Origin of the sequence: Staphylococcus sp. EG-SA-18, from assembly GCF_017151825.1 — a bacterium.
Taxonomy (GTDB): domain Bacteria; phylum Bacillota; class Bacilli; order Staphylococcales; family Staphylococcaceae; genus Staphylococcus; species Staphylococcus aureus.
The window spans coordinates 1-57,671 of the sequence record NZ_JACYVY010000008.1 but is presented as its reverse complement, the minus strand read 5'-3'; the positions used below and the strand labels follow the sequence as shown (position 1 = coordinate 57,671).

The window sequence follows — 57,671 nt, the reverse complement described above, 5'->3', positions numbered from 1 at the left end:
GACGTTATATTTCTGAAGCTATGGAAAAAGTAGGTAACGATGGTGTCATTACAATTGAAGAATCAAATGGACTAAACACTGAACTAGAAGTGGTTGAAGGTATGCAATTTGATCGTGGTTATCAATCACCGTATATGGTTACTGATTCAGATAAAATGGTTGCTGAATTAGAACGCCCATACATTTTAGTAACAGATAAGAAAATCTCGTCTTTCCAAGATATCTTACCTTTATTAGAACAAGTGGTTCAATCTAATCGTCCAATCTTAATTGTAGCTGATGAAGTTGAAGGCGATGCATTAACAAATATCGTGCTAAACCGTATGCGTGGCACATTTACAGCTGTTGCAGTAAAAGCACCTGGTTTTGGTGATCGTAGAAAAGCGATGCTTGAAGATTTAGCTATTTTAACTGGTGCGCAAGTGATTACTGATGATTTAGGCTTAGATTTAAAAGATGCATCAATTGATATGTTAGGTACTGCAAGTAAAGTAGAAGTAACTAAAGATAATACCACTGTTGTTGATGGTGACGGTGACGAAAACAGCATTGATGCACGTGTTAGCCAATTGAAATCTCAAATTGAAGAAACTGAATCTGACTTTGATCGTGAAAAATTACAAGAGCGCTTAGCTAAATTAGCAGGCGGTGTTGCAGTTATCAAGGTAGGTGCAGCAAGTGAAACAGAACTTAAAGAACGTAAATTACGTATTGAAGATGCTTTAAACTCTACACGTGCAGCAGTTGAAGAAGGTATTGTTGCAGGTGGTGGTACTGCACTAGTAAATGTTTACCAAAAAGTAAGTGAAATTGAAGCTGAAGGCGACATTGAAACAGGTGTGAATATTGTACTTAAAGCATTAACTGCACCAGTTCGCCAAATTGCTGAAAATGCAGGATTAGAAGGCTCTGTCATCGTTGAACGCTTGAAAAATGCAGAACCAGGTGTTGGTTTTAACGCTGCTACAAACGAGTGGGTTAATATGTTAGAAGCAGGTATCGTTGATCCAACTAAAGTAACACGCTCAGCATTACAACATGCAGCAAGTGTTGCAGCAATGTTCTTAACGACTGAAGCGGTTGTAGCATCAATTCCAGAAAAAAATAATGACCAACCTAACATGGGTGGCATGCCAGGAATGATGTAAAACTGTTTATAGTTTTGACTAACTAGAAAATTACATTATGCACGAGTATGATTCATTCTAAGTATAAATTAGAATGCACGCAAATATATTTTAATTACGAGACGTCTTCCATTTGGTGACTAAACTTATGGGAGGCGTCTTTTTTGTATGAATTTGTGATTTTAGCATAGATATTCATAGTGGTATTGATATCTTTATGCCGTAATCGTTCTTGTATTTCTTTAATGTGTACACCTGATTCTATGAGCAATGCGCAATGTGTGTATCTGAATGAGTGCGTAGAGATATTTTTGAGTATGCTGGTACGTGACATAATGGTTTGTATCCACATTGATAGTTTTTTCATTACAATGGTTATCATTATATAATTCGTTTTTCCAATTATTTTGAACGTTTATCTTATAATCACGCAACACCTTTATTACATTTGGGTCAACGGAAATCTTACCGATAGAACTTTCAGTTTTAGGGGGAAGTATCTGAAATTTCTTCTTGTTATTATTTGGATTGTAATATGTTTTAGTAATACTAATCGTGTTGTTTTCAAAATCAATATCAGACCACTTCAATGCTAGTATCTCGCCAGCACGACAGCCGGTATATGCAAGTGTGCTAAAGACTTCAAAGCTAGTTAACGGGGCGATGATGAAATAAATACTGATGATTTCTTTTTAATAGGTGATGAAGATTCTGACGAATTGATGATAGACGATAATGTCAATGATCATATTATAAAGAATCACATAGAAATGATTGTTGACAGATTAGCGACCGATAAAGAGTTTTATATTTTTGACTCCCTTATACAAGGACTTAGTTATCAAGATATTAGTAGTGCCTTAGATTGTTCAGAACAATCTGTAATATTATGGTATGAAACCATATTAGATAAAATTGTGGGGGTGATAAAATGAGTGAGTTAACTGCAAAGCAAGCACGTTTTGTGAATGAGTATATTAGAACACTGAATGTAACACAAAGTGCCATAAAAGCAGGATATAACGCAAATAGCGCACATGTGACAGCGTGTAGGTTATTGAAAAAGCCGCACATCAAGCAATATATACAAGAACAAAAAGATAAGATTATAGATGAGAATGTATTAACCGCAAAAGAGTTATTACATGTGCTAACGAATGCGACAGTCGGTGATGAAACAGAAACGAAAGAAGTTGTAGTCAAGCGTGGAGAATATAAAGAAAATCCACAAAGTGGCAAAGTACAATTAGTCTATAATGAACATGTTGAACTGATAGAGGTACCAATAAAACCTAGTGATCGTTTAAAAGCTCGTGAAATGTTGGGTAAATATCATAAATTATTTACAGATAAGCATGATATAAACGGTAATGTACCTATATTCATTAATATTGGTGAATGGGACGGAGGTGATGAGGGGTTAGATAAGGCAGTGAAAGATGTATCTAACGATAATCCTAATCATACTGTGATTGTGGATGATATACCGTTAGAAGATTATGAGTCAATTAGGTTTTTATAAATTGGGTATATATTTTATGGTGTTGCCAGTATTTATTGATAGTATCGGTTAAGACGATGAGAAGAATGAGTGAGATTTAAAAGAGTTGTAAACGCAATATCCTAATGCTGATTTTCATATTGATGATTTAGGGAGGTTTTCAGGAGTAAAAGTATGATATTTTTTTCAAATTACATCAACATTTCAGATTAATTATTGTAATATATAATAAAATGATTTAAGAAAAAGGGAGAAAATGGATAATATAAATAAAAATGAAAAATTTCGTGTTTTGTCAACAATTGCTATTACTATATCATTTATTTTAAATTTTGGGTTGTTTATTTCTCTAGCTATTTGGTCAATAAATTCGATGGGTAATAAACAATGCATTAGTTTGAATTTATTGCTTTCGGATGATACTTTCGCAGTAATTTCAGTAATGACAACTTTGGGAACTGCTATTTTAGGAGGTATAGCACCTTCAATATATGGTATTTTTACATCGCCTATAGATAAAAAAAGTAGTTTTAGGGCTATTAGCGATTGGGAGCAAGAACAAAGAAATAATGTTAAAGATCTGATGATGCTATTACCATTTACATTACTTAGTATTTTAATTGTGATTTTTATTTTTCAGTTTGCATATTCTAAACTATTTAATACGATAGCTATTATAATATTTATTATAATACTTGTTGTTATGTTTTTTTTAATTTTATTAATCTGTTATAAAATTACTGTGATGATATGCAGATATTTTTCAAAAGAATAGCAATGATTTGTTTACGCTGAGAAACGTCCTGATTTGCAGTGAGAAATGATTTTGCGTATCTATTGTATGTAACAATAGGTACATAATATTTTTAGGGTGGGTTATATGAGCATAATTACAAGATTGTTTAATAACAGTGATTTTGAAAAATTAAATCAACTATGTAAATTATATGATGATCTAGGTTATCCAACAAATGAGAATGATTTAAAAAAGAGACTAAAGAAAATAACGAATCATGATGATTACTTCCTACTGCTTTTGATAAAAGAAAATAAAATAATTGGTTTAAGTGGTATGTGTAAAATGATGTTTTACGAAAAAAATGCAGAGTATATGAGAATCCTTGCGTTTGTTATACATTCTGAATTTAGGAAAAAAGGTTATGGAAAGAGATTATTAGCTGATTCTGAAGAATTTTCTAAACGGTTGAATTGTAAAGCAATAACACTAAATAGTGGTAATAGAAATGAAAGACTATCTGCACATAAACTATATAGTGATAATGGGTATGTTAGCAATACATCTGGGTTTACTAAACAACTATAAGTGTGAGCATTCGTATAATACGATGTAGGAACATATTTTATTGTAAATGTTGCATGTATGCCTCGTATTATGACTTATTTAAAGGGAGAAAAAAGGGCATAATTCTTCGATTGTTGGAGAAATGGACTAGATTTTCGAGATTTTCCAACAATAAATCAATGTTGGAAAACAGTTTTTGAGTGACATAATTATGACATAATAGAATTGAAAAACTAAAAATAATAGCGTTGTCTAAAAATTAAAACGCTGATTTAATAATCTTTAAAGCGTGTATTAAAGTAAGTTTTTATTAGTGCATAATGCCGGGAATGATGTAAAACTGTATATAGTTTTGACTAATTAGAAAATTACATTATGAACGAGTATGATGTATTCTAAGTACAAATTAGAATGCACGCAAATATATTTTAATTACGAGACGTTTTCCATTTGGTGACTAGACTTATGGGAGGCGTCTTTTTTATGTGCTAATTTGTAATTGAGATTCATAATGGTATTTAAATCATTATGGTGCGGGAGTTATGGTATTGCCATAATATGAGAGTGCATCCACTTCTATAAGTAATGCATATTGCGAGTGCAGGAATGAATGAGTGCTTGATTAAAATCCTTATGGGTGGTTGACATAATTAAAAGAAACCACATTTAAAATTTCTTAATCACAAGCGGTTAACTAGGTATAGTTTAGTTTTGAGTAAATCTTTTTAAAGGTGTACTTGTGCATTTTACTTAATTAAAGACATAAGACATTTAATGGGCCTAAAATAAATAAAAAACTACCTGTTTAGGTAGTTTTTTTAATGTAATAGATTAAAACACTAGTTCATTTCTTGTTAAAGATGGATAAGCTATTTTATAGATAAATTTGTCCTTTAGTGTAGCGGTAATTTTTAGGACTTTTTGGTGGTATAAATGTTCTTAATAAAGTTAATAGTCCTACTTTACCGCAAAGCATAACGAATATAATAATTATTTTAGTAATACCATGATATTCTGTGGTAAGGTTCATACTTAACCCGACTGTTCCAAATGCAGAAACCACTTCGAATAATAACTTGATTAATGATATGTTCGGATTAATTATCGATAATATAAAAGTAATGATACTGATAAATAGAAATGAGATATTAATGGTAACAATAGATAGTTTTATATGTTTGTCAGATATTTCTTTATTGAATACTGAAACATTATTTTCTTTACGTATATAATTTAGAACAAATATAAACGCCACTGCAAAAGTAGTTATTTTAATTCCTCCAGCTGCACTGAGAGGGGCACCACCAATAAACATAAGTAGCATTAACATTAAGGCGGTAGATTTGTTAATGCTTGCTATATCTATACTGTTAAAACCCGCTGTTCGTGTTGTTACTGATTGGAAAAAAGAATTTCCGATTTTTTCAACTAGTCCCATATGTTGCATAGTATTAAACTGTTCTAATAAAAAGAATGTAATAGCTCCTATAATTATTAGGATACTAGTTGTAGTTAAGACTAATTTAGAATGTAAAGATAATTTACTCAATTTTTTACAATTAATAAAGTCTATTACGACAAAATGTCCAATACCTCCAAATATTATGAGTATTGAGATTGTAATAATGACAATTGGATCACTAGAATAATCTATTAAGTTATTCTTAAAAAGGGCAAATCCGGCATTATTAAAAGCTGATACTGATGTGAATAAACTTAAAAATAATCCTTTGCCTATACCAAATTTTGGTATAAAAGATAAACACAAACAAATCATACCAATTAATTCAGTGACTAAACTATAAATAGCCAAGTGTTTAATTAGCTTAATAACACCACCAGGTTCGTCAATATTCCATGTAACCATAATCAAGAATCTATTTTTCATTGATATCTTTCTATTTAAAAATACTAGTGTCAATAGGGTTACGGTTACGATACCCAGACCACCTATTTGAATTAATAATAGTATTACTATTTCACCAAGTATATTAAACTGTGACCCTATATCAACTGGAGATAGGCCAGTAACTGTAAATGCACTTGAAGCTATAAATAGGGCATCTAAAAAAGATATTGGCTTTTTACCAGTGAAAGGTAAATACAATAAAAGTGCACCTATGATAGTTGTAGAGAAGAATAGCATTAAATAAAAATATAAAGGTTTGTGGACTTTGTTCATTTTAATTGCATACTCCTTTATATTATAAATTAATAATTAGATAATATCATAAATGAAAATAGAAATGTTACTGATGTGTATTACTAACAGGCGTTGACTAATTCTTTTAATATTTTATAATTGAAAATGAATATCAATTAAAAAACAAAAGGATGATATTATGAAAAGATTAATTGGAATTTTATTATGTAATTTATTTATTTTGACTGCGTGTTCAGCATCTGTCGATAAAACAAGTAACTCGACAAAGACTACAGACTATAAAATTGAAAATGGTGAAACACTGAAAGTACCAGAGAAACCTAAAAGAGTTGCTGTATTAACTGGATTTTATGTTGGTGATTTTATAAAGTTAGGAATCAAACCAATTGCTGTTTCAGATATAACTAAAGATTCTTCAATTTTAAAACCTTATTTAAAAGGGGTTGATTATATTGGAGAAAATGATGTTGAAAGAGTTGCTAAAGCAAAACCAGATTTAATTGTTGTAGATGCTATGGATAAAAATATAAAAAAATACCAAAAAATAGCGCCAACAATCCCATATACATACAATAAATACAATCATAAAGAAATATTAAAAGAAATAGGCAAGTTGACTAATAATGAAGATAAAGCTAAAAAATGGATTGAAGAGTGGGACGATAAAACTAGAAAAGATAAAAAAGAAATTCAAAGTAAAATTGGTCAAGCAACAGCATCTGTGTTTGAACCAGATGAAAAGCAAATATACATATATAACTCTACATGGGGTCGTGGTTTGGATATTGTTCATGATGCATTCGGTATGCCAATGACAAAGCAATATAAAGATAAATTACAAGAAGATAAAAAAGGCTATGCTTCCATTTCAAAAGAAAATATTAGTAAATATGCTGGTGATTATATATTTTTAAGTAAACCTTCGTACGGAAAATTTGATTTTGAAAAAACACATACATGGCAGAATATTGAAGCTGTAAAAAAAGGACATGTAATTTCATATAAAGCAGAAGATTATTGGTTCACAGATCCTATTACATTAGAACATTTGAGAAGTAAATTAAAAAAAGAAATTTTAAATAAAAAATAATAGAAATAAGTTGTAAAAATTTTCTTATGCATTGGTACTAATGTTTTTAAGGAGTGATTAAATGAAGCAACTGGTTGGAATTCCCGAATCAATGTTAATTCCTTTGATAGCTCGAGCAAAAGAGTACGAAAACGAAAAACCAATAATAAAAGACGCACTATCTAAAAAAATATTTGATGGTTTAGATGATATGTACAAAAATGTTACATGTGATGACATGTCTCAAATTGGAATTAGTATACGTACTGTGATAATAGATTGTGTTACTAAGAGGCTTATCAAGGATAATAAAGATTTAATCGTGGTCAATATAGGTTGTGGCTTAGATACAAGGTTTCAAAGATTTAATAAAGAAAAAATATCATGGATAGATTTAGATGTACCAGAATCAATAGAAATACGAAAAACATTTTTTAAAGAAAGTAATAGTTATAAGATGATATCTAAATCTATGCTAGATTACAGTTGGATTGATGATGTCAAAAATTATAAATTTTTTAATAGTAAGTCAGATATATTGTTTATTATTGAAGGTGTATTGATGTATTTTGATGAGAGTGTAATGACTCAATTATTGGACACTATTATCAAAAAGATGGGAGATCATAATTTGACATTTGCGATTGAATTTTGCTCAAAAACAATTGCGAATAATACAAAGAGACATCAATCGGTATCAAAGTTATCCTCACAACCTGTTTTTAAATATGGTTACAATGATTTAAAAAAATTGAATGAAATTTTACCAAATACAATAAGAGTAATACATGAATATAATTATTTTGACTATTATAAGAATCGATGGGGCTTATTTGGATATTGTAGATTTATACCTTATTTAAAAAAAGGTTAAACAATAAAATAGTACTTATGAAATATAAAGTTCCAAAGAGACAGAGACATTAAGTTCTTAGACAATGTAAAAAAGCTGATTTCTATAAATTATTTGATAGAAATCAGCTTTTTTCAAATGTATTTGATAATTTACAGCTCGTTGAGCTGCTGTTTTCTAGGGATTTATGTCCCATTCCTTTTACGAGAAGGTTTTTACGAGTTTTATGTAACTATTAGAAGCTATCTTTTTATATGACCATTAGTCAATATATGTATGACAAATCAGCACAATAATTTCAGTTTTACATCACTTAATCAATGAAAATGTGCTTGTTGATATTTGAATATTTACATTCAAACAATATTCATCGTTATTTCTATCAACTTAAAATTCGCAATAAAAAACTGCCAGCATGCGAATAGGGCAGCTGACAGCATCGTTCTTATTTCTCTTTTAAATATTTAATGGAAGCCTCTTTAAAAATATCAATATATTTCAGATACATATCTTTTTCAATATATTCATCGATTTGATGTGCCATTAATGGATTACCTGGTCCAAAAATGGCTAAATCAACATTGTCCTTATTATCTCCTAAGAAACTAGAGGCATCTGTTGCACCTACAAGCGCTGAAACAAATATTTCGTCTTGTTCTACATAACTAGAAGCTACATCTTTAATCGTAGTAATTAATTTGCTATTTTTATCGCTTGTTACAGGTCGGTGATTGCTTGGAATATCGAGTGAAAGCTTATTGCTATCCACATCATTAATGATATTTTGGAAAAACGATTCTATAAAGTCGTTATCATACTCAGGAACTGGTCTTACGTTAAATTCAAGTGAAGCTTCATCTGGTACAGAGTTAAATTGTTTGCCGCCATTTATAATCGAACATACAGCTGTAAGACCAGATGCATAATTTGCATCCTCTTCAGAAATTTCTTTTCCAATCAATGATTTGAACATAGGCGCAACATCTAATTCATGTTTAGTATCTTGTTGTTTAAGCTCTGAATATTTTTCTTTAAATAGATTATAAAATTCAAGCAGTGTATCAATTGCATTGTCACCAATAAATGGAACTGAGCTATGGACAGCTTTACCAGTTGCAGTTACTTTACATGACATAGACCCCTTATGTGCATAATAAATTCCAGATCCAGTTGGTTCAGCAATAATTAAGCCATCGACATCGTCTAAATAGCCTTTATCAGCTAATAATTTGGCACCTTCTTGTTCTTTCTCTTCGCCAGCAGTAGCTAGTAATCTTATCGTTCCTTGAGGCAATTGATTTTGTTCTTTTAATTCAATGAGTGTGATGACCAAAGCCATCAGACCGCCTTTCATATCCGTTGTGCCTCGACCGTATAATTTGCCAGCTTTTTCTGTGAGTTGAAAAGGGGGATAAGTCCAATTATCTTGATTTCCTGCATCAACAACATCCATATGACCACTCAATGCGAGTATAGGTGAGCCGTTACCGATTTCTGCAACGATATTGGCGCGGTGTTCATTAACTTTCAAAATTTCAGATTTAATATCGTACTTGTCGAATAAATCTTTTAAATAATTACAAACGTCTATTTCATTATTATTTTCAGTTTGTAGTTCAACAATATCTGCTAGTAATTGAATTTTTTCTTTTTCACTAAAAGTTGTCATTAAGCTCACACCTTTTCAAAGTAGTATATATATTTATATAAACATAATTTTTATTCTTAAACATAATTTAAAATGCAGAAAGTAGCGTGTTATTTGATTTCGTTCTATGAAATTAACTGTCTAGTATCAACGATCTTATTAACACTGATATCGGGTATGCTTAATTTTATAGTAAATTGTATGAGAAAGATACAGGATATTATTTAGCTAATAATTATATATAAATTTCAAATCGATGGTTATTAACTACTAAATAAAAATATTTACTAAATTAATGACTTTGTACACACATTATTTTTAAAGAGGATAAAGTATTTAATAATATTAACAAAATCATTTAATAAATAGTTAAATATATATTCTCTATTTTTGTGATATTATTCACATGTCGATACATATCAACAAATATCAATCATACGAAAGAAGGTTATAACAATGAAAAATAAAAAACGTGTTTTAATAGCGTCATCATTATCATGTGCAATTTTATTGTTATCAGCAGCAACGACTCAAGCAAATTCAGCTCATAAAGACTCGCAAGACCAAAATAAGAAAGAACATGTTGATAAGTCTCAACAAAAAGAGAAACGTAATGTTACTAATAAAGATAAAAATTCAACAGTACCTGATGATATTGGGAAAAACGGTAAAATCACAAAACGAACTGAAACTGTATATGATGAGAAAACAAATATACTCCAAAATTTACAATTCGACTTTATCGATGATCCAACTTATGACAAGAATGTATTACTTGTTAAAAAACAAGGCTCAATTCATTCAAATTTAAAGTTTGAATCTCATAAAGAAGAAAAAAATTCAAATTGGTTAAAGTATCCAAGTGAGTACCATGTAGATTTTCAAGTAAAAAGAAATCCTAAAACTGAAATATTAGACCAATTGCCGAAAAATAAAATTTCAACTGCGAAAGTAGACAGTACATTTTCATATAGCTCAGGTGGTAAATTCGATTCAACGAAAGGTATTGGACGAACTTCATCAAATAGCTACTCCAAAACGATTAGTTATAATCAGCAAAATTATGACACAATTGCCAGCGGTAAAAATAATAACTGGCATGTACACTGGTCAGTTATTGCGAATGACTTGAAGTATGGTGGAGAAGTGAAAAATAGAAATGATGAATTATTATTCTATAGAAATACGAGAATTGCTACTGTTGAAAACCCTGAACTAAGCTTTGCTTCAAAATATAGATACCCAGCATTAGTAAGAAGTGGCTTTAATCCAGAATTTTTAACTTATTTATCTAATGAAAAGTCAAATGAGAAAACGCAATTTGAAGTAACATACACACGAAATCAAGATATTTTGAAAAACAGACCTGGAATACATTATGCACCTCCAATTTTAGAAAAAAATAAAGAAGGTCAAAGATTAATTGTCACTTATGAAGTTGATTGGAAAAATAAAACAGTTAAAGTCGTTGATAAATACTCTGATAATAAATCATTTAGAGAAGGATAAAATCGAAGGGAAGGATTACAAATGATTAAACAACTATATAAAAATATCACAATTTGTACGTTAGCACTATCGACTACTTTCACTGTATTACCAGCTACTTCTTATGCAAAAATTAATTCTGAAATTAAAGCTGTTTCTGAGAAGAATCTTGATGGTGATACTAAAATGTATACACGTACAGCTACAACAAGTGATAGTCAAAAAAATATTACTCAAAGCTTACAATTTAACTTCTTAACTGAACCTAATTATGATAAAGAAACAGTATTTATTAAAGCGAAAGGAACAATAGGTAGTGGTTTAAGAATTCTAGACCCAAATGGTTATTGGAATAGTACATTAAGATGGCCTGGATCTTATTCAGTTTCAATTCAAAATGTTGATGACAACAACAATACAAATGTGACTGACTTTGCACCAAAAAATCAGGATGAATCAAGAGAAGTTAAATATACGTATGGTTATAAAACAGGTGGAGATTTTTCGATTAATCGTGGAGGGTTAACTGGAAATATTACAAAAGAGAGTAATTATTCAGAGACGATTAGTTATCAACAACCATCGTATCGTACATTACTTGATCAATCTACGTCACATAAAGGTGTAGGTTGGAAAGTAGAAGCACATTTGATAAATAATATGGGACATGACCATACGAGACAATTAACTAATGATAGTGATAATAGAACTAAAAGTGAAATCTTTTCTTTAACACGAAATGGAAATTTATGGGCGAAAGATAATTTTACTCCTAAGAATAAGATGCCTGTAACTGTTTCTGAAGGGTTTAATCCAGAATTTTTAGCTGTTATGTCACATGATAAAAAAGATGAAGGTAAATCAAAATTTGTTGTTCATTATAAAAGATCAATGGATGAGTTTAAAATAGATTGGAATCGTCATGGTTTCTGGGGCTATTGGTCTGGTGAAAACCATGTAGATAAAAAAGAAGAAAAATTATCAGCATTATATGAAGTTGATTGGAAGACACATAATGTGAAGTTTGTAAAAGTACTTAATGATAATGAAAAGAAATAAGTAATAAAAGTTGCCTGCTACATAGAATGTAGTAGGTAACTTTTATTTATATTTGAATAGATAGATTTATTATGATGTGCAGTGTATGAATCTTGTTTGAGTGTAGAGTAAAGACTTGTATTAATGAAAAATTAAAATTGTTAAGATGATTTTATTAAAATGTAAGTCAATTCAAATTTTAACAATATAACTCGCTTCGACCTTTTAGAACGAAGCGAGTTATTAGTTAGTTGAGCACTATTTACTATAGGCTTTGATTGGATAATGATCTGAAAAATCATTGTAAACGTAGTAATATGGGAACGCATATACATCCCATGGCTTAGGTTTTTCAGTCACAACTTCATTGACTAATTGTTTTGGTTGTTTATGATCTTTATCTGTAAATATATAGTCTAAATGTTCTGGTTTACCATTAGGGTAATTATATTTCGCAATTGAATTTGATTGAGGGTCCCATGTGCTATTATGACCTGCATATAGAACATCATTTACATTCAAGTTTTTAAGCATATCTTTGAACTCTGGAGTGCCTTTATTAACATTAAGGTCACCACCTATATATACCGTTTCATCTTTAGGGATATTTTTCTTTTTAACAAAGTCACTGATTTCTTTCATTTGTTCAGCTCTAATTTTTCGATCATGTCCAGCACCACAACGTGAATCTTCAGATTGTGTATGTGTACCGATAACGTGAACGTTCTTACCATTTTTCTCTATTTTTGTATAAACAAAGCCTTTGTTGCTATCATTATCGAATCCACAACCGCTTTTGAAAACATGCTGGATTTTTTCTTTAATAGGATATTTACTTACAATCGCTACGCCACCATCTTCTGCAACAGTTGATGAGTAGCTACCTTCAGTTTTGTCCCACCCTGATTGAGAACGGCCGAGTACAGGTGTTTGATAAGGATATTCTTTTTTCACATTACTTAATAATTTGTCTGATGCACCATTATCAAATGCTTCATTGAATATTACGACATCATTATTTTTAATATAAGAAGATTGTCCGATTAAATCAGCGCGTTTATATTGCCCCCAGTTTGGATACATAGAAACCTTGTAACAACAGTATTTATTGGGTTTGGAGTCCCTAATGGGTCCCTAAATTACATACTTTCTAAAATTTTAGTTGTTTTTTTGTCCTCTTCATTAAATTTTTCTTCTAACAAATGAGAATACACGGATGTAGTTATTGCTATATTTTTATGACCTAATCTTTTAGAAATGTAATGTATAGATACACCTTTTGCTAGTAAATAAGAACAATGAGTGTGTCTTAATGCGTGCGATGTAATAATTGGTATATTATTGACTCTACAGGCTGATTTCAAAGCATTATTGATAGCCTGAAGGTTAATTATAGATCCGGCTTCTTTGAAAATGTAACCATCATAGCTAATTGCAAATGTACTTATGACGTCCATAATGTGTTTCATATCAGATTTAGCGATACTGATATATCTAGGGGAAGTATCGGTTTTTCGCTCGTCAATAAATATAGTGTTTTTCACTTGGTTGATATGCTCAGTCTTTATATTTCTTGCACCACTGACACGACAACCCGTACAAATCATTATGAATAACGCTAATGATGAACGAGTTCTCTTCTTTCTGACGTGATCTTTTAGTATTTCATATTCAGTTACCGAGATGAATTTTTCTTGTTCTGACTTCGTAGGTTTTCCGGCTTTATAATTAACTTTATAAGCGGGGTTTTTAAAAATAAATCCATCATATAATGCGTCATCTAAAGCTGACCGAATAGCACCGTTTGTTTTTCTTATAGTTTCTTTTGCGTGTTCTTTTGAATAGTCGTTTATGAATTTCTGATAAACTTGTCTATTTATCTTTGATAACTCCATTTTACCTATTTTATGTTTTTGTATATGTTGTAATGCATTTCTATAATGACGGTAGGTATTTTCTTTAACAACAGGTTGTTTATACGTTTTAATCCAATTTTCGAAGTATTCTTCAAGAGTTATATAGTTATCTATATTAAAACCACTTCTTAACTCATTTAACTTGTCTAGTCCAGCAGAATTAGCTTCACGCTTTGTTCTAAAACCTTTCTTACGGTATCTTTTTCCTTCATGCTTAAATTCATATTGCCATTTTTTACCATCGTAACAACGTGTTTTCATGCGTTCCCTCCTCAAAATTGGCAAAAAATAATAAGGGTAGGCGAGCTACCCGAAAAATAATGATTATAATATAATTAATAGGTTTATTTTGTTTCTTTATAAGAGATATCGACATCCAAATGGAATTTCTCAGACTCTACAGTTTTATTGTCTTCATAAATTTTTAAAAAACTTTTTGGTAGCCCATCATCTCCTGTGTAGAATAAATCATATGAAAAGGTGTCATTATTATTTAAATGAAACGTTACTTTACCAATATTAAACCCAGAATAAAATTTTGATTTATGACCGTATTCTTCTCCTTTTTTAGTGCCGTTATGTCCATAAATGTTGTATTCTTCTTGAAGGTACCTTCTTAATTTGATATCAATCTCTTGAGCGGTAACAAATTTTTTATTTGTCGAAACTTTATTGGTAGAAATAGTTTTGTGATTTCCATTGATCCATATATTTATAGGTATATTTCTAGGTTTATCTAGATATTCGTTAGTAGCTGTGATTCCACCATATATGTATTTAGTGTTACACTGGCCATTATAACTAATACCAAAAACATCAAGTTTTTTTCCTTTGAAATTACTAAATTTATTAAAATCTTTTGATTCTGAAATTAAATCATAGGATTCATTTGAAAATTGTAGTTGATTAGCTATAGGAGTATCATTGTCTTTTACATCTTTTAAATTTATAAAGTCTTTTTTTGTATAAAAATTCCTGAGATTATCAATTCCTATATCACCTTGAGCGCTGGCATTATTAGAGACACCTAAAATTATTATATTTATTAATAAGATGCTTATTAATTTTTTCATTGCCTTTTCTCCTTAAATTATATTTATTCAGTTTTCTCATATGAAATCTCTACATCCAAATGAAAATTCTCTGCATCTATAGTTTTATTATCATTGTAAATTTTTAAAAAACTCTCTGCTTGACCAGTTCCGGTGTAAAACAAATCGTATGTAAAAGAAGGTTCATTATTTAAATGGAAAGTAATTTTTCCTTTGTTAAACCCAGAATTAAATTTTGACTTATATCCATATTCCTGACCTTTCTTTGTTTTATTAAAACCATATATATTGTATTCGTTTTGTAGGTATTTTCGTAACTTAATATCAATCTCTTGAGCAGTTACTTCTTTTTTTTGAGTAGAAACTTTGTCTGTAGATATAGTATTTTGCTTACCATTGACCCAGAGATTAATAGGTATATTTCTAGGTTTATCTAAATTTTGATTTGCCAACGTAATTCCACCATACATATATTTTGTATTACAAAGACCTGAGTAACTTATTCCAAAGATATCTACTTTATGATCTTTTAATCTCTTCGCTTCATATTCATTATGAAACTGTGAATATAAAGTGTATTTTCCATCAATATACTCTAATTGATGAGAAGTAGAAAAATTTCCAGAACTAACTCCTTGAAGCTTTTCAGGTTGATAATTAGCATAAAAGTTTCTAAGATTGATTACCCCTACATCAGCATATGCTAGATTGTTTTTTATTAAAAATGTGAAGAAAAACAAGCTAACAGTGAGAACTCTAAATATTTTATTCATTTTCATTTCTCCTTTGCTTACTTTTTATATTTAAGCGCCACATAGGCGCTGTTAAAACTTCAATTCTTTAATCCACATATATTTAAAAGTGAGGTAGTAGGTAATAAATATAAGACTTAAAGTTAAGATTGCTTTTTTCATGTCAATTTCTCCTTTGTTTATATTTATATTAAAGCGCTAAATATACGTTATTAATCACAATACAACTTTGCCCATTACTTTAATATCACTAAACGAAGCGACTTTGATATCATCATACTTCGGATTTAGAGATACCAAATTAATATAGTCTTCGCATATATCTACACGCTTGATAAGACTTACTCCATCTAATACAACGAGTGCAATTGTACCATCTTTAATAGAATCTTCTTTCTTAATAAAAGCGTATGTTCCTTGTTTTAACATAGGTTCCATTGAATCACCATTAACTAAAATACAAAAATCAGCATTTGATGGCGTTTCGTCTTCTTTAAAAAATACTTCTTCATGCAATATGTCATCATATAATTCTTCTCCTATGCCAGCACCAGTTGCACCACATGCAATATACGATACTAGTTTAGACTCTTTATATCCATCTATAGAAGTGACTTTATTCTGTTCTTCCAATTGTTCATTTGCATAGTTAAGTACGTTTTCTTGGCGGGGAGGTGTGAGTTGAGAAAATATGTTATTGATTTTTGACATTATCGTTTCATCTTGACGTTCTTCATCAGGAACTCGATAAGAATCTACATCATACCCCATAAGCCACGCTTCACCAACGTTCAGAGTTTTAGAAAGTAGGTAAATTCTATCTTGGTCGGGTGATTGTACGTCGTTAATATATTGAGATAAAGTGCTTTTACTTAAAGATATACCTAGTTTCTTTTGATAAGGTTTCGATTTATTAATGATATCTACTTGTTTTAAGTTTCTTATTTTCATAATGTGTTTAAGTCTATTTGAAACTTTTTCTCTCATTTAGTGCACCTCCGTTTGATAACTTCATAATAAAGCTTGTTGAACAAAAATTCAACAAAAAAGTTCATAAATCATGAATTTTTGTATTGACTTGATTCAAAACAAGGTGTAAAGTATAGTTAAGTTCATGATACGTGAACTTGAGAGGAGGTGCTTTTATGTGTTACGACTACCCACGTTTGAGCGGGAAAATAGTAGAAAAGTATGGCACTCAGTACAATTTTGCAATTGCTATGAAATTGTCAGAGAGAAGTTTATCCTTAAAACTCAACGGTAAAGTTGGTTGGAAAGACAGTGAAATATGGAAAGCTATACAACTACTAGATATACCGGTAGAGAAAATACACTTATATTTTTTTAAAGAAAAAGTTCATGTTATATGAACTTAAGGAGGGACACAATGGAACAAATCACGTTAACCAAAGAAGAGTGTGTCGAACAATGCATCAATAAAGACTTAAAACTTTTAGATTATCGAGTTCAACAAATTTTAGAAGGTGTTCTATCAGAAAGTACCACATACGGTGATGCAAGAAATAAATTAGAAACATTGAAAATTATTGCTGAATCTCATTTTAAAACCGAACATGCTTCAGTTATTTACAAATTAGCATTGAAAAAGTTAGACGAAAAAATCAACGCCACTCCAATTAAAGAGTGACGGAAAGGGAGGATTTTAAATGTTTAAGGTTTTAAATGATATAAAAACTTCTTTAAAAAACCATCCTTGGGGTTGGAAAGAGCACTTACCTTATTTGCTGATGTTAACTCTGTCACTTGTGGCTCTGATTCTCGGTGTTCTGTCCGCGATTCTATGATAACAGGCTTTATATAGATTCCTTTGTTGGTAGTGACTTTGATAGTCACATCCCATTCCCATATCACTGGATATTCTTCGAGCAAAAAAGTACATTCTACACTTTCATAAGGTCCTAAAGTAAATGGAATGGAGTAGTTTTTATCTTTATATCGTATAGGTTTGAACGTTTTTTGTTCATTTACTTTATTTTTAATATCAAATTCAACGTCAATAACAGAAATGGGAAACTTTGTGAAATTAATAAATGTTATATCGTTGTAACTTGATTTGTCATCGACCAAGTAATTAAAGCTTCTGGTAGGTATAACATCGATGTTAAGAGAATCTTTCATATAGTCTAAATAATATTTAAGTGCAGTCAGTAAGAAACTAAAAATTGCGATACAAATCGCGATTATGTCCATACTTATCACCTCCTTAGGTTGATAACAACATTATACACGAAAGGAGCATAAACAATATGCAAGCATTAAAAACAAAATCGAACATCGGCGAAATGTTCAACATACAAGAAAAAGAAAATGGAGAAATCGCAATAAGTGCAAGAGAGTTATATAAAGCTTTGGAAGTTAAAAAGCGTTTTAGCGCTTGGGCAGAAATTAACTTGAAGCATTTCAAAGAAAATAGGGATTTTACAAGTGTACTTACAAGTACGGTTGTTAATAACGGAGCTGTAAGACAACTAGAAGATTATGCTTTAACACTTGATGTAGCTAAACATGTTGCGATGATGTCAGGTACAGAAAAAGGTTTTGATTTTAGAGAGTATTTCATCCAAGTAGAGAAAGCATGGAACAGTCCAGAAATGATTATGCAACGTGCTTTAAAAATTGCTAACAACACAATCAATCAATTAGAAACAAAGATTGAACGTGATAAACCAAAAATTGTATTTGCAGATGCAGTAGCTACTACTAAGACATCAATTTTAGTTGGAGAGTTAGCAAAGATCATTAAACAAAACGGTATAAACATCGGGCAACGCAGATTGTTTGAGTGGTTACGTCAAAACGGATTCCTTATTAAACGCAAGGGTGTGGATTATAACATGCCTACACAGTATTCAATGGAACGTGAGTTATTCGAAATTAAAGAAACATCAATCACACATTCGGACGGTCACACATCAATTAGTAAGACGCCAAAAGTAACAGGCAAAGGACAACAATACTTTGTTAATAAGTTTTTAGGAGAAAAACAAACATCTTAATAGGAGGAACGAACAATGCAAGCTCAAAACAAAAAAGTCATCTATTACTACTATGACGAAGAAGGTAATAGACGACCCGTTAATATTCAATACAACGATGGCTACGACTTAATGATAGACCCGCGTTTTATTGAAATGACGCTTGAAAGACATCCGCATTTAAAAAATAACTTTTATGGATTAATAGATGGAAAAGAATTTAAGTTAGATTAAATTTTTGGAAATGCAAAGGAGGCATAACAAATGTTACAAAAATTTAGAATCGCGAAAGAAAAAAATAAATTAAAACTCAAATTACTAAAGCATGCTAGTTACTGTTTAGAAAGAAGTAACAACCCTGAATTGTTGCGAGCAGTTGCAGAGTTGTTAAAGAAGGTTAACTAAATTAGGCCTTATTATTACTTTTTAGAATGTGAACAATAGGTCGATAAAAAACTTAATAAACAAACTATAGCAACTATCAATGAATTTTGAATATGTAAATCGTTCTCGTTTATATAGTTTGTTACAAAGATTTGAATGTCAGCACCTGCTGCAATGCCATTAGACCATCTTATTAACTTTTTGAAAGGATGTGGAAAATCATTTTCGATACGTTTGACAAATTCATCGTGTCTCTTGTAGGTACTTTGCTCATTTATTGGATAGGTCGAATTGATGGCTTCAGCCAAAGTAGAGATAGCAGTTGGATTGATATAAAAATCTCTAATGGTCTGTTGTGCTTGAAGTACAATCTCATCATCAAACCTATAGAGTTCCTTAAAAGATTTTATCGTTTCTTCAGAAAATAAATTTCTTTGAAATGTTAGAGATGAAAAAGAATTACGCAAATTAAAATTCATTTCAATTAAGTTGTTTAGATGAAAGTCTACTTTGAAGTCAGAAAATAAATTTATGTTGTTTCTATTAATTATATCTAATTGGTACTTAGGTTTTAAAGATTGTTTAATTGCCATACTTTTAGAAATTTCAACATTACTAATTACGTTATTAATAGAAAAACGAACATTTTTTAAAGGATCAATATACACCAATATCACCTCCTTTCACTAGGAGATAACAACATTATACACGAAAGGAAAGATAGAAATGCCACATATTTTAAACGTAACAGTTCCAATACCTGAAACACATGTACTTATCACAAAAGATGAATATGATGAGCTAATTGGTTATTCATTAGACCCTGTATGGAACATGAGTGACTTAAAGAAGAAATTAAAAATTGCATCTGATGAGACTATCAAGGACAGATTACTATTTCATCCTAGATTTGAAAAAGAACTAAGAGCGCAAGGAATTGTGCATTACCCTGATGAGAATTTTAATCGCTGGAGATTTAACGCAAGAAAGATGAATAAATTCGTCGATGAGCATTTCAATGAAATATATAAGGAGAGAATAAAATGAGCAACATTTATAAAAGCTACCTAGTAGCAGTACTGTGCTTTACAGTCTTAGCAATTGTACTTATGCCGTTTCTATACTTCACTACTGCATGGTCGATTGCGGGATTCGCAAGTATCGCAACATTCATATTTTATAAGGAATACTTTTATGAAGAATAAAAAAACTGTTACTCACGGCAATGAGTAACAGTCTAAACAATTAGAAAATTAATGCATATTCAATATAAAACGAAATAAAGGAAGTGTCAACAATGTACTACAAAATTGGCGATGTATGTCAAAAAGTAATTAATGTAGACGGATTCGATTTTAAATTAGCAGTTAAGAAACAAGATTACAGCATTCTAGTGAATGTCTTAGATTTAGAAGATAGATTTATCGACGGTATAAATATAACAGATGAGAATGATCTATACACAGCATTAGACATATTAAATCAATCTATTTATGAATGGATTGAAGAGAACACAGACGAAAGAGACAGGCTAATTAACTTAGTCATGAGATGGTAGGTATAAGCATGAGAGATACAGAAAGAAATATATTGAATATTTTTAAAACGTTATTCGACGAATATACTTTGTCAAACCAACGAGCATTATTGGAAATTGAACGTAATCATCACGGATACTTATCGATTAATTTCTTGCACTATCACGACAGTTACAAAACGAACAATAAGCTTGTACAGATACATGAAATCAATCCGGACAGCCACGAACGAATAAAAAATTTAATTATCGAGGTGTTAAGAGGTCACCGAAAGATTAAAAAAGGAGCATGATGATGGATATAAAAATAAATAAGCTAACAATATCAAACTTTGCTGGAATCAAAGAAGAAAGCTTTAACTTTGACGGTAAAGACACAAAAATATACGGCAATAATGCGACTGGTAAGACTACGACTGCAACCGCATTACAATGGCTGCTTTTCGATAAAGGTTTGGACGGATCAACCAAATCATTTAACCCTGTACCTTTAAACGAAAAAAACGAAGAAAATTATGAGTTAATTCCGACTGTTTTCGCAGAATTTGAAATCGACGGAAAAATAACGACTTTCAAAAAAGAGTCACATCCTAAATACACAATAAATCAAAAAACGAATCGCAAGGAATACTCACGAAGTCGAACGAAGAAACAATATATCAATGATGAATCAATAAAAGTAAAGGATTATAAAGCTCGTATTGATGAACTGATTGATGAAGATGTATTCAAGTTAATTACGAACCCTCAAGCATTTAACTTACTAGATTGGAAGAAGCGAAGAAGTTTGTTGTTTGAAATTGCTAAACCAATCAATGATGAGGATGTCATTAAAACAAATGATGATTTTAAAGAATTAAATAATATTCTTGGAGATCATGAAATTGAAACAAAGAAAAAGATTCTTACGGACAAGATAAAACAGATTAACAAAGATATCAAAGATATTCCGATACGTATTAACCAAACACAACAAAATAAGCAGGATGTACCTGAATTCGATAATGATAGATACGCAATTATCAAACAAGAAATTGAGCAACTTGAAAATGAGCGTATAGATATTCAAAACGGTGCAGAAGAAATTAATTTGCGTAATCAATTAGCTGATAAACAATCAGAATTGAAGCGCATTGAAGACAATAACAGCGCAAGTAATGAGAACAAAATCCATACTTTAACAAATGAGTTACACGTTGAAAATGGAACGGTTGCGAACCTTAAAACAAGATTAAAGCAAAACAAACAACAAATCGCACATGAAGAAAATAGACGTAATCAATTATTAGAAAATCATAAAGGATTAAAAAGTGATTTAGAAAAAGCTAAAAATCAAAAATTTGAATATCTTGATGACAATGTATGTAGTTGTTGTGGTCAACAGTTACCAGCTGAACAAGTGAATGAGGCAAGAGAAAAAGCATTGCAGAAATTCAATGCTAGCAAATCGAAAGAATTAGAAACAATACAAACATCTATCAATCACATTATTTCAGAAGGCAAGAAAATAAAGCCAATCATCGAGAAGTTAGAGGATGACAATAATAATCTTCAAATTAAAATCAACGAAGCAGAAGAGCGTTCAGCAAGAATACAAAACAAAATTAATAAGTTAAAAACGACTCACGTTGACGTTACACAAACTGACGAATACAAAGCAGTAATGTTAGAGATAAATGAAATTAATCAAAAACGCTCAAACATCAGGAAAACTATTCAAGATAAAGTTTCAGGAATAGATGACAAAATAAGCGAACTTACTCAAGAAAAATCAGAAATTGAAGTGTCAAGATCAATCGAAAAATCAAATAAACATCTAGATGATGTTATTTCTGAATTAAGAAATGAAGAAGACAGATTATTGGATGAAAAAGAAAAGTATTCACATAACCTTTATATCTTAAAAGAATTTACAACAACAAAAGTCAAAATGCTTACTGAAAATATCAATAACGAATTTGATATTGCTGAATTTAAGCTATTCAATACCTTAGTTAACGGCGAATTAGAAGAAACATGTTCAACAACGGTTAACGGCGTCGAATACGACAGCGGTTTAAATAACGCCTCAAGAATTAATGTTGGCTTAGATATCATCAATACACTGTCAAAACATTTTAAAGTTACAGCGCCAATATTTATTGATAATGCTGAATCAGTAACAGAGCTTATAAAAACAGAATCACAACAAATTCAATTGATAGTAAATGAACAAGATAAAAAATTAAGAATGGAGACTATATAAAATGACTGAAAATAATAAATTACAAACTATTGAACAACAATTAGTACAAGAAAAGAACGTATCTGACAACGTATTAAACAAAGTGAGAGTTTTAGAGTCACAAGGCAATTTGGAATTGCCAAATGATTATTCACCAAGTAATGCCATGAAACAAGCATGGTTACAAATCAGCCAAGATAACAAATTAATGAGTTGTAACGATACAAGCAAAGCAAATGCCTTATTAGACATGGTAACGCAAGGTTTAAATCCAGCTAAAAATCAATGCTACTTTATTCCTTACGGCAACAAAATGCAGTTACAACGTAGCTATCACGGTAATGTAATGATGTTAAAACGTGATGCAGGTGCTCAAGATGTTGTTGCTCAAGTGATTTATAAAGGCGATACATTCAAGCAAGAAATGGGAGAAACAGGACGTATCAAAGCGATTAAGCACGAACAAGACTTCTTTAACATCGACAAAGAAAACATTATCGGTGCGTACTGCACAATCGTATTTAATGATGGACGAGATAACTATATTGAAGTCATGACTATTGAACAAATTAAACAAGCATGGATGCAGTCATCAATGATTAAAGATGAAAAAGCATTACAAAATTCTAAAACACATAATAATTTCAAAGAAGAAATGGCTAAAAAAACAGTTATCAATAGAGCTGCTAAACGTTATATCAACACATCAACAGATAGCAATCTTTTCAAATACGCACAAGAATCCGAACAACGTCAACGCAAAGAAGTGTTGGACGCAGAAGTTGAAGAAAATGCAAATCAAGAACAATTGGACTTTGAACAACCAGTTCTTGAAGAAGCACAATACACAGAATTAGAAAATGATAAGCCTATTGATGTATCTGACTTTGAAGAAATAAAAGAACCTGCAACAGAAAAAGAAAGCGAAGAAGAGCCATTTTAATTGAAACAATAGCAACTGGTTCAAGTGGTAACTGCTACGTCTTAAATGATGGACGTACTACGTTACTACTTGAGGCAGGTATAAAATTTGAACGTGTTCAAAAGCATTTCAAATATAAAACAAGACATATAGCAGGGTGTCTTATCACACACGAACATGGTGATCATGCAAAGTATACAAAGCAGTTTGTCGACAATGGTGTAATCAGCTATATGACTGCTGGAACACAACAAGCTATGAATTTTGAAAGTCATCGCTTATGCACGATTAAGGCAAAGCAAGAGCTGCGAATAGGTACATGGTCAATTCTACCGTTTGACATCGAACATGATGCTAACGAGCCTGTGGCTTTCTTATTACAAAGCACACTAGGTTATAAGATCCTGTATGTTACTGATACGAAGTATCTGAAATACAAATTTAACGGCATTACACACATGATGTTAGAAGTTAATTATATCTATGAACAAATGCAAGAAAACATAAAAAACGGCAGTGTACACAGCGCATTAGCAAATAGAATTATGGAGTCTCATTTTAGCTTAGAACATGCTATAGGAATGTTGAAAGCAAATGATTTAACTAGACTCGAAGAAATACATTTAATTCATTTAAGTAGCCAAAATTCAAATGCAAAATACATTAAAAGAGAAATACAAAAAGTGACGGGCGTGCCCGTTTATGTTGGAGGTTTATAAATGCTAAACAGAACAATATTAGTTGGTCGTTTAACTAGAGACCCAGAATTAAGAACCACTCAAAGTGGTGTAAATGTAGCATCATTCACATTAGCAGTAAACCGCACATTTACGAATGCACAAGGAGAGCGCGAGGCAGACTTTATTAATATCATCGTATTTAAAAAACAAGCAGAGAACGTTAATAAATACCTATCTAAAGGATCGTTGGCGGGCGTAGATGGTAGGTTACAAACGCGGAACTATGAAAATAAGGAAGGTCAACGTGTATACGTTACGGAAGTTGTTGCCGATAGTATTCAATTTTTAGAACCGAAGAACACAGATGATAATCAACAAGATTTATACCAACAACAAGCGCAACAAACACGTGGACAATCGCAATATTCAAATAACAAACCAGTAAAAGATAATCCGTTTGCGAATGCAAATTGTCCGATTGAAATAGATGACAATGATTTACCATTCTAATTTAACCGGTTTGAAAGTGAGGTGTGTATATGACTGGTTGGATAAGTATTGATCGCTCAATTCAAAATCATTGGCTATTTAAAGAAAAGAGAACATTTTCAAAGTTTGAAGCATGGATATATTTACTCATGGAAGCGAATCATTCAAAGGCAAAAGTGCCTATTGGAAACCAAATTGTAACCGTAGAAAGAGGACAAAGATTAACATCGATTTTGACCTTGTCTGACCTTTTTAACTGGTCACGATTTAAAGTGAAAACCTTCCTTGACTTACTCGAGAGTGATGGAATGTTAGAAGTCAAAACAACATCAAAATATACCCTTATAACCATTGTCAATTATGACTTTTATCAAAGTGAGCAGGGAAGGAACCAACATCAAAACGACATCAAACCAACATCAAAACAACATCAGTCAAACATCAATCCAACATCAAAACAACATCAAACCAACACAAACAATAATGATAATAAAGATAATAATGAAAAGAATGTGAATAATGAGAAGAAGAAGGCAGCTGCCTTCGACTTCTTCCAAGATAACGGATTCGGTTTCATAACTCCATACAATTTAGACGATTTAAATTATTATCTTGATTCATTTGAAAATGATTCAGATGAAATAGTTACGGCATCACTTAAAATCGCTAAAGACAGAAACAAAGTTACTTGGGGATATGCTAAAAGCATTTTGAATACATGGCTTAATGCAAACTTGAAATCTATCGAACAAGTACGTGCATTTGAAAAGCAACAAATTGAAAGCAAAAAGCAAACATACAAACCTCATGTTAAACAATCAAAAGAAAAAACGCCTAAATGGCTCACAGACGGCACGAGAGAAACGAAAACGGCGGAAGTAGATGAAAACCTTGAGAAAGACAGAGAAGCTTTTATTAAGCGTCTAAATAGCAAATGGGAGTGATTGAAAATGGATGCATTTGATAAATACTATCTATTTGATCATGACGGCAACAAAATGTTTTCAGTTACACCACATTTTAAAGATGGTCGGCATTTAGTTGTTGGAATAAAAGAAACAAAATTTAATGGTCGTCGTTGGTATTTAGACGATTATGAATTAAATACACTTATTGATAATGAACAAATGGAGTTAGGACACCAAACAAACTTATTTGAATATATATGAGGGATTGCATGGAGATAGAAATTAAATTTAACGAAGTGTTTAATGCGCCGATGGGGTCGCCTCGACCGCGTTTTAGCACAAAAGGCAGATACGTACACACATACATGCCTACAAACTATACAAAACATAAAAAATATTTACAAAGTCAAATGCCAAGGCTAAATCTAGAAAATGCATTAAAAATCGAATTAGCGTTTTACTTTACTCCACCTGAATCATGGTCGAAGAAAAAGAAAGCTCAAGCGATTGGACAATTAAAAGTGACTAAGCCGGATATCGACAACTTAATTAAAACGGTATTAGATGCTTGTAATGGCCATGTATGGAAAGACGATAACCAAATTACAGAAATAACTAGCTCAAAGCGTTATGGAATTGAGCCCAAAATAATCATACGAATAGAAGAAATATAAGAGGTGGATAAAATGGCGAGAAAAGCAAGGATTGTAACAATAAATGATAAACCTTATAGGTTCAGTAAATTTGAAATGGAATTAATAGAAAGTCACGGTATAACCGCTGGAATGGTTTCTAAGAGAGTAAAAGACGGTTGGGAACTACATGAAGCAATGGACGCACCAGAAGGTACGCGTTTAAGCGAGTACAGAGAAAAGAAAACAATAGAAAGACTGGAACAAGCTAGACTCGAACGCAAATTGGAAAGAAAGCGAAAGAGAGGTACGAGGCGCAAGTTAAAAGAGGTGCAGTTATTAAAGTGGGTCAGTTGTTTGAAAATATAAGGGAGTGTGGGAAATGATTAAGCAAATACTAAGATTATTATTCCTACTAGCAATGTACGAGTTAGGTAAGTATGTAACTGAGCAAGTATATATTATGATGACGGCTAATGATGATGTAGAGGCGCCGAGTGATTACGTCTTTCGAGCGGAGGTGAGTGAATAATGAGAATATTTATTTATGATTTGATCGTTTTGCTGTTTGCTTTCTTAATATCCATATATATTATTGATGATGGAGTGATAATAAATGCATTAGGAATTTTTGGTATGTATAAAATTATAGATTCCTTTTCAGAAAATATTATAAAGAGGTAGATAAAAATGAACGAGCAAATAATAGGAAGCATATATACTTTAGCAGGAGGTGTTGTGCTTTATTCAGTTAAAGAGATTTTTAGGTATTTTACAGATTCTAACTTACAACGTAAAAAAATCAATTTAGAACAAATATATCCGATATATTTAGATTGTTTTAAAAAGGCTAAAAAGATGATTGGAGCTTATATTATTCCAACAGAACAGCATGAATTTTTAGATTTTTTTGATATTGAAGTCTTTAATAATTTAGATAAGCAAAGTAAAAAAGCGTATGAAAATGTTATTGGATTTAGACAAATGATTAATTTATCAAATAGAGTTAAGGCAATGGAAGATTTTAAGATGAGTTTCAACAATGAATTTAGTACAAATCAGATTTTTTTTAATCCTTCTTTTGTTATGGAAACAATTGCTATTATAAATGAATATCAAAAAGATATATCTTATTTAAAAAATATAATTAATAAAATGAATGAAAATAGAGCTTATAATCATATTGATAGTTTTATCACTTCAGAGTACCGACGAAAAATAAACGATTATAATCTTTATCTTGATAAATTTGAAGAACAGTTTAGTCAAAAGTTTAAAATAAACAGAACTTCGATAAAAGAAAGAATTATTATTAATTTAAACAAGAGGAGATTTAAATGATGTGGATTACTATGACTATTGTATTTGCTATATTGCTATTAGTTTGTATCAGTATTAATAGTGATCGTGCAAGGGAGATACAAGCGCTCAGATATATAAATGATTATCTACTTGATGAAGTAGTTAAAACTAAAGGATACAACGGGTTAAAAGAATACAGGATTGAATTAAAGCGAATGAATAACGATATTAAAAAGTAATTTATATTATCGGAGGTATTGCATGTATAACAGGAAAGAAATACGTGAAATGATAGATAACTACAAGTGGATGAAAAATATAATAGACAGTAAAGTCTACGATAACGAAAGTACATCAATTGCACAATACGGTTATCAATCTGCGATGCCAAAAGCTAAAGGCACGACTAGCAATAAAGTGTTAGTGAAAGTTATAAACAAAAACAAAGCGCTTAGAAAGTACGATTACTTGATTAATAAGATAGCGTTCATTGATGAATACGAAGAATACATCACGAATGAAAAAGATTATCATATTTTACAAATGTTAAAACAACGAGAAAGCCATAATAGGATTATGAGTATTCTTGATATAGGCAGAGACAATTTTTATTCTAGAGTAAAAGATATAGTAAATATACTTTATAACTTGCAACAAGAAACCGACACATCGTACACATCGGACAGTTCGGACACATCGTACAAATCGTACAAATCGTACACATCGGACTAATTTTGATGCTACATATTGTTTTTTATTATAATTGCTATGTAGCAAAACATTTATATTTATTTTGAACTCTCACATTAAGTGAGGGTTTTTATTTTTATAAACAAGAGGTGGAGAATGGAGATATCAAAGTACCAAGAGATAGCTACACGTACACACAATGATGAATTGAATTTAAATGAATCTATTACTTGTTACGGCTTAGGTTTAACTCAATCTACAGGCAATGTTACAGATCTAATTAAACAGCATATGTTTTGTAATGTACCGATAGATAAAGGAATTATGATAAATGAACTTAGCGAAGCATTGTGGAATATAGCTAATCTTACTAACGTGTTAGGTATTAACTTGGATGAGATAGCTGGTCATAGTGTTAACACTATCTTGATGAATAAACCTAATCAGACTATCAATTTAGACAATGGTATAAAACAAGGAGACAAAGTATTGTTTCAAGGTAGTAAATATCTTGTTGATGGATCGATAGGAAACTTATTGTTAATTAGCAATGATAAAGATGATAGACAAGTAACTGTGCAAGATGTTAAGAAAGTCGACAAGGAGTGATGTGCATTGTCTATTATGAAGCGATGTGGTCATCCAACATGTAATGTATTGATTAATCATAATGAAAGTTATTGTGATAAACACAAGCAATATGCAAATGAAAATTACAATGATTTGAGACGTCGAAACGATCCAGAGTATTTAAGATTTTATAAATCGAAAACGTGGCAAAACATGCGTCGAATTGTATTGTTAGAACATGATTTTATTTGTGTTTCTTGTGGCAATCAAGCGACTATGGTTGACCATATTGTACCAACAAAAATTGATTGGGCAAGAAGATTAGACAAAAGTAATTTACAGCCTTTGTGTGATGCTTGCCATAACCAAAAGACAAAAGAAGATTTGAAGAAATATTAAAAAAGATAAAAATAGGAAGTCCCCCAAAGATGAAACGGGCGTCAATGAAAGGTTCTGGAGAACGGAGCAGAGTTTTCTTCTCAAAAAATTCCCTTTATTTAAGTTTTTTTAGTAGGAGGTGCTAATTTATGGCGGGTAGACCTAAGAAGCTTTTGTCAAATTCGAACAAGAATTATACAAAAGAAGAAATTATTGAAAAAGAGCGTCAAGAAGCTCAATTAAATAAATTTTCTAAAATCGATACTGAACCACCGCACTTTTTAGATGAAATAGCGAAACAAGAATACTTAAGAATATTACCGCACATGCAAGAATTGCCAATTTCCAACTTAGATAAAGCACAATTAGCACAATATTGTAGTTTTTATAGTGACTTTGTTAAAGCAAGTTTGATTTTAGAGCGCGAAGACTTGATTTTAGAAGACGACAAAGGAAATCAAAAGGTTAATCCGGCGTTCAACATAAAGGAAAAAGCGGGTATTCGATTGCAACAAACAGCTAATACTTTAGGATTAACTATTGATAGCCGATTGCGTATTATGGTTCCTGATGAAAAAGAAGATGATGATCCATATATGGAATTTGTGAGTGATTAGTAATGACTGATTATGTTACTAAATACGCAAAAAAGGTAGTTTCAGGAGAAATTTTGGCAAGTTTGAAGAATATTCAAGTATGCAAACGTCACCTATCTTTTATGGAGAACCCGCCGAATGGTTGCCATTGGGATAATCATTTGTCTAACAAAGCAATTAAATTTGTGGAAATGCTTCCAGACCCTAAAACAAACCAGCCCATGCCTCTTATGGAGTTTCAGAAATTCATTGTTGGGAGCTTATACGGCTGGCGTAGAGGTCAATACAGAATGTTTACTAAAGCTTATATAAGTATGGCTAGAAAGCAAGGTAAGTCTCTAATCGTATCGGGAATGTCCGTTAACGAACTGTTGTTTGGACAATACCCTAAATTTAATAGACAAATTTATGTAGCTTCATCTACTTATAAGCAAGCGCAAACAATATTCAAGATGGCAAGCCAACAAGTAAACCTAATGCGAAGTAAAAGCAAGTTTATCCGTGAAAAAACAGACGTAAGAAAGACAGACATTGAAGATGTATTAAGTAGTTCAGTGTTTGCACCTCTTTCCAATAACCCAGATGCGGTTGATGGTAAAGATCCTACAGTTGCTATTTTGGACGAATTGGCAAGTATGCCTGATGATGAGATGTACTCAAGGTTTAAAACAGGTATGACATTACAAAAAAATCCTTTAACCCTACTTGTTTCAACGGCCGGAGACAATTTAAATAGTCAAATGTACCAAGAGTATAAGTATATTAAACGTATTTTAAATGAAGAAGTAAGAGCTGATAATTACTTTGTATATTGTGCTGAAATGGATTCACAAGAAGAAGTTCAAGATGAAACAAAGTGGATTAAAGCAATGCCGCTTTTAGAATCAAAAGAACATAGAAAAACTATACTTCAAAATGTAAAAGCTGATATACAAGACGAATTAGAAAAAGGGACATCGTATCATAAGATTTTGATTAAAAACTTCAATTTATGGCAAGCGCAAAGAGAAGATAGCTTGCTAGATATTTCAGATTGGGAACAAGTAATAACGCCTATGCCTAATATCAATGGTAAAGATGTGTATATAGGTGTCGACTTATCGAGATTGGATGACTTAACATCTGTAGGGTTTATTTTCCCTAACGACGATAAAAAAGTGTTTTTACATAGTCATTCTTTCATTGGATTAAGAACAAACTTAGAACAAAAATCTAAGAGAGACAAAATAAATTATGAATTAGCGATTGAACGTGGAGAAGCTGAGACTACACAATCAGATAGCGGCATGATTGATTATAAACAAGTTATCGATTTTATAGTGAAATTTATAACGACGCATGACCTGAATGTACAGGCTGTTTGCTATGACCCTTGGAATGCGCAAAGTTTTATAACAACAATCGAATCAATGGCTTTAGATTGGCCACTCATTGAAGTGGGACAAAGTTTTAAGGCGTTATCACAATCTATTAAAGAATTTAGAATGTGGGTTGCAGATGAAAGAATACAGCATAACGATAATATGTTACTTACAACATCAGTTAATAATGCCGTTTTGATTCGTGACGGAGAAGACAATGTGAAAATAAATAAAAAAATGAATCGTCAAAAAATAGATCCGATTATTTCGATTATCACAGCTTTCACTGAAGCTAGAATGCACGAATTCCAAGAAAATTGGACGGAGAAATATGAAAGCGAAGAATTCGGATTTTAAAGGTGGTGACAAAATGGACTTGAATAAAATAAATGTCTTTTTTAATTTCTTGGTTGCTAATTTGGTTAGCATCCTTTTTTTATTAGGTTTGTTTGTGGTTAATGTTTCTATGTATAAAGCATTCGGTCAAAATATAGGACTTTTATGCATTGGTATAACACTGATTGTTATTTCGTTGATTTTAAATCATGAAAGCAATCAAGAAAGGAGTTAGTAGTTGTGGGGATTTTTTATAAAAATGAAAAACGAGACTTGCAATACAACGAAGATGATTTGCAAATGATGGTTCAAACTTTGCCAGGTTTTCAAGGAACAAAATTACGACAATATAAAGATATAGAAGCAATTAGGCATAGCGACATCTTTACTGCAGTTATGATGATTGCTTCTGATTTGGCGCGCATGCCAATTAGGGTGACAGTGAACGGCCAAATTAATTATAGTGACAGGATTGTTAATTTGTTAAATACACGTCCTAACCCAATGTATAACGGCTATATATTCAAATTAGTAGTGTTTGTTAGTGCCTTACTAACATCGCACGGCTATATTGAAATTACACGTGATAAAACAGGAGAACCTATGAATTTAACGTTCAGAAAGACATCCGAAATAGAATTGAAATCAGACGCAAGAGGTCGACTGTATTATTTTCATCAAAGGATAGACAGTAACGGAAATAATATAGAACGTAATGTTAAGTTTGAGGATATGCTAGACATCAAATTTTATTCGTTGGATGGTATAAATGGTTTGTCACTGTTAGACACATTAAGTCGCACGATAGAATCAGATAACAATGGAAAAGATTTCCTTAATAATTTCTTGCGAAATGGCACACATGCTGGTGGTATTTTGAAAATGAAAGGTGTATTAGATAATAAAAAAGCAAGAGACCGTGCCAGAGAAGAATTTCACAAAAGTTTTAGTGGAACTAAACAAGCTGGGAAAGTTGTCGTACTCGATGAATCAATGACGTTTGATCAATTAGAAGTTGATACAGAAGTTTTAAAGCTTATCAGAGAAAACAAATCATCAACAAGAGAAATAGCAGGTGTATTTGGTATTCCATTGCATAAGTTCGGCATAGAAACAGCGAACATGAGTATCACGGATGCTAATTTAGATTACTTATCAACTTTAAAACCTTATATTACATGCGTTTGTGCAGAATTGAATTTTAAGTTTAATGATGAATATGTGAATCGTGAATTTAAATTTGATACCACTGAAATACGAGTTGTTGATGAAAAAACACAAGCTGAAATTGACAAAATTAACATTGATTCTGGAAAGATGAATATCGATGAAATTAGACAACGTGATGGATTAGCGCCAATACCAGGCGGTAATGGTAGCATTCACAGAGTCGATTTAAACCATGTAAATATTGAACTTGTAGATGAGTATCAGATGAATAAATCGAGAGCTACTGATAAAAAATTGAAAGGTGGTGAGGAAAATGAGTAAGGAAACGAGAGTTGGCAACATTATTGAGGTACGCTCAAATGATAACAACGAAATGGTCATAGAGGGGTATGCGTTAAAGTTTGACACTTGGTCTGAAAATCTTGGTGGATTCAAAGAAACGATTTCACGTCGCGCTTTAGAAAACACTGATTTATCTGATGTACGTTGTTTAGTAGATCATATCCCATCGCAAATAATTGGTAGGACAAAATCGGGTACTTTGGAGCTCGAAACTGATGATGTTGGACTTAAATATCGTTGTAAGTTACCAAACACAACATTTGCACGTGATTTATATGAGAACATGCGTGTAGGCAACATCAATCAATGTTCGTTTGGTTTTATGCTTGACGATAAAGGCGATGCAGTGCGTTTTGATGAACAAGAAAACATTTACAAACGTACTTTAACAGCAATTCGTGAACTTACAGATGTTTCTGTAGTGACTTATCCGGCTTACAAAGACACTGATGTTAAACCAGCATTACGTAGTATTGAAACCGTTAAAAAAGAACAACGTAAAAAAGAATTAGAAATAAGACTAAAGAAACACTCTATATTAAATAATATTTGGTGAAGTTGAACACCATTATCAAATACAGCCATTGGACATGCTGAATATAGCGATGTCTATTTTTTTATGCCAATTTTAGGAGGAAATTAAATGAAAACAAAAGAAGAGTTACAATCTGAGATTTCAGACATTAAAAGACAAATTGATTTAAAGGTGAAGTATGCAACGAGAGCACTTAATAACGATGAGTTAGAAAAAGCAGAAAAATTAGAACAAGAAATTACTGATTTACGTTCTCAAATCCAAGAAAAACAAGAAGAATTAGATAAGCTAAAAGAAAAAGATGGAACTTCAGAAAACAATCAACAATCAGTGGAAGTAAACGAAGCACGTACTTATCGAAACCAAGCAAACATTAATGATTTAGGTATTTCGATTCAAAACACAAAGGTAACATCACAAGAAGTTAGAGATTTTACTGAATATCTTGAAACACGCAATGATATTCAAGGTGGTTCGTTAAAAACAGACTCAGGATTTGTAGTTATTCCAGAGGAAATTGTTACAGATATTTTAAAATTAAAAGAGGTTGAGTTTAATCTTGATAAGTATGTGACGGTCAAACGTGTTACAAATGGTTCTGGTAAATATCCGGTAGTACGACAATCAGAAGTTGCAGCCCTTGAAAAAGTTGAAGAATTAGAAGAAAACCCTGAATTAGCAGTTAAACCATTCTTCCAATTAGCATATGACATTAATACACACCGTGGTTACTTCCGAATTTCACGTGAAGCAATCGAAGATGCAAAAGTGAATGTTTTGCAAGAATTGAAACTATGGATGGCGCGAACTATTGCAGCAACACGAAACAAAGCAATTATTGATGTTATCACTAAAGGATCAACGGGTTCTACAAGTTCAGGTTTTGAAAAAGAAGGTAAGAAATTAGAAGTTAAAAAAGCAAAATCTTTAGATGATATTAAAGATGCTATTAACCTGAATGTTAAGCCAAATTACGAACATAATGTTGCGATTGTTTCGCAAACTATGTTTGCAAAATTAGACAAAATGAAAGATAAGCTAGGAAACTATTTAATCCAGCCAGATGTTAAAGAAAAAACGCAACAGCGTTTATTAGGAGCTAAAATCGAAATTTTACCTGATGAAGTACTAGGGCAAAAAGGTAATAACACTTTGATTATCGGTAACTTAAAAGATGCGATTGTTTTATTTGACCGCTCTCAATACCAAGCATCATGGACTGACTACATGCATTTCGGAGAATGTTTAATGATTGCTGTACGTCAAGACTGTAGAATTCTAGATTATAAATCAGCAATTGTGATTGAATATGATGATAGTGAACGCGGTGAAGGCGATCTTGGCTTAGAAGCATAATAAGCGCTCGATACTTTATAAAGAGGTGATAAACTATGGCAATGTATGAAGTGAAGAAATCTTATACTGACTTGGAAAAAGGCCAGTATTTAAAGTCAGGTAAACGTGTTGAAATGACAGTAAAACGTGCTGAATATGTTAACAAAAAGCTGAAAGAGCATGGAGTAATACTTGAAAGAGTAAAAGAAGAATAGGTGATTGAATGCAATTAACAGCTGAGGAACTTAAGTTATTAAAAAAGCATTGCAAAATAGATCACAATTCAGAGGACGACTTATTAGAAATATATTACTCTTGGGCATTCCATGAAATAGCTAGCGCTGTTACGGATGAACCAAGTAAATATATTGATTGGTTTAAAAGTCATCCTCTATTTGCTCGTGCTATATACCCTTTAGCAAGTTACTATTTTGAAAACCGTATTGCTTATTTGGATAGGGATTTATCGCTTGCGCCACATATGGTTTTAAGTACGGTGCATAAATTGAGAGGTTCATTTGAGCAATTTTTGGAGAGTGAAAATGATGAAATTTAATTCCAATAAATTAAATGAACGTATAGATTTTTGTGAAGATGTAAGCGAGAGAGTGAACGGAAATCCGATGAAACCGAAGACGAAAATATTATACTCTTGTTTCGCTTGCATTCAAGAATCTAAAGAATCCGACACTCAAACGAATCTCAATACAGGTAGCAAATTCATTAAAACTATTATTATCAGAGATACACGAGGTGATTATAAACCAACAAATAAGCATTACGTCTTGCATGAAGGGCAAAGATTTAACATCAAATATGTAAAGCCAGATTATCAAGATAAATCTTATTTGCGTATCTATGGCGAGGTGGTCATTTAATGGGGGCAAGAATTGAAAGTAATAACATCGAACAAGGTTTGAAAAATGCAGTTTTAAAAATGAATTTAAATAGTAATGTAATTGTCAAAGCTGGGGCTATGTCATTAGTCCCGCTTTTAAAAAGTAATACACCTTTTGCGAATACTAAAAAGCATGCTCGCGATCACATAGCTGTTTCTAATGTGAAAACAGACAGACACACAAGTGAGAAAATCGTTACAATTGGTTACGCTAAAGGCGTCTCACATCGTATTCATGCAACAGAATTTGGAACAATGTACCAAAAACCACAATTGTTTATAACAAAAACAGAAAAGCAAGGGAAAAACAAAGTTTTAAAAACAATGCTTGATACTGCTAAGAGGTTGCAAAAATGATTAATGTTACCAAATTAATTAGAAACGCTATTATTGCAAATAACATTACAGATGAAGTGAATGTGTTTAACTACACTATAGATGACCATTTTCACGAAAAAACTGACAAGCCTATTATTCGCATATATCCCTTACCGTTCAATCCTGACACATACGCTGATGATAACGAGATTTCAAGAGAATACCATTACCAAATTGATGTTTGGTGGTCTCAAGATGAACCGAACGAGCAAGTAGAAAAAATTGTTGAGTTACTCAAAGTGATAAATTTTCAATGTTATTACAGAGAACCGTTATACGAGAGTGACGTCATGTCATTCAGACATATTATAAGAGCAAAAGGCTCGATTTTATCAATGAAATTGGAGGAAAATTAAATGATTGAAAAATTGAAACAAGCACCAAGATTTTTAAAATTAAACTTACAACATTTTGCAGATACAGGAGTTTCGGGTATCGCAATTGGGGTATCAAACTTTTATTATGCACCTATTTTAAAAGATACAGAAAATGAATGGGAAACTGGAGCTGGCACACGTATTCGTTTCTTAAAAGAAATTGAAGTAGACCGTCCACAAGATACCGAGGAAGATTATGGGGATGATATGGTCGCAGCAACTGCTGTATCTAATGGTAAACTAAGTGTTAAGACAACATTTGTTACTGTTCCTGCTGACGATAAGGCGTTCTTGAATGGCGCTAAAAAAGGTGTAGGTGGTTATAAATATGGAGCTAAGGATATCCCGCCAGATGTAGCGATTGTATTTGAAAGACGTAATCATGATGAGTCTTCAGAATGGGTTGGCTTGTTCAAAGGTAAATTCACTCGTTCAAGCATCAAAGGGCAAACAAAACAAGATAAAGTTGAATTCCAGAATGACGACGTAGAAGGCAATTTTATTGATCGTTTGTTTGATGAGAGCTCGCATGTTACTGGCTATGATAAAAAAGGAAGCACTACAGGGCGCGATTATGTATTCATGGAAACATTTGGTAAAACTTATGATGAATTCATGTCTAGTCGAGGAGAACAAAATATGGAACCTGTAGAAAAAGAAATGAAAAAAACAGAAAAAGTTGAAGTCACTTCTGTAAACGTCACTGATGAACAAGTTACAGTTAAAGTTGATGCTACTAAACAACTATCAGCCACAACCGAACCATCTGGACAGAAAGTAACTTATGCAGTGACTGAGGGGCAAACGTATGCTAGCGTAACATCAACTGGCCTCGTTAAAGGTTTGGCGGAAGGTAATGCGACCGTTACAGCGACTGCAGGAAAGCAAACTGATACTGTGCAAATTACAGTACAATCTAATTTAGAAATGTAAGTTTTGAGGGCTTAACGCCCTCTTTTTATTTTGGCCAAATTAAAAAGAAAGTAGGAATTTAATAATGGAACGTACATCAATTGAATTAATTACAGGATTTACAAAAACAGGAAAGCCGCAATATCAAAAGTATTTAGCGAAGCCGATTATTACTTTGTTTGAAACAATTCAAGGTTCAAAATTAGGTTTGAAACTTAACAAAGCCTTTAAGGGGGCTGATTTTAAAGATCTAACAGAAGAAGAATTTAATAACTTAAGTGTGACAGAACAGGAAGAATACAAAAACAAGCAAGAAGAATACGAAAACAACATGGCTGTACAAATGGAAGTATTAGAAGAAGTTTTGGATTTCATCGTTGAAGCTTTTGATAATCAATTTACCAGTATAGAACTTCAAAAAGGATTACCAAATGGTCAAGAAGGTATTGAAAAGATTGGACAGTTAATTGGACGAATTACAGGTGGGGAACCTAGCGATACAAAAAAGTTCGTGACAGAGAATCAGAAATAAGAAAAGAAGATTTAACACCTGAAGCTGTCTACAACAATTACAGGAAAATAGCTAAAGATTTGATAGAAAAAGGCATGGATGCAGAAAAAGTGGCTAACATGCCGATACACTTCTTTTTAGACATTGTCGAATCGAAGATTGAAACAAAGCGAACTGCGAAAAGTTTTAAAGATATTTTTTAATCAGCCTTTAAAGGTTGATTTTTTATTTACATCTTGGAAGAAAGGAGGTTTTTAAATGCCTAATCCTATAGGTAATATGGTCATAAAGGTTGATTTAGATGGTTCTGGATTCAATAGAGGTGTGACAGGTTTAAATAGGCAAATGAAAATGGTTTCGCGTGAGCTTTCGGCTAATTTATCACAATTTTCTAGATATGATAATTCATTAGAAAAGTCGAAGATAAAAGTCGAAGGTTTGAGTAAAAAACAAAAAGTTCAAGCCCAGATTACTAAAGAGCTGAAAGATAGTTATGACAAACTTAGTAAAGAAACTGGTGAAAACAGTGCAAAGACACAAGCTGCGGCTGCTAAATACAATGAAGCTTACGCTAAATTAAACCAATATGAGCGAGAGTTAAACCAAGCCACACAAGAATTAAAAGACATGCAAAGAGAGCAGAAAGCATTAAATACTGCAATGGGAAAACTTGGTACCAACTTTAATAATTTTGGTCCTAAACTTCAAGAAATTGGTAACAGTATGAAAAATGTAGGCCGTAACATGACTATGTATGTAACTGCGCCGGTGGTTGCTGGGTTTGCTGTAGCAGCTAAAAAAGGTATTGAATTCGATGACAGTATGAGAAAAGTTAAAGCAACTTCAGGTGCTACTGGGGAAGAGTTTGAAGCTTTGAAGAAAAAGGCTCGCGAAATGGGTGCAACAACAAAATTTAGTGCATCAGATTCGGCTGAAGCATTAAATTACATGGCACTTGCTGGTTGGGATTCTAAGCAAATGATGGAAGGTTTAAGCGGAGTTATGGATTTAGCGGCAGCATCTGGCGAAGAACTGGGAGCAGTAAGTGACATTGTTACAGATGGACTAACGGCATTTGGTTTAAAAGCAAAGGATAGTGGTCATTTTGCGGACGTTTTAGCACAAACTAGCTCGAAGGCAAATACGGATGTTAGAGGGCTCGGAGAAGCTTTTAAATATGTCGCTCCTGTAGCAGGTGCGTTAGGTTACACGATTGAAGATACATCTATTGCGATAGGTTTAATGAGTAATGCTGGTATCAAAGGTGAAAAAGCAGGTACAGCGTTACGAACAATGTTCACCAATCTTTCAAGTCCAACTAGAGCTATGGGGAATGAAATGGAACGCTTAGGAATATCTATTACAGATAGTAATGGGAAAATGATTCCTATGCGAAAGCTTTTAGACCAACTGAGGGAAAAATTTAAACATCTTTCAAAAGACCAACAAGCTAGTTCTGCAGCTACAATATTTGGTAAAGAAGCGATGTCAGGAGCATTAGCGATTATAAATGCTTCTGATGAAGACTATCAAAAGTTAACCAAATCTATAGATTCATCTACCGGCGCATCTAAAAGAATGGCCGATACAATGGAATCTGGTTTAGGTGGGAAATTAAGAACTTTAAGGTCGCAATTAGAAGAACTAGCCCTAACGATTTATGACAGAATAGAACCAGCACTAAAGATTATAGTAAGTGCTTTTAGCAAAGTAGTGACATGGGTTACTAAATTACCAACGTCAATTCAATTAGCGGTTGTTGAGTTTGGATTATTTGTAGCAGTTTTAGGTCCTTTAGTTTTTATGTTCGGTTTATTTATCAGCGTGATGGGGAATGCAATGACAGTTTTAGGACCCTTGTTAATAAACGTTAATAAAGCTAGTGGTTTATTCGCGTTTTTAAGAACTAAAATCGCATCACTTGTTAAACTATTTCCGATTTTAGGTGTGTCGATATCAAGTTTAACGTTGCCTATAACATTAATTGTAGGTGCATTAGTTGGTATTGGCATAGCTTTCTATCAAGCTTATAAACGTTCAGAAACTTTTAGAAATATTGTAAATCTGGCAATCTCTGGTGTAGCAAACGCATTTAAAGCAGCTAAACTAGCGTTACAAGGTTTCTTTGATTTATTCAAAGGTGATAGTAAAGGCGCGGTTACCCTAGAGAAGATATTTCCACCCGAAACTGTAGCAGGAATACAAAATGTAGTTAATACGATTAGAACAACTTTCTTTAAAGTAGTTGATGCAATCGTTGGTTTCGCCAAAGAGATAGGCGCTCAATTAGCCTCTTTCTGGAAAGAGAACGGCTCAGAAATAACACAAGCTTTGCAAAATATAGCTGGTTTCATTAAAGCAACCTTTGAATTTATTTTTAACTTTATTATTAAACCAATCATGTTTGCGATTTGGCAAGTGATGCAATTTATTTGGCCGGCGGTTAAAGCTTTGATTGTCAGCACTTGGGAAAATATCAAAGGTGTAATACAAGGTGCTTTAAATATAATACTTGGCTTTATTAAGTTCTTTTCAAGTTTATTCACTGGTAATTGGCGAGGTGTTTGGGACGGTATTGTGATGATACTAAAAGGCACTGTGCAGTTAATTTGGAATTTAATACAACTGTGGTTTGTAGGTAAGATTCTAGGTGTTGTTAGATACTTTGGTGGATTGCTTAAAGGTTTAATATCCGGTATCTGGGGTGTTATCAAAGGTATTTTCACAAAATCATTATCTGCAATTTGGAATGCAACGAAAAGTATTTTTGGTTTCTTATACAATAGTGTTAAATCTATTTTCACTAATATGAAAAACTGGTTATCTAGTACGTGGAATAATATCAAAAGCAATACCGTCGGCAAGGCTCATTCGTTATTTACGGGTGTAAGGTCTAAATTCACAAGTTTATGGAATGCGACGAAAGATATATTTACTAAATTAAGAAATTGGATGTCAAACATCTGGAACTCTATTAAAGATAACACGGTAGGTATAGCTGGTCGTTTGTGGGATAAAGTGCGTAACATCTTTGGAAGCATGCGTGACGGTTTAAAATCTATCATTGGTAAAATTAAAGATCATATCGGTGGTATGGTAGACGCTGTTAAAAGAGGTCTTAATAAATTAATTGAAGGTTTAAACTGGGTCGGTGGTAAGTTGGGTATGGACAAAATACCGAAGTTACACACTGGTACTGAACATACGCATACTACTACAAGATTAGTTAAGAACGGTAAGATTGCGCGGGATACGTTCGCTACGGTTGGGGATAAAGGACGTGGAAATGGTCCGAATGGTTTCAGAAATGAAATGATTGAATTCCCTAATGGCAAACGGGTACTTACGCCTAATACAGATACGACAGCGTACTTACCTAAAGGTTCAAAAGTATATAACGGCGCACAAACTTATTCAATGTTAAATGGAACGCTTCCAAGATTTAGCATAGGTACTATGTGGAAAGATATTAAATCCGGTGCATCATCGGCATTTAACTGGACAAAAGATCAAATAGGTAAAGGTACAAAGTGGCTTGGCGATAAAGTTGGTGATGTCATGGACTTTATCGATAATCCAGGCAAACTTTTAAATTATGTACTTCAAGCGTTTGGAGTTGATTTCAGTTCTCTAACTAAAGGTATGGGTATTGCTGGCGATATAACAAAAGCTGCATGGTCTAAGATTAAGAAAAGTGCAATCAAGTGGCTTGAGGATGCTTTCGCAGAGTCGGGTGATGGCGGTGTATTAGATATGAATAAATTACGTTACTTATACGGTCACACTGCTGCTTATACACGAGAAACCGGACGCCCATTCCATGAAGGTCTGGATTTTGATTACATTTACGAACCTGTTCCATCAACCATTAATGGTAGAGCACAAGTTATGCCTTTTCATAATGGTGGTTATGGAAAATGGGTGAAAATTGTAAAGGGCGCCTTAGAAGTTATTTATGCACATTTATCTAAATATAAAGTTAAAACTGGTCAACAAGTTAGGGTCGGCCAGACTGTTGGTATATCGGGGAATACGGGGTTTAGTACAGGACCTCACTTACATTATGAGATGCGTTGGAATGGAAGACATAGAGACCCGTTACCGTGGTTAAGAAAGAATAATGGGGGCGGCAAAAGTACACCCGGTGGTAATGGTGCAGCTAATGCTAGACGAGCTATTAAGGCTGCTCAAAATATTTTAGGAGGAAGGTATAAGGCGAGTTGGATTACTAACGAGATGATGCGTGTTGCGAGTCGTGAATCCAATTATACAGCTAATGCAGTCAATAATTGGGATAGCAACGCAAGAGCTGGTATACCTTCAAGAGGTATGTTCCAAATGATAGATCCTTCATTTAGAGCGTACGCAAAGTCGGGTTACAATAATCCTCTCAACCCAACTCATCAAGCTATATCGGCTATGAGATATATTGTGGGTAAATGGGTACCAAGAACAGGCTCATGGAGAGCTGCGTTCAAACGCGCTGGTGATTACGCATATGCTACTGGTGGCAAAGTCTATAACGGATTGTACCACTTAGGGGAAGAAGGATATCCAGAGTGGATAATACCTACTGATCCAAGTAGAGCGAACGAAGCACACAAATTATTAGCTTTAGCTGCTAACGATATTGATAACCGCTCTAAAAATAAGCGACCAAACAACTTACCAAATCCAAGTATAAGTAATAGTGATACAAACTATATTCATACATTGGAGAATAAACTGGATGCGGTTATTAATTGTTTGGTTAGTTTGGTTGAGTCTAATCAAGTTATTGCAGATAAGGATTACGAACCAGTTATTAATAAGTATGTGTTTGAAGATGAGGTAAATAATTCTATCGATAAACGAGAGCGTCACGAATCTACAAGAGTTAGATTTAGAAGAGGAGGCACGATAATCTAATGCAAGATACAATTCAAATAGACAATAAAACCATTGAATGGTTAGTTGTACAAAGAGGGTTTGAGATACCCTCTTTTAATTTTGTTACTGAAAAAGAAAGTGTGAAAGGTAGAACAGGTTCTATTGCTAAAGCTCGTTATCTAAATGATATCGAATTTGAATTACCTCTAATAATTAGAAATGAAGTCTTGGCGCCAGGTGGACAAAAAACGCATGACGATATATTGGAAGAGTTAGTTGAATTTTTTGATATTGACAATTTAAAGCCGAAAAAACTTAAATTCAAATCTCAAAACTGGTATTGGTTTGCATACTTTGATGGACCATTAAAATTACCGAAAAACCCAAGAGGTTCAGTGAAGTTCACTATCAAAGTAGTACTAACAGACCCTTACAAATATTCAGTAACAGGAAATAAAAATACTGCGATTTCAGACCAAGTTTCAGTTGTAAATAGTGGGACTGCTGACACTCCTTTAATTGTTGAAGCCCGAGCAATTAAACCATCTAGTTACTTTATGATCACTAAAAATGATGAAGATTATTTTATGGTTGGTGATGATGAGGTAACCAAAGAAGTTAAGGATTACATGCCTCCTGTTTATCATAGTGAGTTTCGTGATTTCAAAGGTTGGACTAAGATGATTACTGAAGATATTCCAAGTAATGATTTAGGTGGTAAGGTCGGCGGTGACTTTGTGATATCCAATCTTGGCGAAGGATATAAAGCAACTAATTTTCCTGATGCAAAAGGTTGGGTTGGTGCTGGCACGAAACGAGGGCTCCCTAAAGCGATGACAGATTTTCAAATTACCTATAAATGTATTGTTGAACAAAAAGGTAAAGGTGCCGGAAGAACAGCACAACATATTTATGATAGTGATGGTAAGTTACTTGCTTCTATTGGTTATGAAAATAAATATCATGATAGAAAAATAGGACATATTGTTGTTACGTTGTATAACCAAAAAGGAGACCCCAAAAAGATATACGACTATCAGAATAAACCGATAATGTATAACTTGGACAGAATCGTTGTTTATATGCGGCTCAGAAGAGTAGGTAATAAATTTTCTATTAAAACTTGGAAATTTGATCACATTAAAGACCCAGATAGACGTAAACCTATTGATATGGATGAGAAAGAGTGGATAGATGGCGGTAAGTTTTATCAGCGTCCAGCTTCTATCATAGCTATCTATAGTGCGAAGTATAACGGTTATAAGTGGATGGAGATGAATGGATTAGGTTCATTCAATACGGAGATTCTACCGAAACCGAAAGGCGCAAGGGATGTCATTATACAAAAAGGTGATTTAGTGAAAATAGATATGCAAGCAAAAAGTGTTGTCATCAATGAGGAACCAATGTTGAGCGAGAAATCGTTTGGAAGTAATTATTTCAATGTTGATTCTGGGTACAGTGAATTAATCATACAACCTGAAAACGTCTTTGATACGACGGTTAAATGGCAAGATAGATATTTATAGAAAGGAGATGAGAGTGTGATACATGTTTTAGATTTTAACGACAAGATTATAGATTTCCTTTCTACTGATGACCCTTCCTTAGTTAGAGCGATTCATAAACGTAATGTTAATGACAATTCAGAAATGCTTGAACTGCTCATATCATCAGAAAGAGCTGAAAAGTTCCGTGAACGACATCGTGTTATTATAAGGGATTCAAACAAACAATGGCGTGAATTTATTATTAACTGGGTTCAAGATACGATGGACGGCTACACAGAGATAGAATGTATAGCGTCTTATCTTGCTGATATAACAACAGCTAAACCGTATGCACCAGGCAAATTTGAGAAAAAGATAACTTCAGAAGCATTGAAAGATGTGTTGAGTGATACAGGTTGGGAAGTTTCTGAACAAACCGAATACGATGGCTTACGTACTACGTCATGGACTTCTTATCAAACTAGATATGAAGTTTTAAAGCAATTATGTACAACCTATAAAATGGTATTGGATTTTTATATAGAGCTTAGTTCTAATACCGTCAAAGGTAGATATGTGGTACTCAAAAAGAAAAACAGCTTATTCAAAGGTAAAGAAATTGAGTATGGTAAAGATTTGGTTGGGTTAACTAGGAAGATTGATATGTCAGAAATCAAAACAGCATTAATTGCTGTGGGACCCGAAAATGACAAAGGAAAGCGTTTAGAGTTAGTTGTGACTGATGACGAAGCACAAAGTCAATTCAACTTACCTACCCGTTATATTTGGGGAATATACGAACCTCAATCAGATGATCAAAATATGAATGAAACACGGTTGCGTTCTTTAGCCAAAACAGAGTTAAATAAACGTAAGTCGGCAGTTATGTCATATGAGATTACTTCTACTGATTTGGAAGTTACGTATCCGCACGAGATTATATCAATTGGTGATACAGTCAGAGTAAAACATAGAGATTTTAACCCGCCATTGTATGTAGAGGCAGAAGTTATTGCCGAAGAATATAACATAATTTCAGAAAATAGCACATATACATTCGGTCAACCTAAAGAGTTCAAAGAATCAGAATTACGAGAAGAGTTTAACAAGCGATTGAACATAATACATCAAAAGTTAAACGATAATATTAGCAATATCAACACTATAGTTAAAGATGTTGTAGATGGTGAATTAGAATACTTTGAACGCAAAATACACAAAAGTGATACACCGCCAGAAAATCCAGTCAATGATATGCTTTGGTATGATACAAGTAACCCTGATGTTGCTGTCTTGCGTAGATATTGGAATGGTCGATGGATTGAAGCAACACCAAATGATGTTGAAAAATTAGGTGGTATAACAAGAGAGAAAGCGCTATTCAGTGAATTAAACAATATTTTTATTAATTTATCTATACAACACGCTAGTCTTTTGTCAGAAGCTACAGAATTACTTAATAGCGAGTACTTAGTAGATAATGATTTGAAAGCGGACTTACAAGCAAGTTTAGACGCTGTGATTGATGTTTATAATCAAATTAAAAATAATTTAGAATCTATGACACCCGAAACTGCAACGATTGGTCGGTTGGTAGATACACAAGCTTTATTTCTTGAGTATAGAAAGAAATTACAAGATGTTTATACAGATGTAGAAGATGTCAAAATCGCCATTTCAGATAGATTTAAATTATTACAGTCACAATACACTGATGAAAAATATAAAGAAGCGTTGGAAATAATAGCAACAAAATTTGGTTTAACGGTGAATGAAGATTTGCAGTTAGTCGGAGAACCTAATGTTGTTAAATCAGCTATTGAAGCAGCTAGAGAATCCACAAAAGAACAATTACGTGACTATGTAAAAACATCGGACTATAAAACAGACAAAGACGGTATTGTTGAACGTTTAGATACTGCTGAAGCTGAGAGAACGACTTTAAAAGGTGAAATCAAAGATAAAGTTACGTTAAACGAATATCGAAACGGATTGGAAGAACAAAAACAATATACTGATGACCAGTTAAGTGATTTGTCCAATAATCCTGAGATTAAAGCAAGTATTGAACAAGCAAATCAAGAAGCGCAAGAAGCTTTAAAATCATACATTGATGCTCAAGATGATCTTAAAGAGAAGGAATCGCAAGCGTATGCTGATGGTAAAATTTCGGAAGAAGAGCAACGCGCTATACAAGATGCTCAAGCTAAACTTGAAGAGGCAAAACAAAACGCAGAACTAAAGGCTAGAAACGCTGAAAAGAAAGCTAATGCTTATACAGACAACAAGGTCAAAGAAAGCACAGATGCACAGAGGAAAACATTGACTCGCTATGGTTCTCAAATTATACAAAATGGTAAGGAAATCAAATTAAGAACTACTAAAGAAGAGTTTAATGCAACCAATCGTACACTTTCAAATATATTAAACGAGATTGTTCAAAATGTTACAGATGGAACAACAATCAGATATGATGATAACGGAGTGGCTCAAGCTTTGAATGTGGGGCCACGTGGTATTAGATTAAATGCTGATAAAATTGATATTAACGGTAATAGAGAAATAAACCTTCTTATCCAAAATATGCGAGATAAAGTAGATAAAACCGATATTGTCAACAGCCTTAATTTATCAAGAGAGGGTCTTGATATCAATGTTAATAGAATTGGAATTAAAGGCGGTGACAATAACAGATATGTTCAAATACAGAATGATTCTATTGAACTAGGTGGTATTGTGCAACGTACTTGGAGAGGGAAACGTTCAACAGACGATATTTTTACGCGACTGAAAGACGGTCACCTAAGATTTAGAAATAATACCGCAGGCGGTTCACTTTATATGTCACATTTTGGTATTTCAACATATATTGATGGAGAAGGCGAAGACGGAGGTTCATCCGGTACTATTCAATGGTGGGATAAAACTTACAGTGATAGCGGTATGAATGGCATAACAATCAATTCTTATGGCGGTGTAGTCGCTTTAACATCTGACTACAATCGAATTATTATCGATTCATATGCTTCAGCTAATATTGAAAGTAGAGAAGCGCCGATATATTTATCTCCGAACACCAAAAATAAACCTGGTTTAAACCGATTCGCATTCACATTATCAAACGCTGATAGTGCATACGAAACTGACGGTTATATCATGTTTGATTCAGATGAAAACTATAAGTACGGTGCTGGATTAAGATTTTCTAAACGTAGCAATAAAGGATTGGTTCAAGTCGTTAATGGTGACTATGCTACAGGCGGAGACACTACAATTGAATCAGGTATGGGCAAATTCAACTTAGTTAAACGAAGAGATGGAAATAGTTACGTTAGCATTCAAAGTTATGATTTATTGGCGGTAGGTTCTGATAATGCTGGCGATAGAGTCGCTTCTAATTCTATTTATAAGCGTACTTATTCAGCACCTGCTAACTTACACATTACTTCTGCTGGAACAATTGGGCGTGCTACTTCTGCCAAAAAGTATAAAATTTCAATCGAAAACCAATACATCAATGAAGACGATCAGTTCAGTCATTCAAAAGAGATTTTAAAGCTTCCAATTCGTACATGGTTTGACAAATATGAATCGGAAATAATGGCTAAAGAATTGGAAAGTGGTAAAAAGTTATCTGATGATACTTTTAAACTTAGTCGACATACTGGCTTAATAGCGGAAGAGGTTGAAGAATTAGGATTTAATGAATTTGTTATTTATGATGACAACGGAGAAATCGAAGGTATCGCATACGATAGACTTTGGGTTCATTTAATACCTATTATTAAAAACCAGCAATCAAAAATCGAAAAACTGGAGGAATTAATAAATGAATGATAGCAATCAAGGTTTACAAGCCAATCCACAATATACAATTCACTATTTATCGCAAGAAATCACAAGACTAACACAAGAAAATGCAATGTTAAAAGCATATATACAAGAACAAAATGAAAAAAGCAAAAGTGCTGAGGAAGAGTAATCCTTGGCACTATTTTTATACAAAAATTTAAGGAGGTCATTTAATATGGCAAATGAAATTATCAAAAAAACAGAGAGATTTATTTTAGTACAAATTGACAAAGAGGGAACAGAGCGCGTTTTGTATCAAGATTTTGTAGGCAGTTTTACAACGTCCGATTCAGCAAGTTATGCACAAGATTTTAAATCTGAGGAAAACGCTAAAAAGATTGCTGAAACTTTAAATCTTTTATATCAATTAACAGGCAATCAAAACGGTGTGAAAGTTGTGAAAGAAGTTGTGGATAGAACTGACTTGTCATCTGATAAATCAGTTGATAGCGAAACAATGTAACTATACTAAGTTATGAGCATTACGCTCATAGCTTTCTTAGAAAGTAGGTGTAGTTTTGGATGATATTCAGAAAATAAAAAAAGAGCTTTCTGAATTAGTTGAACGTGTTGATGATGTTGAAATACTAGCAAACGAAACAGCTGATCATGTGCTTGAACTTAGAGAGGAACATAAGCAACATCATAATGAACTAAGAGAATCTCATAAAGAACTTAAAGATAAGCAAGATAAAGTTGTAGATGAGAATTTAGAGCAAACAAAGATATTAAACAGAATTGAAGAAAGATATCAAACGCAAGTAGATGTTGCGCAAAAAAATGAAGAAAAGACACTCGCCCAAAATAAATGGCTCGTAGGTGCCATATGGGCGCTTGTAACAATTGTTATGATTGCAGTCATTACTGCATCAATTACTGCGTTATTACCTTAAGGGAGGTGGACATAATGAGTTGGGCAAGATGGTTATCATGTTATTTGTATGGTCGTAAATGTAAATAATGTTTTTGGTCAGTGCATCGGCACTGGCTTTTTATTTTGATTGAAAAGAGGTACGTACATGGTATTACACAGCTCAAAAGACAGGAAGCATACTGCAAGTGAAGTTGGGAAGTGTTGTTAATACCAAGTAAGTAAGATATCTGAAATGTATAATAGAGTAAAAATGAAATCTTTTTATTATAGACAAATATAAAAAGTGTATAGTAATATATGTATGTATAATTAAATGATAATCATTTCATAATTATTGTATATAACTAAATAACTACTTAACAAAAATAATTATGCTTTAGAGGTGAGCAAAATGAAAAAAACAGCATTTACATTACTTTTATTCATTGCCCTAACGTTGACAACAAGTCCACTTGTAAATGGTAGCGAGAAAAGCGAAGAAATAAATGAAAAAGATTTGCGAAAAAAGTCTGAATTGCAGGGAACAGCTTTAGGCAATCTTAAACAAATCTATTATTACAATGAAAAAGCTAAAACTGAAAATAAAGAGAGTCACGATCAATTTTTACAGCATACTATATTGTTTAAAGGCTTTTTTACAGATCATTCGTGGTATAACGATTTATTAGTAGATTTTGATTCAAAGGATATTGTTGATAAATATAAAGGGAAAAAAGTAGACTTGTATGGTGCTTATTATGGTTATCAATGTGCGGGTGGTACACCAAACAAAACAGCTTGTATGTATGGTGGTGTAACGTTACATGATAATAATCGATTGACCGAAGAGAAAAAAGTGCCGATCAATTTATGGCTAGACGGTAAACAAAATACAGTACCTTTGGAAACGGTTAAAACGAATAAGAAAAATGTAACTGTTCAGGAGTTGGATCTTCAAGCAAGACGTTATTTACAGGAAAAATATAATTTATATAACTCTGATGTTTTTGATGGGAAGGTTCAGAGGGGATTAATCGTGTTTCATACTTCTACAGAACCTTCGGTTAATTACGATTTATTTGGTGCTCAAGGACAGTATTCAAATACACTATTAAGAATATATAGAGATAATAAAACGATTAACTCTGAAAACATGCATATTGATATATATTTATATACAAGTTAAACATGGTAGTTTTGACCACGTAATGTTCAGATTATTATGAACCGAGAATAATCTAAAAGTTTACAAGCAGTAAAAAAAGTATATGTGCTATAATATGCTTTGAGCAAGTTGGATAGATGGTGGCTATCTGAGTATAAGGAGGTGGTGCCTATGGTGGCATTACTGAAATCTTTAGAAAGGAGACGCCTAATGATTACAATTAGTACCATGTTGCAGTTTGGTTTATTCCTTATTGCATTGATAGGTCTAGTAATCAAGCTTATTGAATTAAGCAATAAAAAATAACCATCGCTAACTTTGGCTGGTTTCGATGGTTAAATGGTTATTAATTTAATCTTTAATCTAAAATAGCCACCGTCTTTTTAACGGGCTCACTAGGGTAACATGTTTGCGCATGTTGCCCTTTTTCTATATATAAATTAACACACCATAATATAAATATCAAATAGACGGCTTATTGGTCGTCTTTTTATTTTGGATAAAAGGAGATAAGAATATGATTAATTGGAAAATTAGAATGAAACAAAAATCATTTTGGGTAGCGATATTGTCAGCTATCTTTTTATTTGCTCAAAACATCGCCAAAGCTATTGGGTATGATATTCAAGTTTATACAGAGCAATTAACAGACGGTTTAAACGCTATATTAGGATTTTTAGTATTAACTGGTGTGATTCAAGACCCGACTACTAAAGGTATAGGTGATAGCCACCAATCTTTAGAATATGAAGAACCAAGAAGAAAATACTAGGAGGTAAAATAATGAAAACATACAGTGAAGCAAGAGCAAGGTTACGTTGGTATCAAGGTAGATATATTGATTTTGACGGTTGGTATGGTTACCAATGTGCAGATTTAGCAGTTGATTACATTTATTGGTTGTTAGAAATTAGAATGTGGGGAAATGCAAAAGATGCAATCAATAACGATTTTAAAAACATGGCAACAGTATATGAAAACACACCATCGTTTGTTCCACAAATAGGTGATGTGGCTGTATTTACCAAAGGAAAATATAAACAATACGGTCATATTGGTTTAGTGTTTAATGGTGGTAATACAAATCAATTTTTAATTTTGGAACAGGACTATGACGGTAACGCAAATACGCCTGCAAAGTTACGTTGGGATAATTATTACGGCTGTACTCACTTTATTAGACCTAAGTATAAAAGTGAGGGCTTAATGAATAAGATCACAAATAAAGTTAAACCACCTGCTCAAAAAGCAGTCGGTAAATCTGCAAGTAAAATAACAGTTGGAAGTAAAGCGCCTTATAACCTTAAATGGTCAAAAGGTGCTTATTTTAATGCGAAAATCGACGGCTTAGGTGCTACTTCAGCCACTAGATACGGTGATAATCGTACTAACTATAGATTCGATGTTGGACAGGCTGTATACGCGCCTGGAACATTAATATATGTGTTTGAAATTATAGATGGTTGGTGTCGCATTTATTGGAACAATCATAATGAGTGGATATGGCATGAGAGATTGATTGTGAAAGAAGTGTTTTAATTCTTAGGTTAAAATGTTAAATATTTGTTAATTATTTTTTAATGTAAGTTTAGTTTCTTTTAATATTTTATTGATTTTTAATATTTTCTCAATATAAAATGAAGTTGTTGATATTTATCATCTTAAATAAGGGTGTTAGCTATAAAAAGAGATAAATAAAAACAAATATATTATATTTGGAGGAAGCGCCATGCTCAAAAGAAGTTTATTATTTTTAACTGTTTTATTGTTATTATTCTCATTTTCTTCAATTACTAATGAGGTAAGTGCATCAAGTTCATTCGACAAAGGAAAATATAAAAAAGGCGATGACGCGAGTTATTTTGAACCAACAGGCCCGTATTTGATGGTAAATGTGACTGGAGTTGATGGTAAAGGAAATGAATTGCTATCCCCTCATTATGTCGAGTTTCCTATTAAACCTGGGACTACACTTACAAAAGAAAAAATTGAATACTATGTCGAATGGGCATTAGATGCGACAGCATATAAAGAGTTTAGAGTAGTTGAATTAGATCCAAGCGCAAAGATCGAAGTCACTTATTATGATAAGAATAAGAAAAAAGAAGAAACGAAGTCTTTCCCTATAACAGAAAAAGGTTTTGTTGTCCCAGATTTATCAGAGCATATTAAAAACCCTGGATTCAACTTAATTACAAAGGTTGTTATAGAAAAGAAATAAAACAAAATAGTTGTTTATTATAGAAAGCAATGTCTTGATTGAATATGTGTAGTGAAAATTATCTTTCATCAAATTCTCATTCATGCACGAATGGTTCTTCCCCACCTAATCAGATATTAGGTGACTTATGGGGAGAAATCAGTTAGGATGAAAAAGTGGATAATCCTTTTTTAGGCAGGTACTTCGGTACTTGCCTATTTTTTTATGTTATAATCTTTCTAGACGTATTCAAAGGACGTCTTTTTAGATTGTATGTTATAGCTAGCTTTCGGGCTAGTTTTTTGCTATGATGTGTTACACATGCATCAACTATTTACATCTATCCTTGTTCACCCAAGCATGTCACTGGGTGTTTTTTTCTTATGATAGAGAGCATAGTTTTCATACTACTCCCCCGTAGTATATATGACTTTAGCATTCCCGTATAATAGTTTACGGGGTGCTTTTTATGTTATAATTAAGTGTATATAGTAGGAGTGAACTATATAGCCTGTTAAGTGGCCTAGTAACCTAACACTTATCCTGCAATTGATATCCTTTTTGCCCTTCACTCGATACATATATCTCAACAACATAGAAATATTACAGTCGCTACACCGCATCTTAAATGGTGTGGTTATTTTTATTGGAAGTGTGTATCAGGTATCAGTAATGTTAAAACACCAGCTAAAAATGAAAAGAATTCACCAGTGCCAGCAGGTTATACACTCGATAAAAACAATGTACCGTATAAAAAAGAGACTGGTTATTACACAGTTGCCAATGTTAAAGGTAATAACGTGAGGGATGGCTATTCAACTAATTCAAGAATTACAGGTGTATTACCCAATAACGCAACGATCAAATATGACGGCGCATATTGCATTAATGGCTATAGATGGATTACTTATATTGCTAATAATGGACAACGTTGTTATATAGCGACAGGAGAGGTAGACAAGGCAGGTAATAGAATAAGTAGTTTTGGTAATTTTAGCGCACTTTGAAAAAAAGTGTGTAAAGTTTCATATGAAGTTAATTAATTTATTATAGAATAGTTTGAAATTATGCTATAATCATTTTAGACACAGCAATGTGTTCAAATTTTCATCTATTCATAAGCTAGCCTTCGGGCTAGTTTTTTTTGTGCTATATATTTGTTTTAATTAAATAAAATTAGATAATGCAATAGTAGCCATTTTATGTTAATATTACCTTGGGCGTTTTCAAGGAGCGCCTTTCATTTTTTATGTATTGCTCCCCTTCGGGCTAGTATATTAAATTTATTTTTGCGCTTTCCAAATCAATGTATATGTGTTATATTGTTTATGGGAAGTAGGTAAGCATTTCGGTGCTTACCTTTTTTTGTTTTTCTATAAATACAATAAGGTATGTCAATTTGATAATTTATTAATTTTCATTTAATAAGAAGATCTATATAGTTAATGAATAATTAATGTACTTTTTTTTAGTTAGTCATTAAAATAAATTAGTACTAATTACTAAGGAGAATAAAAAATGAAAATTAGAAAATCTATACTTGCGGGAACTTTAGCAATCGTTTTAGCATCACCACTAGTAACTAATCTAGATAAAAATGAGGCACAAGCTAGCACAAGCTTGCCAACATCGAATGAATATCAAAACGAAAAGTTAGCTAATGAATTAAAATCGTTATTAGATGAACTAAATGTTAATGAATTAGCTACTGGAAGTTTAAACACTTATTATAAGCGAACTATAAAAATTTCAGGTCAAAAAGCAATGTATGCTCTTAAGTCAAAAGACTTTAAGAAAATGTCAGAAGCAAAATATCAACTTCAAAAGATTTATAATGAAATTGACGAAGCACTAAAAAGTAAATATTAAAAAAACCACCCGTAAAAGGGTGGTTTTAATTTTCTAGATAATATAAAAGTGTTCATAAATAAAACAGTATAGGTAAACAATAAAGTATTGAAAAAAGTAAGTTTAATATGAAAATTGTTAAATGAACGACATCTTTTGTTTTTATAAATATCAAGAAAATAATCAAACTCAAAATAAATAACGTAACTGTAGTCATAGGCGTCCATACATAATCAGCATTAGTCATTAAGAATGGTGCGGCCATTATGAAAAAATTTATAATGCAGATGAAATAGACAATTAGACTATAAATTAGGTAAATAACAATACACACCCTTCATAAATAAATAATTTAAATCCTATATATTTTAACAAAAGTAAAACACAGAAGTGTAGAAAATAAAAAATATTGGTAAATAAAATCAATAAGTTTAACCAATATGTTGCTCGCTTCATACCGTATATTGCAACAAAAATTCCGATCAAGAAAAATATAGCCCCTATGATAAAACAGAAATCCGATGCTGAATTATTAAAAAATGAGGTGTTTAGAGTTAGAAAATGAGTTAATGAGTTGACTATAACTAATAAGATATTAATTATATTTGTATGGTTCTTCACATGATACCTCCAAGTAAAAAAATCTAATTAATAAAGTGAATGCTTGATGAACAAGCAGTTATTCCAAACAGAATCAATAAGAAAAGTAGAATCAACATGCTAATGCCCCATAAACAACCCTTTTCACTTTCACTATTATTAATTTCTTGACTTCTTTTAAAGATATTATTACTTTTACATTCTTTAGTTGTTTTAAATTTCACGTTTTTATTACTTCCTTTTGTTTAAAAGTTTACAATGAATTTTTGATTATAATAATATATTCAAAATAGTACTATCTAGTTTGATATGTCAAGCAATATTATTATAAAATTGGAATTCTGAGTTGTCTACTCTAATTTATTATATTTACCTATAAAAATACACCTCAAAAAATAGATTTTTCAGTCTAGCTTTTGGGGTGTACATTCCACACAAACATGTGATTATTTTGATGTTTCTATTAAACTTGTAATTTTAAATTTAAAGTCCCTAAAAAGTCCCTAAAATTTTATTTTATATGAGGTATTATTGATAATGATAAAGTTATAAACCTTGATATTATGCTGTTTTACTTTTTGAATGATAAGTAATTTTATGTTAAAAGTCTCCAGTTTGGATACAAAACGGTCGATAACATATAAACGTTATGACTAACTAACTTCAAATCAGTATCATCTTTCTTAGATTCGGCTTTGGCACTATTGTCAGTAAGTGCACCAACTAATAATAAATTTGCTAATGCAAGTGTTGCAACTTTTTTTAGTGAATTGGATTTTGTTTTTTTCACCATCATTATCACTCCTTTTATATAGCTTACAACAAAATAGATGCAAAATTGATTAACTAAATTTAAATTAATTATTAAATCGAATTTATATTTTTAAGTAAATGTTTTTTGAGTATAAAGATGCTGTAAATATAATTGACAAATGTAATCGGAATTAAGAAATGAAGATTGTTATGACATTTAAGTTTGAAACTTGGTATAAACAAAATCAAACAACATTTTAGGTATTGTAAATTAGTTAGTTAATCAAAATTAAAAGAACTTTTAACAGTGTTAAAAAATTATTGTTAAAGATAATTTATTATTAATATTCAGTTAATTCAAAAAATAGAGAAAGTCTGGCTATAATAAAGTTGCAATCACGAATTACATAAAAAAGGAGAGATAATTTATGAAATTTAAGTCATTGATTACAACAACATTAGCATTAGGCGTTATAGCATCAACAGGAGCAAACTTTAATACTAACGAAGCATCTGCCGCAGCTAAGCCATTAGATAAATCATCAAGTACATTACACCATGGACATTCTAACATCCAGATTCCATATACAATTACTGTGAACGGCACAAGCCAAAACATTTTATCAAGCTTAACATTTAATAAGAATCAAAATATTAGTTATAAAGATATAGAGAATAAAGTTAAATCAGTTTTATACTTTAATAGAGGTATTAGTGATATCGATTTAAGACTTTCAAAGCAAGCGGAATATACGGTTCATTTTAAAAATGGAACAAAAAGAGTTATCGATTTGAAATCAGGTATCTACACAGCTGACTTAATCAATACAAGTGACATTAAAGCTATCAGTGTTAACGTAGATACTAAAAAGCAACCTAAAGATAAAGCTAAAGCAAATGTTCAAGTGCCATATACAATCACAGTGAACGGCACAAGCCAAAACATTTTATCAAACCTAACATTTAATAAAAATCAAAATATTAGTTACAAAGATTTAGAGGGTAAAGTTAAATCAGTTTTAGAATCAAATAGAGGTATTACTGATGTTGATTTAAGACTTTCGAAGCAAGCGAAATATACAGTTAATTTTAAAAATGGAACGAAGAAAGTTATAGATTTGAAATCAGGTATTTACACAGCGAATTTAATCAATTCAAGTGATATTAAAAGTATCAATATTAACGTAGATACAAAAAAACATATCGAAAATAAAGCTAAAAGAAACTATCAAGTTCCATATTCAATTAATCTAAATGGTACATCTACAAACATTTTATCGAATCTTTCATTTTCAAATAAACCTTGGACAAATTACAAAAATTTAACTAGTCAAATAAAATCAGTACTGAAGCATGATAGAGGTATTAGTGAACAAGATTTAAAATATGCTAAGAAAGCTTATTATACTGTTTATTTTAAAAATGGTGGTAAAAGAATCTTACAGTTAAATTCAAAAAATTACACAGCAAACTTAGTTCATGCGAAAGATGTTAAGAGAATTGAAATTACTGTTAAAACAGGAACTAAAGCGAAAGCAGACAGATATGTACCATACACAATTGCAGTAAATGGCACATCAACACCAATTTTATCAAAACTAAAAATTTCGAATAAACAATTAATTAGTTACAAATATTTAAACGACAAAGTGAAATCTGTATTAAAA

Annotated in this window: 70 protein-coding genes and 5 pseudogenes (1 of these 75 running past the window's edge); 60 read left to right on the top strand and 15 right to left on the bottom strand. The window is 32.1% G+C overall.

Going from position 1 to position 57,671, the window contains the following annotated elements; genetic code table 11:
- Window positions 1-1,148 carry the 3' portion of a chaperonin GroEL gene (gene groL, locus IDG66_RS02970; RefSeq protein WP_000240642.1) on the top strand. It extends 469 nt beyond the left edge of the window, so 1,148 of the gene's 1,617 nt are visible here — the last part of the coding sequence; the start codon falls outside the window, past its left edge; its stop codon occupies window positions 1,146-1,148.
- Between the two features lie 94 nt (window positions 1,149-1,242).
- On the opposite strand, the pseudogene IDG66_RS02965 reads toward groL, so the two are convergent.
- Window positions 1,243-1,789: pseudogene (locus IDG66_RS02965) on the bottom strand (site-specific integrase); the annotation flags it as partial.
- Window positions 1,790-1,849: 60 nt separating this feature from the next.
- Here IDG66_RS02965 and IDG66_RS02960 point away from each other — a divergent pair.
- The 4 genes from IDG66_RS02960 (at window position 1,850) to IDG66_RS02945 (ending at window position 3,952) form a co-directional block, all read left to right on the top strand.
- The gene (locus tag IDG66_RS02960) at window positions 1,850-2,062 is read left to right on the top strand and encodes a LuxR C-terminal-related transcriptional regulator (protein WP_206172175.1); all 213 of its coding nucleotides are present in this window, start codon (window positions 1,850-1,852) and stop codon (window positions 2,060-2,062) included.
- Window positions 2,059-2,649, top strand: a complete 591-nt coding sequence (locus tag IDG66_RS02955) for a terminase small subunit (protein WP_001293059.1) — start codon at window positions 2,059-2,061, stop codon at window positions 2,647-2,649. Before IDG66_RS02960 ends, IDG66_RS02955 begins: the two co-directional genes overlap by 4 nt.
- A 316-nt stretch (window positions 2,650-2,965) precedes the next feature.
- Window positions 2,966-3,403, top strand: a complete 438-nt coding sequence (locus IDG66_RS02950; protein ID WP_072419900.1) for a hypothetical protein — start codon at window positions 2,966-2,968, stop codon at window positions 3,401-3,403.
- Window positions 3,404-3,508: 105 nt separating this feature from the next.
- Complete coding sequence (locus tag IDG66_RS02945) at window positions 3,509-3,952, top strand: GNAT family N-acetyltransferase (RefSeq protein ID WP_000022887.1); 444 nt, start codon at window positions 3,509-3,511, stop codon at window positions 3,950-3,952.
- Window positions 3,953-4,805: 853 nt separating this feature from the next.
- On the opposite strand, the gene IDG66_RS02940 is transcribed toward IDG66_RS02945, so the two are convergent.
- The gene (locus IDG66_RS02940) at window positions 4,806-6,113 is read right to left on the bottom strand and encodes a TrkH family potassium uptake protein (protein ID WP_001045079.1); all 1,308 of its coding nucleotides are present in this window, start codon (window positions 6,111-6,113) and stop codon (window positions 4,806-4,808) included.
- Between the two features lie 160 nt (window positions 6,114-6,273).
- Between IDG66_RS02940 and IDG66_RS02935 the strand changes: the two genes are divergently transcribed.
- Together IDG66_RS02935 and IDG66_RS02930 are read left to right on the top strand one after the other, a co-directional pair.
- On the top strand, window positions 6,274-7,185 hold the full coding sequence (locus IDG66_RS02935) for an iron-hydroxamate ABC transporter substrate-binding protein (protein WP_000825510.1): 912 nt from the start codon (window positions 6,274-6,276) through the stop codon (window positions 7,183-7,185).
- Between the two features lie 61 nt (window positions 7,186-7,246).
- Window positions 7,247-8,091 (top strand): annotated as a pseudogene (locus IDG66_RS02930) (class I SAM-dependent methyltransferase).
- A gap of 371 nt (window positions 8,092-8,462) precedes the next feature.
- On the opposite strand, the gene IDG66_RS02925 reads toward IDG66_RS02930, so the two are convergent.
- On the bottom strand, window positions 8,463-9,686 hold the full coding sequence (locus IDG66_RS02925) for an ArgE/DapE family deacylase (protein WP_000206623.1): 1,224 nt from the start codon (window positions 9,684-9,686) through the stop codon (window positions 8,463-8,465).
- Window positions 9,687-10,121: 435 nt separating this feature from the next.
- Between IDG66_RS02925 and lukH the strand changes: the two genes are divergently transcribed.
- Together lukH and lukG are read left to right on the top strand one after the other, a co-directional pair.
- Window positions 10,122-11,174, top strand: coding sequence for a bi-component leukocidin LukGH subunit H (gene lukH / locus IDG66_RS02920; RefSeq protein ID WP_000791417.1), 1,053 nt, complete (start codon window positions 10,122-10,124; stop codon window positions 11,172-11,174).
- A gap of 21 nt (window positions 11,175-11,195) precedes the next feature.
- A complete protein-coding gene (lukG, locus tag IDG66_RS02915; protein ID WP_000595401.1) occupies window positions 11,196-12,212 on the top strand; it encodes a bi-component leukocidin LukGH subunit G in 1,017 nt (338 codons plus the stop codon).
- Between the two features lie 237 nt (window positions 12,213-12,449).
- Here lukG and sph read toward each other — a convergent pair.
- The 5 genes and pseudogenes from sph to IDG66_RS02890 form a co-directional block, all read right to left on the bottom strand.
- A pseudogene (sph, locus tag IDG66_RS02910) lies at window positions 12,450-13,274 on the bottom strand (sphingomyelin phosphodiesterase); the annotation flags it as partial.
- A 56-nt stretch (window positions 13,275-13,330) separates the two neighbouring features.
- Window positions 13,331-14,368: a tyrosine-type recombinase/integrase gene (locus IDG66_RS02905; protein WP_000857182.1), complete on the bottom strand. Its 1,038-nt coding sequence runs from the start codon at window positions 14,366-14,368 to the stop codon at window positions 13,331-13,333.
- An 83-nt stretch (window positions 14,369-14,451) separates the two neighbouring features.
- Window positions 14,452-15,180, bottom strand: coding sequence for a staphylococcal enterotoxin type K (gene sek, locus IDG66_RS02900; RefSeq protein WP_000733771.1), 729 nt, complete (start codon window positions 15,178-15,180; stop codon window positions 14,452-14,454).
- A gap of 23 nt (window positions 15,181-15,203) precedes the next feature.
- A complete protein-coding gene (gene seq, locus IDG66_RS02895; protein WP_001033320.1) occupies window positions 15,204-15,932 on the bottom strand; it encodes a staphylococcal enterotoxin type Q in 729 nt (242 codons plus the stop codon).
- A gap of 195 nt (window positions 15,933-16,127) precedes the next feature.
- Window positions 16,128-16,898, bottom strand: coding sequence for a S24 family peptidase (locus IDG66_RS02890; protein WP_001208482.1), 771 nt, complete (start codon window positions 16,896-16,898; stop codon window positions 16,128-16,130).
- Between the two features lie 158 nt (window positions 16,899-17,056).
- Here IDG66_RS02890 and IDG66_RS02885 point away from each other — a divergent pair, with 158 nt between their 5' ends.
- Together IDG66_RS02885 and IDG66_RS02880 are read left to right on the top strand one after the other, a co-directional pair.
- The gene (locus tag IDG66_RS02885; RefSeq protein ID WP_183139276.1) at window positions 17,057-17,281 is read left to right on the top strand and encodes a DUF739 family protein; all 225 of its coding nucleotides are present in this window, start codon (window positions 17,057-17,059) and stop codon (window positions 17,279-17,281) included.
- 17 nt (window positions 17,282-17,298) lie between these two features.
- Window positions 17,299-17,559: a transcriptional regulator gene (locus IDG66_RS02880; RefSeq protein ID WP_000435341.1), complete on the top strand. Its 261-nt coding sequence runs from the start codon at window positions 17,299-17,301 to the stop codon at window positions 17,557-17,559.
- Window positions 17,560-17,582: 23 nt separating this feature from the next.
- On the opposite strand, the gene IDG66_RS02875 is transcribed toward IDG66_RS02880, so the two are convergent.
- On the bottom strand, window positions 17,583-18,122 hold the full coding sequence (locus IDG66_RS02875) for a hypothetical protein (protein WP_000351243.1): 540 nt from the start codon (window positions 18,120-18,122) through the stop codon (window positions 17,583-17,585).
- 56 nt (window positions 18,123-18,178) lie between these two features.
- Between IDG66_RS02875 and IDG66_RS02870 the strand changes: the two genes are divergently transcribed.
- Genes IDG66_RS02870 through IDG66_RS02860 form a run of 3 tightly spaced genes read left to right on the top strand, consistent with a single transcriptional unit; the run spans window position 18,179 to window position 19,312 of the window.
- Window positions 18,179-18,928, top strand: a complete 750-nt coding sequence (locus tag IDG66_RS02870; RefSeq protein ID WP_001148337.1) for a phage antirepressor KilAC domain-containing protein — start codon at window positions 18,179-18,181, stop codon at window positions 18,926-18,928.
- 15 nt (window positions 18,929-18,943) lie between these two features.
- On the top strand, window positions 18,944-19,141 hold the full coding sequence (locus IDG66_RS02865; protein WP_001148861.1) for a hypothetical protein: 198 nt from the start codon (window positions 18,944-18,946) through the stop codon (window positions 19,139-19,141).
- Between the two features lie 30 nt (window positions 19,142-19,171).
- Window positions 19,172-19,312 (top strand): hypothetical protein, encoded by a 141-nt coding sequence (locus IDG66_RS02860; RefSeq protein ID WP_000939496.1) that lies wholly within the window; start codon window positions 19,172-19,174, stop codon window positions 19,310-19,312.
- Window positions 19,313-19,326: 14 nt separating this feature from the next.
- On the opposite strand, the gene IDG66_RS02855 is transcribed toward IDG66_RS02860, so the two are convergent.
- Window positions 19,327-19,959 (bottom strand): hypothetical protein, encoded by a 633-nt coding sequence (locus tag IDG66_RS02855; protein WP_000275058.1) that lies wholly within the window; start codon window positions 19,957-19,959, stop codon window positions 19,327-19,329.
- 58 nt (window positions 19,960-20,017) lie between these two features.
- Here IDG66_RS02855 and IDG66_RS02850 point away from each other — a divergent pair, with 58 nt between their 5' ends.
- The 40 genes and pseudogenes from IDG66_RS02850 to pepG1 all read left to right on the top strand — a co-directional run bounded on the left by IDG66_RS02850 (window position 20,018) and on the right by pepG1 (window position 50,909).
- Complete coding sequence (locus IDG66_RS02850) at window positions 20,018-20,338, top strand: DUF771 domain-containing protein (RefSeq protein ID WP_001120197.1); 321 nt, start codon at window positions 20,018-20,020, stop codon at window positions 20,336-20,338.
- A complete protein-coding gene (locus IDG66_RS02845; RefSeq protein WP_000066020.1) occupies window positions 20,335-20,496 on the top strand; it encodes a DUF1270 domain-containing protein in 162 nt (53 codons plus the stop codon). Before IDG66_RS02850 ends, IDG66_RS02845 begins: the two co-directional genes overlap by 4 nt.
- Before the next feature lie 92 nt (window positions 20,497-20,588).
- The gene (locus IDG66_RS02840; RefSeq protein ID WP_000291488.1) at window positions 20,589-20,849 is read left to right on the top strand and encodes a DUF1108 family protein; all 261 of its coding nucleotides are present in this window, start codon (window positions 20,589-20,591) and stop codon (window positions 20,847-20,849) included.
- Window positions 20,850-20,857: 8 nt separating this feature from the next.
- Window positions 20,858-21,121: a hypothetical protein gene (locus IDG66_RS02835; RefSeq protein ID WP_001205732.1), complete on the top strand. Its 264-nt coding sequence runs from the start codon at window positions 20,858-20,860 to the stop codon at window positions 21,119-21,121.
- On the top strand, window positions 21,118-23,073 hold the full coding sequence (locus tag IDG66_RS02830) for a coiled-coil domain-containing protein (protein ID WP_047211354.1): 1,956 nt from the start codon (window positions 21,118-21,120) through the stop codon (window positions 23,071-23,073). The genes IDG66_RS02835 and IDG66_RS02830 overlap by 4 nt, the downstream gene beginning before the upstream one ends.
- Window position 23,074: 1 nt before the next feature.
- Entirely contained in the window at window positions 23,075-23,995 is a 921-nt protein-coding gene (locus IDG66_RS02825) for a recombinase RecT (RefSeq protein WP_000138475.1), read from the top strand.
- Window positions 23,996-24,075: 80 nt separating this feature from the next.
- Window positions 24,076-24,693: an MBL fold metallo-hydrolase gene (locus tag IDG66_RS02820; RefSeq protein ID WP_072353921.1), complete on the top strand. Its 618-nt coding sequence runs from the start codon at window positions 24,076-24,078 to the stop codon at window positions 24,691-24,693.
- Window positions 24,694-25,164: a single-stranded DNA-binding protein gene (gene ssb / locus IDG66_RS02815; RefSeq protein ID WP_000934765.1), complete on the top strand. Its 471-nt coding sequence runs from the start codon at window positions 24,694-24,696 to the stop codon at window positions 25,162-25,164.
- A gap of 29 nt (window positions 25,165-25,193) precedes the next feature.
- Entirely contained in the window at window positions 25,194-26,087 is an 894-nt protein-coding gene (locus tag IDG66_RS02810; RefSeq protein WP_000148328.1) for a DnaD domain-containing protein, read from the top strand.
- A 6-nt stretch (window positions 26,088-26,093) separates the two neighbouring features.
- Entirely contained in the window at window positions 26,094-26,312 is a 219-nt protein-coding gene (locus IDG66_RS02805) for a hypothetical protein (RefSeq protein ID WP_000338527.1), read from the top strand.
- 8 nt (window positions 26,313-26,320) lie between these two features.
- Window positions 26,321-26,725 (top strand): RusA family crossover junction endodeoxyribonuclease, encoded by a 405-nt coding sequence (locus IDG66_RS02800; RefSeq protein ID WP_000401978.1) that lies wholly within the window; start codon window positions 26,321-26,323, stop codon window positions 26,723-26,725.
- Between the two features lie 12 nt (window positions 26,726-26,737).
- A pseudogene (locus tag IDG66_RS02795) lies at window positions 26,738-27,022 on the top strand (SA1788 family PVL leukocidin-associated protein); the annotation flags it as partial.
- Window positions 27,023-27,065: 43 nt separating this feature from the next.
- Window positions 27,066-27,215, top strand: a complete 150-nt coding sequence (gene rinB / locus IDG66_RS02785) for a transcriptional activator RinB (RefSeq protein WP_000595265.1) — start codon at window positions 27,066-27,068, stop codon at window positions 27,213-27,215.
- Between the two features lie 158 nt (window positions 27,216-27,373).
- A complete protein-coding gene (locus IDG66_RS02780) occupies window positions 27,374-28,024 on the top strand; it encodes a hypothetical protein (protein ID WP_001005262.1) in 651 nt (216 codons plus the stop codon).
- Window positions 28,024-28,224 carry a DUF1514 family protein gene (locus tag IDG66_RS02775; protein ID WP_001570807.1) on the top strand — a complete coding sequence of 67 codons (201 nt, stop codon included), beginning with the start codon at window positions 28,024-28,026 and terminating at the stop codon, window positions 28,222-28,224. Before IDG66_RS02780 ends, IDG66_RS02775 begins: the two co-directional genes overlap by 1 nt.
- 22 nt (window positions 28,225-28,246) lie before the next feature.
- Window positions 28,247-28,717, top strand: coding sequence for a hypothetical protein (locus IDG66_RS02770; RefSeq protein WP_000282755.1), 471 nt, complete (start codon window positions 28,247-28,249; stop codon window positions 28,715-28,717).
- Window positions 28,718-28,831: 114 nt separating this feature from the next.
- A complete protein-coding gene (locus IDG66_RS02765; protein WP_000406191.1) occupies window positions 28,832-29,284 on the top strand; it encodes a nucleoside triphosphate pyrophosphohydrolase family protein in 453 nt (150 codons plus the stop codon).
- Window positions 29,285-29,299: 15 nt separating this feature from the next.
- Window positions 29,300-29,644, top strand: coding sequence for an HNH endonuclease (locus IDG66_RS02760; protein ID WP_000817289.1), 345 nt, complete (start codon window positions 29,300-29,302; stop codon window positions 29,642-29,644).
- A gap of 128 nt (window positions 29,645-29,772) precedes the next feature.
- Entirely contained in the window at window positions 29,773-30,240 is a 468-nt protein-coding gene (locus IDG66_RS02755) for a phage terminase small subunit P27 family (protein ID WP_000919026.1), read from the top strand.
- A gap of 2 nt (window positions 30,241-30,242) precedes the next feature.
- Window positions 30,243-31,937, top strand: a complete 1,695-nt coding sequence (locus tag IDG66_RS02750) for a terminase large subunit (RefSeq protein WP_000133304.1) — start codon at window positions 30,243-30,245, stop codon at window positions 31,935-31,937.
- Window positions 31,938-31,950: 13 nt separating this feature from the next.
- Window positions 31,951-32,151 carry a hypothetical protein gene (locus IDG66_RS02745; RefSeq protein WP_000365299.1) on the top strand — a complete coding sequence of 67 codons (201 nt, stop codon included), beginning with the start codon at window positions 31,951-31,953 and terminating at the stop codon, window positions 32,149-32,151.
- Window positions 32,152-32,156: 5 nt separating this feature from the next.
- Window positions 32,157-33,407 (top strand): phage portal protein, encoded by a 1,251-nt coding sequence (locus IDG66_RS02740; RefSeq protein ID WP_000511067.1) that lies wholly within the window; start codon window positions 32,157-32,159, stop codon window positions 33,405-33,407.
- Window positions 33,400-33,984 (top strand): HK97 family phage prohead protease, encoded by a 585-nt coding sequence (locus IDG66_RS02735; protein WP_103143666.1) that lies wholly within the window; start codon window positions 33,400-33,402, stop codon window positions 33,982-33,984. Before IDG66_RS02740 ends, IDG66_RS02735 begins: the two co-directional genes overlap by 8 nt.
- Window positions 33,985-34,071: 87 nt before the next feature.
- The gene (locus tag IDG66_RS02730; RefSeq protein ID WP_000849950.1) at window positions 34,072-35,319 is read left to right on the top strand and encodes a phage major capsid protein; all 1,248 of its coding nucleotides are present in this window, start codon (window positions 34,072-34,074) and stop codon (window positions 35,317-35,319) included.
- Window positions 35,320-35,354: 35 nt separating this feature from the next.
- Window positions 35,355-35,513, top strand: a complete 159-nt coding sequence (locus IDG66_RS02725) for a hypothetical protein (protein ID WP_001252099.1) — start codon at window positions 35,355-35,357, stop codon at window positions 35,511-35,513.
- A gap of 8 nt (window positions 35,514-35,521) precedes the next feature.
- Complete coding sequence (locus IDG66_RS02720; RefSeq protein ID WP_001177483.1) at window positions 35,522-35,854, top strand: head-tail connector protein; 333 nt, start codon at window positions 35,522-35,524, stop codon at window positions 35,852-35,854.
- Window positions 35,841-36,176 carry a phage head completion protein gene (locus IDG66_RS02715; protein ID WP_000975314.1) on the top strand — a complete coding sequence of 112 codons (336 nt, stop codon included), beginning with the start codon at window positions 35,841-35,843 and terminating at the stop codon, window positions 36,174-36,176. Before IDG66_RS02720 ends, IDG66_RS02715 begins: the two co-directional genes overlap by 14 nt.
- A complete protein-coding gene (locus IDG66_RS02710; protein ID WP_000501244.1) occupies window positions 36,176-36,553 on the top strand; it encodes an HK97-gp10 family putative phage morphogenesis protein in 378 nt (125 codons plus the stop codon). The genes IDG66_RS02715 and IDG66_RS02710 overlap by 1 nt, the downstream gene beginning before the upstream one ends.
- On the top strand, window positions 36,550-36,930 hold the full coding sequence (locus IDG66_RS02705) for a hypothetical protein (protein WP_000611454.1): 381 nt from the start codon (window positions 36,550-36,552) through the stop codon (window positions 36,928-36,930). Before IDG66_RS02710 ends, IDG66_RS02705 begins: the two co-directional genes overlap by 4 nt.
- Window positions 36,931-37,884 carry a major tail protein gene (locus IDG66_RS02700; protein ID WP_000570652.1) on the top strand — a complete coding sequence of 318 codons (954 nt, stop codon included), beginning with the start codon at window positions 36,931-36,933 and terminating at the stop codon, window positions 37,882-37,884.
- Window positions 37,885-37,948: 64 nt separating this feature from the next.
- On the top strand, window positions 37,949-38,395 hold the full coding sequence (gene gpG / locus IDG66_RS02695; RefSeq protein WP_000442601.1) for a phage tail assembly chaperone G: 447 nt from the start codon (window positions 37,949-37,951) through the stop codon (window positions 38,393-38,395).
- Window positions 38,396-38,454: 59 nt separating this feature from the next.
- Entirely contained in the window at window positions 38,455-38,577 is a 123-nt protein-coding gene (gene gpGT, locus IDG66_RS02690; protein WP_000570353.1) for a phage tail assembly chaperone GT, read from the top strand.
- A 55-nt stretch (window positions 38,578-38,632) separates the two neighbouring features.
- Window positions 38,633-43,282 (top strand): phage tail tape measure protein, encoded by a 4,650-nt coding sequence (locus tag IDG66_RS02685; protein ID WP_001133533.1) that lies wholly within the window; start codon window positions 38,633-38,635, stop codon window positions 43,280-43,282.
- Complete coding sequence (locus IDG66_RS02680; protein ID WP_001154317.1) at window positions 43,282-44,772, top strand: phage distal tail protein; 1,491 nt, start codon at window positions 43,282-43,284, stop codon at window positions 44,770-44,772. The genes IDG66_RS02685 and IDG66_RS02680 overlap by 1 nt, the downstream gene beginning before the upstream one ends.
- A gap of 15 nt (window positions 44,773-44,787) precedes the next feature.
- Complete coding sequence (locus tag IDG66_RS02675; RefSeq protein ID WP_000582130.1) at window positions 44,788-48,570, top strand: phage tail spike protein; 3,783 nt, start codon at window positions 44,788-44,790, stop codon at window positions 48,568-48,570.
- Window positions 48,563-48,715, top strand: coding sequence for a hypothetical protein (locus IDG66_RS02670; protein ID WP_001000058.1), 153 nt, complete (start codon window positions 48,563-48,565; stop codon window positions 48,713-48,715). The genes IDG66_RS02675 and IDG66_RS02670 overlap by 8 nt, the downstream gene beginning before the upstream one ends.
- A 45-nt stretch (window positions 48,716-48,760) precedes the next feature.
- Complete coding sequence (locus IDG66_RS02665) at window positions 48,761-49,048, top strand: hypothetical protein (RefSeq protein ID WP_001262621.1); 288 nt, start codon at window positions 48,761-48,763, stop codon at window positions 49,046-49,048.
- Window positions 49,049-49,103: 55 nt separating this feature from the next.
- On the top strand, window positions 49,104-49,478 hold the full coding sequence (locus tag IDG66_RS02660; protein ID WP_000340977.1) for a hypothetical protein: 375 nt from the start codon (window positions 49,104-49,106) through the stop codon (window positions 49,476-49,478).
- A gap of 372 nt (window positions 49,479-49,850) precedes the next feature.
- Complete coding sequence (sea, locus tag IDG66_RS02655; RefSeq protein WP_000750412.1) at window positions 49,851-50,624, top strand: staphylococcal enterotoxin type A; 774 nt, start codon at window positions 49,851-49,853, stop codon at window positions 50,622-50,624.
- 150 nt (window positions 50,625-50,774) lie between these two features.
- Entirely contained in the window at window positions 50,775-50,909 is a 135-nt protein-coding gene (gene pepG1 / locus IDG66_RS02650) for a type I toxin-antitoxin system toxin PepG1 (protein ID WP_000226108.1), read from the top strand.
- 52 nt (window positions 50,910-50,961) lie between these two features.
- Here the strand turns inward: pepG1 and IDG66_RS02645 are convergent, their stop codons facing one another.
- Window positions 50,962-51,069, bottom strand: a complete 108-nt coding sequence (locus tag IDG66_RS02645; protein ID WP_031762631.1) for a hypothetical protein — start codon at window positions 51,067-51,069, stop codon at window positions 50,962-50,964.
- Window positions 51,070-51,120: 51 nt separating this feature from the next.
- Between IDG66_RS02645 and IDG66_RS02640 the strand changes: the two genes are divergently transcribed.
- The 5 genes and pseudogenes from IDG66_RS02640 (at window position 51,121) to scn (ending at window position 54,672) form a co-directional block, all read left to right on the top strand.
- The gene (locus IDG66_RS02640) at window positions 51,121-51,375 is read left to right on the top strand and encodes a phage holin (RefSeq protein ID WP_103143665.1); all 255 of its coding nucleotides are present in this window, start codon (window positions 51,121-51,123) and stop codon (window positions 51,373-51,375) included.
- 11 nt (window positions 51,376-51,386) lie between these two features.
- A complete protein-coding gene (locus tag IDG66_RS02635) occupies window positions 51,387-52,142 on the top strand; it encodes a CHAP domain-containing protein (protein WP_103143664.1) in 756 nt (251 codons plus the stop codon).
- A gap of 190 nt (window positions 52,143-52,332) precedes the next feature.
- Window positions 52,333-52,824 (top strand): staphylokinase, encoded by a 492-nt coding sequence (gene sak, locus IDG66_RS02630; RefSeq protein WP_000920038.1) that lies wholly within the window; start codon window positions 52,333-52,335, stop codon window positions 52,822-52,824.
- A 647-nt stretch (window positions 52,825-53,471) separates the two neighbouring features.
- Window positions 53,472-53,810: pseudogene (locus IDG66_RS02625) on the top strand (SH3 domain-containing protein); the annotation flags it as partial.
- Window positions 53,811-54,321: 511 nt separating this feature from the next.
- Window positions 54,322-54,672, top strand: coding sequence for a complement inhibitor SCIN-A (gene scn / locus IDG66_RS02620; protein WP_000702263.1), 351 nt, complete (start codon window positions 54,322-54,324; stop codon window positions 54,670-54,672).
- A 52-nt stretch (window positions 54,673-54,724) separates the two neighbouring features.
- Here the strand turns inward: scn and IDG66_RS02615 are convergent, their stop codons facing one another.
- From IDG66_RS02615 to IDG66_RS02605, 4 genes are all read right to left on the bottom strand, one after another.
- On the bottom strand, window positions 54,725-54,985 hold the full coding sequence (locus IDG66_RS02615) for a hypothetical protein (RefSeq protein ID WP_001791826.1): 261 nt from the start codon (window positions 54,983-54,985) through the stop codon (window positions 54,725-54,727).
- Entirely contained in the window at window positions 54,964-55,272 is a 309-nt protein-coding gene (locus IDG66_RS14270) for a hypothetical protein (RefSeq protein WP_001789576.1), read from the bottom strand. Before IDG66_RS14270 ends, IDG66_RS02615 begins: the two co-directional genes overlap by 22 nt.
- Before the next feature lie 23 nt (window positions 55,273-55,295).
- A complete protein-coding gene (locus IDG66_RS02610; RefSeq protein ID WP_000669791.1) occupies window positions 55,296-55,475 on the bottom strand; it encodes a hypothetical protein in 180 nt (59 codons plus the stop codon).
- Between the two features lie 371 nt (window positions 55,476-55,846).
- A complete protein-coding gene (locus IDG66_RS02605) occupies window positions 55,847-56,044 on the bottom strand; it encodes a phospholipase (RefSeq protein WP_000239610.1) in 198 nt (65 codons plus the stop codon).
- A 388-nt stretch (window positions 56,045-56,432) separates the two neighbouring features.
- Here IDG66_RS02605 and eap point away from each other — a divergent pair.
- Window positions 56,433-57,671 (top strand): extracellular adherence protein Eap/Map (gene eap, locus IDG66_RS02600; protein ID WP_206172174.1); only part of this gene is annotated, 1,239 nt, incomplete at its 3' end.

Coding starts and splice junctions, on each gene's coding strand:
- IDG66_RS02960 (WP_206172175.1), top strand. CDS start 1,850: ATGATAGACGATAATGTCAATGATCATATTATAAAGAATCACATAGAA.
- IDG66_RS02955 (WP_001293059.1), top strand. CDS start 2,059: ATGAGTGAGTTAACTGCAAAGCAAGCACGTTTTGTGAATGAGTATATT.
- IDG66_RS02945 (WP_000022887.1), top strand. CDS start 3,509: ATGAGCATAATTACAAGATTGTTTAATAACAGTGATTTTGAAAAATTA.
- IDG66_RS02940 (WP_001045079.1), bottom strand. CDS start 6,113: ATGAACAAAGTCCACAAACCTTTATATTTTTATTTAATGCTATTCTTC.
- IDG66_RS02935 (WP_000825510.1), top strand. CDS start 6,274: ATGAAAAGATTAATTGGAATTTTATTATGTAATTTATTTATTTTGACT.
- IDG66_RS02925 (WP_000206623.1), bottom strand. CDS start 9,686: ATGACAACTTTTAGTGAAAAAGAAAAAATTCAATTACTAGCAGATATT.
- lukH (WP_000791417.1), top strand. CDS start 10,122: ATGAAAAATAAAAAACGTGTTTTAATAGCGTCATCATTATCATGTGCA.
- lukG (WP_000595401.1), top strand. CDS start 11,196: ATGATTAAACAACTATATAAAAATATCACAATTTGTACGTTAGCACTA.
- IDG66_RS02905 (WP_000857182.1), bottom strand. CDS start 14,368: ATGAAAACACGTTGTTACGATGGTAAAAAATGGCAATATGAATTTAAG.
- sek (WP_000733771.1), bottom strand. CDS start 15,180: ATGAAAAAATTAATAAGCATCTTATTAATAAATATAATAATTTTAGGT.
- seq (WP_001033320.1), bottom strand. CDS start 15,932: ATGAATAAAATATTTAGAGTTCTCACTGTTAGCTTGTTTTTCTTCACA.
- IDG66_RS02890 (WP_001208482.1), bottom strand. CDS start 16,898: ATGAGAGAAAAAGTTTCAAATAGACTTAAACACATTATGAAAATAAGA.
- IDG66_RS02885 (WP_183139276.1), top strand. CDS start 17,057: ATGTGTTACGACTACCCACGTTTGAGCGGGAAAATAGTAGAAAAGTAT.
- IDG66_RS02880 (WP_000435341.1), top strand. CDS start 17,299: ATGGAACAAATCACGTTAACCAAAGAAGAGTGTGTCGAACAATGCATC.
- IDG66_RS02875 (WP_000351243.1), bottom strand. CDS start 18,122: ATGGACATAATCGCGATTTGTATCGCAATTTTTAGTTTCTTACTGACT.
- IDG66_RS02870 (WP_001148337.1), top strand. CDS start 18,179: ATGCAAGCATTAAAAACAAAATCGAACATCGGCGAAATGTTCAACATA.
- IDG66_RS02865 (WP_001148861.1), top strand. CDS start 18,944: ATGCAAGCTCAAAACAAAAAAGTCATCTATTACTACTATGACGAAGAA.
- IDG66_RS02860 (WP_000939496.1), top strand. CDS start 19,172: ATGTTACAAAAATTTAGAATCGCGAAAGAAAAAAATAAATTAAAACTC.
- IDG66_RS02850 (WP_001120197.1), top strand. CDS start 20,018: ATGCCACATATTTTAAACGTAACAGTTCCAATACCTGAAACACATGTA.
- IDG66_RS02845 (WP_000066020.1), top strand. CDS start 20,335: ATGAGCAACATTTATAAAAGCTACCTAGTAGCAGTACTGTGCTTTACA.
- IDG66_RS02840 (WP_000291488.1), top strand. CDS start 20,589: ATGTACTACAAAATTGGCGATGTATGTCAAAAAGTAATTAATGTAGAC.
- IDG66_RS02835 (WP_001205732.1), top strand. CDS start 20,858: ATGAGAGATACAGAAAGAAATATATTGAATATTTTTAAAACGTTATTC.
- IDG66_RS02830 (WP_047211354.1), top strand. CDS start 21,118: ATGATGATGGATATAAAAATAAATAAGCTAACAATATCAAACTTTGCT.
- IDG66_RS02825 (WP_000138475.1), top strand. CDS start 23,075: ATGACTGAAAATAATAAATTACAAACTATTGAACAACAATTAGTACAA.
- ssb (WP_000934765.1), top strand. CDS start 24,694: ATGCTAAACAGAACAATATTAGTTGGTCGTTTAACTAGAGACCCAGAA.
- IDG66_RS02810 (WP_000148328.1), top strand. CDS start 25,194: ATGACTGGTTGGATAAGTATTGATCGCTCAATTCAAAATCATTGGCTA.
- IDG66_RS02805 (WP_000338527.1), top strand. CDS start 26,094: ATGGATGCATTTGATAAATACTATCTATTTGATCATGACGGCAACAAA.
- IDG66_RS02800 (WP_000401978.1), top strand. CDS start 26,321: ATGGAGATAGAAATTAAATTTAACGAAGTGTTTAATGCGCCGATGGGG.
- rinB (WP_000595265.1), top strand. CDS start 27,066: ATGATTAAGCAAATACTAAGATTATTATTCCTACTAGCAATGTACGAG.
- IDG66_RS02780 (WP_001005262.1), top strand. CDS start 27,374: ATGAACGAGCAAATAATAGGAAGCATATATACTTTAGCAGGAGGTGTT.
- IDG66_RS02775 (WP_001570807.1), top strand. CDS start 28,024: ATGTGGATTACTATGACTATTGTATTTGCTATATTGCTATTAGTTTGT.
- IDG66_RS02770 (WP_000282755.1), top strand. CDS start 28,247: ATGTATAACAGGAAAGAAATACGTGAAATGATAGATAACTACAAGTGG.
- IDG66_RS02765 (WP_000406191.1), top strand. CDS start 28,832: ATGGAGATATCAAAGTACCAAGAGATAGCTACACGTACACACAATGAT.
- IDG66_RS02760 (WP_000817289.1), top strand. CDS start 29,300: ATGAAGCGATGTGGTCATCCAACATGTAATGTATTGATTAATCATAAT.
- IDG66_RS02755 (WP_000919026.1), top strand. CDS start 29,773: ATGGCGGGTAGACCTAAGAAGCTTTTGTCAAATTCGAACAAGAATTAT.
- IDG66_RS02750 (WP_000133304.1), top strand. CDS start 30,243: ATGACTGATTATGTTACTAAATACGCAAAAAAGGTAGTTTCAGGAGAA.
- IDG66_RS02745 (WP_000365299.1), top strand. CDS start 31,951: ATGGACTTGAATAAAATAAATGTCTTTTTTAATTTCTTGGTTGCTAAT.
- IDG66_RS02735 (WP_103143666.1), top strand. CDS start 33,400: ATGAGTAAGGAAACGAGAGTTGGCAACATTATTGAGGTACGCTCAAAT.
- IDG66_RS02730 (WP_000849950.1), top strand. CDS start 34,072: ATGAAAACAAAAGAAGAGTTACAATCTGAGATTTCAGACATTAAAAGA.
- IDG66_RS02725 (WP_001252099.1), top strand. CDS start 35,355: ATGGCAATGTATGAAGTGAAGAAATCTTATACTGACTTGGAAAAAGGC.
- IDG66_RS02720 (WP_001177483.1), top strand. CDS start 35,522: ATGCAATTAACAGCTGAGGAACTTAAGTTATTAAAAAAGCATTGCAAA.
- IDG66_RS02715 (WP_000975314.1), top strand. CDS start 35,841: ATGATGAAATTTAATTCCAATAAATTAAATGAACGTATAGATTTTTGT.
- IDG66_RS02710 (WP_000501244.1), top strand. CDS start 36,176: ATGGGGGCAAGAATTGAAAGTAATAACATCGAACAAGGTTTGAAAAAT.
- IDG66_RS02705 (WP_000611454.1), top strand. CDS start 36,550: ATGATTAATGTTACCAAATTAATTAGAAACGCTATTATTGCAAATAAC.
- IDG66_RS02700 (WP_000570652.1), top strand. CDS start 36,931: ATGATTGAAAAATTGAAACAAGCACCAAGATTTTTAAAATTAAACTTA.
- gpG (WP_000442601.1), top strand. CDS start 37,949: ATGGAACGTACATCAATTGAATTAATTACAGGATTTACAAAAACAGGA.
- IDG66_RS02685 (WP_001133533.1), top strand. CDS start 38,633: ATGCCTAATCCTATAGGTAATATGGTCATAAAGGTTGATTTAGATGGT.
- IDG66_RS02680 (WP_001154317.1), top strand. CDS start 43,282: ATGCAAGATACAATTCAAATAGACAATAAAACCATTGAATGGTTAGTT.
- IDG66_RS02670 (WP_001000058.1), top strand. CDS start 48,563: ATGAATGATAGCAATCAAGGTTTACAAGCCAATCCACAATATACAATT.
- IDG66_RS02665 (WP_001262621.1), top strand. CDS start 48,761: ATGGCAAATGAAATTATCAAAAAAACAGAGAGATTTATTTTAGTACAA.
- sea (WP_000750412.1), top strand. CDS start 49,851: ATGAAAAAAACAGCATTTACATTACTTTTATTCATTGCCCTAACGTTG.
- pepG1 (WP_000226108.1), top strand. CDS start 50,775: ATGGTGGCATTACTGAAATCTTTAGAAAGGAGACGCCTAATGATTACA.
- IDG66_RS02640 (WP_103143665.1), top strand. CDS start 51,121: ATGATTAATTGGAAAATTAGAATGAAACAAAAATCATTTTGGGTAGCG.
- IDG66_RS02635 (WP_103143664.1), top strand. CDS start 51,387: ATGAAAACATACAGTGAAGCAAGAGCAAGGTTACGTTGGTATCAAGGT.
- sak (WP_000920038.1), top strand. CDS start 52,333: ATGCTCAAAAGAAGTTTATTATTTTTAACTGTTTTATTGTTATTATTC.
- scn (WP_000702263.1), top strand. CDS start 54,322: ATGAAAATTAGAAAATCTATACTTGCGGGAACTTTAGCAATCGTTTTA.
- IDG66_RS02605 (WP_000239610.1), bottom strand. CDS start 56,044: ATGGTGAAAAAAACAAAATCCAATTCACTAAAAAAAGTTGCAACACTT.